The sequence below is a fragment of the Lactococcus termiticola genome, from assembly GCF_003116835.1.
Classification (GTDB): domain Bacteria; phylum Bacillota; class Bacilli; order Lactobacillales; family Streptococcaceae; genus Lactococcus; species Lactococcus termiticola.
Map to the genome: position 1 here is coordinate 114962 of NZ_BFFO01000002.1, position 56984 is coordinate 171945.

Annotated in this window: 60 protein-coding genes (1 of these 60 cut by a window edge); 52 read left to right on the forward strand and 8 right to left on the reverse strand. The window is 48.8% G+C overall.

What is annotated here, in order from left to right; translation table 11 throughout:
* The 4 genes from NtB2_RS01965 to NtB2_RS01980 form a co-directional block, all read right to left on the reverse strand.
* On the reverse strand, window positions 1-700 hold the 5' portion of the coding sequence (locus NtB2_RS01965) for an MIP/aquaporin family protein (RefSeq protein WP_109245270.1). It extends 35 nt beyond the left edge of the window; only the first 700 of its 735 coding nucleotides appear in the window; it begins with the start codon at window positions 698-700; its stop codon lies off the left edge, out of view.
* Window positions 701-709: 9 nt separating this feature from the next.
* Window positions 710-2290 (reverse strand): glycerol-3-phosphate dehydrogenase/oxidase, encoded by a 1581-nt coding sequence (locus tag NtB2_RS01970; protein ID WP_109245271.1) that lies wholly within the window; start codon window positions 2288-2290, stop codon window positions 710-712.
* A gap of 12 nt (window positions 2291-2302) precedes the next feature.
* Window positions 2303-3799: a glycerol kinase GlpK gene (glpK, locus tag NtB2_RS01975; protein WP_109245272.1), complete on the reverse strand. Its 1497-nt coding sequence runs from the start codon at window positions 3797-3799 to the stop codon at window positions 2303-2305.
* A gap of 162 nt (window positions 3800-3961) precedes the next feature.
* On the reverse strand, window positions 3962-5110 hold the full coding sequence (locus NtB2_RS01980; RefSeq protein WP_109245273.1) for a hydroxymethylglutaryl-CoA synthase: 1149 nt from the start codon (window positions 5108-5110) through the stop codon (window positions 3962-3964).
* A gap of 290 nt (window positions 5111-5400) precedes the next feature.
* Between NtB2_RS01980 and hemH the strand changes: the two genes are divergently transcribed.
* The 4 genes from hemH to hemY all read left to right on the forward strand — a co-directional run bounded on the left by hemH (window position 5401) and on the right by hemY (window position 9988).
* Window positions 5401-6330 carry a ferrochelatase gene (gene hemH / locus NtB2_RS01985; protein ID WP_109245274.1) on the forward strand — a complete coding sequence of 310 codons (930 nt, stop codon included), beginning with the start codon at window positions 5401-5403 and terminating at the stop codon, window positions 6328-6330.
* The gene (gene hemE / locus NtB2_RS01990) at window positions 6327-7358 is read left to right on the forward strand and encodes a uroporphyrinogen decarboxylase (RefSeq protein WP_109245275.1); all 1032 of its coding nucleotides are present in this window, start codon (window positions 6327-6329) and stop codon (window positions 7356-7358) included. The genes hemH and hemE overlap by 4 nt, the downstream gene beginning before the upstream one ends.
* A gap of 123 nt (window positions 7359-7481) precedes the next feature.
* The gene (locus NtB2_RS01995) at window positions 7482-8588 is read left to right on the forward strand and encodes a PAS domain-containing protein (RefSeq protein WP_109245276.1); all 1107 of its coding nucleotides are present in this window, start codon (window positions 7482-7484) and stop codon (window positions 8586-8588) included.
* Window positions 8588-9988, forward strand: coding sequence for a protoporphyrinogen oxidase (hemY, locus tag NtB2_RS02000; RefSeq protein WP_109245277.1), 1401 nt, complete (start codon window positions 8588-8590; stop codon window positions 9986-9988). Before NtB2_RS01995 ends, hemY begins: the two co-directional genes overlap by 1 nt.
* A gap of 14 nt (window positions 9989-10002) precedes the next feature.
* On the opposite strand, the gene NtB2_RS02005 is transcribed toward hemY, so the two are convergent.
* Window positions 10003-10884, reverse strand: a complete 882-nt coding sequence (locus tag NtB2_RS02005) for an HNH endonuclease (RefSeq protein ID WP_109245278.1) — start codon at window positions 10882-10884, stop codon at window positions 10003-10005.
* A 159-nt stretch (window positions 10885-11043) separates the two neighbouring features.
* On the opposite strand from NtB2_RS02005, the gene relB reads away from it, so the two are divergent.
* Window positions 11044-11331, forward strand: coding sequence for a type II toxin-antitoxin system RelB/ParD family antitoxin (gene relB / locus NtB2_RS02010; protein WP_109245279.1), 288 nt, complete (start codon window positions 11044-11046; stop codon window positions 11329-11331).
* Window positions 11321-11674, forward strand: coding sequence for a type II toxin-antitoxin system RelE/ParE family toxin (locus NtB2_RS02015; protein ID WP_109245280.1), 354 nt, complete (start codon window positions 11321-11323; stop codon window positions 11672-11674). The genes relB and NtB2_RS02015 overlap by 11 nt, the downstream gene beginning before the upstream one ends.
* Before the next feature lie 63 nt (window positions 11675-11737).
* On the opposite strand, the gene NtB2_RS02020 is transcribed toward NtB2_RS02015, so the two are convergent.
* Complete coding sequence (locus NtB2_RS02020) at window positions 11738-12481, reverse strand: amino acid ABC transporter ATP-binding protein (RefSeq protein WP_109245281.1); 744 nt, start codon at window positions 12479-12481, stop codon at window positions 11738-11740.
* A 12-nt stretch (window positions 12482-12493) separates the two neighbouring features.
* A complete protein-coding gene (locus NtB2_RS02025; RefSeq protein ID WP_109245282.1) occupies window positions 12494-14641 on the reverse strand; it encodes an amino acid ABC transporter substrate-binding protein/permease in 2148 nt (715 codons plus the stop codon).
* A gap of 316 nt (window positions 14642-14957) precedes the next feature.
* Between NtB2_RS02025 and NtB2_RS02030 the strand changes: the two genes are divergently transcribed.
* From NtB2_RS02030 to rplS, 15 genes are all read left to right on the forward strand, one after another.
* A complete protein-coding gene (locus tag NtB2_RS02030) occupies window positions 14958-15575 on the forward strand; it encodes a VTT domain-containing protein (RefSeq protein WP_109245383.1) in 618 nt (205 codons plus the stop codon).
* Between the two features lie 69 nt (window positions 15576-15644).
* Window positions 15645-16505, forward strand: coding sequence for a shikimate dehydrogenase (locus NtB2_RS02035; protein WP_109245283.1), 861 nt, complete (start codon window positions 15645-15647; stop codon window positions 16503-16505).
* 2 nt (window positions 16506-16507) lie between these two features.
* Entirely contained in the window at window positions 16508-17581 is a 1074-nt protein-coding gene (gene aroB / locus NtB2_RS02040; protein WP_109245384.1) for a 3-dehydroquinate synthase, read from the forward strand.
* Window positions 17582-18829 (forward strand): glutamate-5-semialdehyde dehydrogenase, encoded by a 1248-nt coding sequence (locus tag NtB2_RS02045; RefSeq protein ID WP_109245284.1) that lies wholly within the window; start codon window positions 17582-17584, stop codon window positions 18827-18829.
* 93 nt (window positions 18830-18922) lie between these two features.
* Window positions 18923-19864: a 16S rRNA (cytosine(1402)-N(4))-methyltransferase RsmH gene (rsmH, locus tag NtB2_RS02050; RefSeq protein WP_109245385.1), complete on the forward strand. Its 942-nt coding sequence runs from the start codon at window positions 18923-18925 to the stop codon at window positions 19862-19864.
* Between the two features lie 18 nt (window positions 19865-19882).
* A complete protein-coding gene (locus NtB2_RS02055) occupies window positions 19883-20263 on the forward strand; it encodes a cell division protein FtsL (RefSeq protein WP_109245285.1) in 381 nt (126 codons plus the stop codon).
* Complete coding sequence (locus NtB2_RS02060) at window positions 20260-22542, forward strand: penicillin-binding protein (protein ID WP_109245286.1); 2283 nt, start codon at window positions 20260-20262, stop codon at window positions 22540-22542. The genes NtB2_RS02055 and NtB2_RS02060 overlap by 4 nt, the downstream gene beginning before the upstream one ends.
* Window positions 22543-22555: 13 nt before the next feature.
* Window positions 22556-23611, forward strand: a complete 1056-nt coding sequence (mraY, locus tag NtB2_RS02065) for a phospho-N-acetylmuramoyl-pentapeptide-transferase (protein WP_109245287.1) — start codon at window positions 22556-22558, stop codon at window positions 23609-23611.
* A gap of 180 nt (window positions 23612-23791) precedes the next feature.
* Entirely contained in the window at window positions 23792-24097 is a 306-nt protein-coding gene (locus tag NtB2_RS02070; RefSeq protein ID WP_109245288.1) for a hypothetical protein, read from the forward strand.
* Between the two features lie 152 nt (window positions 24098-24249).
* The gene (locus tag NtB2_RS02075; RefSeq protein WP_109245289.1) at window positions 24250-25746 is read left to right on the forward strand and encodes an ABC transporter permease; all 1497 of its coding nucleotides are present in this window, start codon (window positions 24250-24252) and stop codon (window positions 25744-25746) included.
* A gap of 12 nt (window positions 25747-25758) precedes the next feature.
* The gene (locus tag NtB2_RS02080) at window positions 25759-26421 is read left to right on the forward strand and encodes an ABC transporter ATP-binding protein (protein ID WP_109245290.1); all 663 of its coding nucleotides are present in this window, start codon (window positions 25759-25761) and stop codon (window positions 26419-26421) included.
* Between the two features lie 104 nt (window positions 26422-26525).
* Window positions 26526-27188, forward strand: a complete 663-nt coding sequence (locus tag NtB2_RS02085) for a GTP pyrophosphokinase (protein ID WP_109245291.1) — start codon at window positions 26526-26528, stop codon at window positions 27186-27188.
* Window positions 27181-27570 (forward strand): response regulator transcription factor, encoded by a 390-nt coding sequence (locus NtB2_RS02090; RefSeq protein ID WP_109245292.1) that lies wholly within the window; start codon window positions 27181-27183, stop codon window positions 27568-27570. The genes NtB2_RS02085 and NtB2_RS02090 overlap by 8 nt, the downstream gene beginning before the upstream one ends.
* 19 nt (window positions 27571-27589) lie before the next feature.
* Window positions 27590-28981, forward strand: a complete 1392-nt coding sequence (locus NtB2_RS02095; RefSeq protein WP_165814937.1) for a sensor histidine kinase — start codon at window positions 27590-27592, stop codon at window positions 28979-28981.
* Between the two features lie 95 nt (window positions 28982-29076).
* Complete coding sequence (gene rplS, locus NtB2_RS02100; protein WP_109245294.1) at window positions 29077-29424, forward strand: 50S ribosomal protein L19; 348 nt, start codon at window positions 29077-29079, stop codon at window positions 29422-29424.
* 538 nt (window positions 29425-29962) lie between these two features.
* Here the strand turns inward: rplS and NtB2_RS02105 are convergent.
* Window positions 29963-30523, reverse strand: coding sequence for a TetR/AcrR family transcriptional regulator (locus NtB2_RS02105; RefSeq protein ID WP_109245295.1), 561 nt, complete (start codon window positions 30521-30523; stop codon window positions 29963-29965).
* A 128-nt stretch (window positions 30524-30651) separates the two neighbouring features.
* Here NtB2_RS02105 and NtB2_RS02110 point away from each other — a divergent pair, with 128 nt between their 5' ends.
* The 31 genes from NtB2_RS02110 (at window position 30652) to NtB2_RS02260 (ending at window position 56952) form a co-directional block, all read left to right on the forward strand.
* Window positions 30652-33018 carry a YhgE/Pip domain-containing protein gene (locus NtB2_RS02110; RefSeq protein WP_165814938.1) on the forward strand — a complete coding sequence of 789 codons (2367 nt, stop codon included), beginning with the start codon at window positions 30652-30654 and terminating at the stop codon, window positions 33016-33018.
* Between the two features lie 120 nt (window positions 33019-33138).
* Window positions 33139-33471, forward strand: coding sequence for a metal-sulfur cluster assembly factor (locus NtB2_RS02115; protein ID WP_109245297.1), 333 nt, complete (start codon window positions 33139-33141; stop codon window positions 33469-33471).
* A gap of 52 nt (window positions 33472-33523) precedes the next feature.
* On the forward strand, window positions 33524-34144 hold the full coding sequence (locus NtB2_RS02120) for a LiaF domain-containing protein (protein WP_109245298.1): 621 nt from the start codon (window positions 33524-33526) through the stop codon (window positions 34142-34144).
* A gap of 5 nt (window positions 34145-34149) precedes the next feature.
* Window positions 34150-35151: a sensor histidine kinase gene (locus tag NtB2_RS02125; RefSeq protein ID WP_109245299.1), complete on the forward strand. Its 1002-nt coding sequence runs from the start codon at window positions 34150-34152 to the stop codon at window positions 35149-35151.
* A complete protein-coding gene (locus tag NtB2_RS02130) occupies window positions 35144-35779 on the forward strand; it encodes a response regulator transcription factor (RefSeq protein WP_109245300.1) in 636 nt (211 codons plus the stop codon). Before NtB2_RS02125 ends, NtB2_RS02130 begins: the two co-directional genes overlap by 8 nt.
* 54 nt (window positions 35780-35833) lie before the next feature.
* A complete protein-coding gene (gene manA / locus NtB2_RS02135; RefSeq protein WP_109245301.1) occupies window positions 35834-36781 on the forward strand; it encodes a mannose-6-phosphate isomerase, class I in 948 nt (315 codons plus the stop codon).
* A gap of 128 nt (window positions 36782-36909) precedes the next feature.
* Window positions 36910-37662 carry a MurR/RpiR family transcriptional regulator gene (locus NtB2_RS02140; RefSeq protein ID WP_174683332.1) on the forward strand — a complete coding sequence of 251 codons (753 nt, stop codon included), beginning with the start codon at window positions 36910-36912 and terminating at the stop codon, window positions 37660-37662.
* A 120-nt stretch (window positions 37663-37782) separates the two neighbouring features.
* Window positions 37783-38925 carry an N-acetylglucosamine-6-phosphate deacetylase gene (nagA, locus tag NtB2_RS02145; RefSeq protein WP_109245303.1) on the forward strand — a complete coding sequence of 381 codons (1143 nt, stop codon included), beginning with the start codon at window positions 37783-37785 and terminating at the stop codon, window positions 38923-38925.
* 19 nt (window positions 38926-38944) lie between these two features.
* Window positions 38945-39370: a PTS sugar transporter subunit IIA gene (locus tag NtB2_RS02150; RefSeq protein WP_225867035.1), complete on the forward strand. Its 426-nt coding sequence runs from the start codon at window positions 38945-38947 to the stop codon at window positions 39368-39370.
* Window positions 39370-39645, forward strand: a complete 276-nt coding sequence (locus NtB2_RS02155; protein WP_109245305.1) for a preprotein translocase subunit YajC — start codon at window positions 39370-39372, stop codon at window positions 39643-39645. The genes NtB2_RS02150 and NtB2_RS02155 overlap by 1 nt, the downstream gene beginning before the upstream one ends.
* A 41-nt stretch (window positions 39646-39686) precedes the next feature.
* Window positions 39687-40163, forward strand: coding sequence for a PTS N-acetylgalactosamine transporter subunit IIB (agaV, locus tag NtB2_RS02160; protein ID WP_109245306.1), 477 nt, complete (start codon window positions 39687-39689; stop codon window positions 40161-40163).
* Window positions 40164-40194: 31 nt separating this feature from the next.
* Entirely contained in the window at window positions 40195-40992 is a 798-nt protein-coding gene (locus NtB2_RS02165; protein WP_109245307.1) for a PTS mannose/fructose/sorbose/N-acetylgalactosamine transporter subunit IIC, read from the forward strand.
* On the forward strand, window positions 40982-41824 hold the full coding sequence (locus NtB2_RS02170; protein ID WP_109245308.1) for a PTS system mannose/fructose/sorbose family transporter subunit IID: 843 nt from the start codon (window positions 40982-40984) through the stop codon (window positions 41822-41824). Before NtB2_RS02165 ends, NtB2_RS02170 begins: the two co-directional genes overlap by 11 nt.
* Window positions 41825-41974: 150 nt before the next feature.
* Window positions 41975-43126 carry an AgaS family sugar isomerase gene (locus NtB2_RS02175; protein WP_109245309.1) on the forward strand — a complete coding sequence of 384 codons (1152 nt, stop codon included), beginning with the start codon at window positions 41975-41977 and terminating at the stop codon, window positions 43124-43126.
* A 14-nt stretch (window positions 43127-43140) separates the two neighbouring features.
* Window positions 43141-44070, forward strand: a complete 930-nt coding sequence (locus NtB2_RS02180) for a hexose kinase (RefSeq protein ID WP_109245310.1) — start codon at window positions 43141-43143, stop codon at window positions 44068-44070.
* 9 nt (window positions 44071-44079) lie between these two features.
* Window positions 44080-44934 (forward strand): class II fructose-1,6-bisphosphate aldolase, encoded by an 855-nt coding sequence (gene fba / locus NtB2_RS02185; RefSeq protein WP_109245311.1) that lies wholly within the window; start codon window positions 44080-44082, stop codon window positions 44932-44934.
* 92 nt (window positions 44935-45026) lie between these two features.
* Window positions 45027-46076, forward strand: a complete 1050-nt coding sequence (locus NtB2_RS02190; RefSeq protein WP_109245312.1) for a M24 family metallopeptidase — start codon at window positions 45027-45029, stop codon at window positions 46074-46076.
* 83 nt (window positions 46077-46159) lie between these two features.
* Complete coding sequence (gene efp, locus NtB2_RS02195) at window positions 46160-46717, forward strand: elongation factor P (protein ID WP_109245313.1); 558 nt, start codon at window positions 46160-46162, stop codon at window positions 46715-46717.
* Between the two features lie 24 nt (window positions 46718-46741).
* Window positions 46742-47143 carry an Asp23/Gls24 family envelope stress response protein gene (locus NtB2_RS02200; RefSeq protein WP_109245314.1) on the forward strand — a complete coding sequence of 134 codons (402 nt, stop codon included), beginning with the start codon at window positions 46742-46744 and terminating at the stop codon, window positions 47141-47143.
* Window positions 47136-47747, forward strand: a complete 612-nt coding sequence (gene nusB, locus NtB2_RS02205; RefSeq protein ID WP_109245315.1) for a transcription antitermination factor NusB — start codon at window positions 47136-47138, stop codon at window positions 47745-47747. The genes NtB2_RS02200 and nusB overlap by 8 nt, the downstream gene beginning before the upstream one ends.
* Before the next feature lie 531 nt (window positions 47748-48278).
* Window positions 48279-49472 carry a molybdopterin molybdotransferase MoeA gene (locus tag NtB2_RS02210; RefSeq protein ID WP_109245316.1) on the forward strand — a complete coding sequence of 398 codons (1194 nt, stop codon included), beginning with the start codon at window positions 48279-48281 and terminating at the stop codon, window positions 49470-49472.
* Between the two features lie 10 nt (window positions 49473-49482).
* Window positions 49483-49968: a cyclic pyranopterin monophosphate synthase MoaC gene (gene moaC / locus NtB2_RS02215; protein WP_109245317.1), complete on the forward strand. Its 486-nt coding sequence runs from the start codon at window positions 49483-49485 to the stop codon at window positions 49966-49968.
* Window positions 49968-50369, forward strand: coding sequence for a molybdopterin synthase catalytic subunit (locus NtB2_RS02220; RefSeq protein WP_109245318.1), 402 nt, complete (start codon window positions 49968-49970; stop codon window positions 50367-50369). Before moaC ends, NtB2_RS02220 begins: the two co-directional genes overlap by 1 nt.
* The gene (locus NtB2_RS02225; protein WP_109245319.1) at window positions 50357-50599 is read left to right on the forward strand and encodes a MoaD/ThiS family protein; all 243 of its coding nucleotides are present in this window, start codon (window positions 50357-50359) and stop codon (window positions 50597-50599) included. Before NtB2_RS02220 ends, NtB2_RS02225 begins: the two co-directional genes overlap by 13 nt.
* A 145-nt stretch (window positions 50600-50744) precedes the next feature.
* Window positions 50745-51749 carry a GTP 3',8-cyclase MoaA gene (gene moaA / locus NtB2_RS02230; protein ID WP_109245320.1) on the forward strand — a complete coding sequence of 335 codons (1005 nt, stop codon included), beginning with the start codon at window positions 50745-50747 and terminating at the stop codon, window positions 51747-51749.
* A 44-nt stretch (window positions 51750-51793) separates the two neighbouring features.
* Window positions 51794-52771, forward strand: a complete 978-nt coding sequence (locus NtB2_RS02235; RefSeq protein ID WP_109245321.1) for a hypothetical protein — start codon at window positions 51794-51796, stop codon at window positions 52769-52771.
* Between the two features lie 54 nt (window positions 52772-52825).
* A complete protein-coding gene (locus NtB2_RS02240) occupies window positions 52826-53635 on the forward strand; it encodes a Cof-type HAD-IIB family hydrolase (protein ID WP_109245322.1) in 810 nt (269 codons plus the stop codon).
* 12 nt (window positions 53636-53647) lie between these two features.
* Window positions 53648-54886: a signal recognition particle-docking protein FtsY gene (gene ftsY, locus NtB2_RS02245; RefSeq protein ID WP_109245323.1), complete on the forward strand. Its 1239-nt coding sequence runs from the start codon at window positions 53648-53650 to the stop codon at window positions 54884-54886.
* Between the two features lie 274 nt (window positions 54887-55160).
* Window positions 55161-55406, forward strand: a complete 246-nt coding sequence (locus NtB2_RS02250) for a type B 50S ribosomal protein L31 (protein WP_109245324.1) — start codon at window positions 55161-55163, stop codon at window positions 55404-55406.
* Between the two features lie 215 nt (window positions 55407-55621).
* On the forward strand, window positions 55622-56218 hold the full coding sequence (locus tag NtB2_RS02255; RefSeq protein ID WP_109245325.1) for an HAD family hydrolase: 597 nt from the start codon (window positions 55622-55624) through the stop codon (window positions 56216-56218).
* Window positions 56215-56952, forward strand: coding sequence for a YwaF family protein (locus NtB2_RS02260; protein WP_109245326.1), 738 nt, complete (start codon window positions 56215-56217; stop codon window positions 56950-56952). The genes NtB2_RS02255 and NtB2_RS02260 overlap by 4 nt, the downstream gene beginning before the upstream one ends.
* The last annotated feature ends 32 nt before the right edge of the window (window positions 56953-56984 follow it).

Here is a 56984-nt window from a genome sequence, read left to right on the forward strand (position 1 = left end):
AAAGCAAGCCACCACAGACCCCACCAAGAAGCGGTCCGAGCAGTGGAATCCAGGCATAGTCCCAACCAGACTTTCCCTTGTTCTTAATTGGCAGGATGCTGTGCATAATCCGAGGACCCCAGTCACGGGCGGGGTTAATGGCGTATCCCGTCGTTGCACCGAGCGAAAGCCCAATGGCCGTCACGATGCCACCGACCAGGGTCGGGGTCTGGCCATCAGCCAGCTTATTTTGGCCAAAGGCCAGGAGGGCAATAATCAAGAGGGCTGTCCCGATAAATTCGCCAAAGAAATTAGAGGGATTGTGGCGGATGGCAGGGGCCGTCGAGAAGGTCCCGAGGATGCTGTCAGGGTCCTTGGTCTCGGCCCAGTGCGGATAGTAGAAGAGCCAGAGGACGAGGGAGGCCAGCATGGCCCCCAGCATCTGTGCGATGATAAAAGGGATAACCATCGACCAGCTAAAGCTACCGGTCGCCGCCATGGCCAGGGTCACGGCAGGATTGAGATGGGCTGGGCCCATAAAGCCAGAGACATAGACGGCAATCATGACTGCCAGGCCCCAGCCAAGGGTAATGACCATCCATCCGGCGTCGCTTGCCTTGGTCTTTCTGAGGACGACGCCACAGACGACCCCATTCCCTAGGAGAATCAGGACGAAGGTCCCGATGAATTCGCCAAGTAATTGTACTGATTCAGACTGCATTCAAAACTCCTAATCTAGGATGTAACCATCCGCTAAGGCCATGTATTCTGAGATTTGCTGGGTCTTCCAGGCCTCGTTTTTGTCCCATTCTTGAGCTAAAATATCTGCGACCTTGTAGGCCATTTCTTTCGAGGCCCGGGCGTCTAAGAAGAGGCCACGAATCCGACGGGCGAGCACATCTTCGACGCTGGTCGCCATTTCTTCACGGGCGGCCCAGACGACCTCAGCCCCTGTAAATTCAAAGTTGGGGTGGATTTTCTCGGCCAGCTCTGGCTTTTCATTAGCCAGGGCTTGGATTTTTTCAGCATCGGAGCCGTAGACGTAAATCCAGTCCTGCCGTTCGCTGTCTGTGGTTGGTTTATAGCCGTGGATTTTCATTTCCCTGGTCACACAAGGCTTTTGAGGGAGGCCAGCCTTGCTGATGGCCAAATCAATCGTTTCTTCAGCCATCTGCCGGTAGGTCGTCCATTTGCCGCCTGTGATGGTAATCAGGCCGGAGTCATTGATAAAGAGCTTGTGGCTCCGGGAGATTTCCTTGGTCTTGTTGGGGTCAGCCCCCTCTTTTGGAGCGGCTAGCGGTCTGAGGCCAGCGTAGGCTGAGAGGACGTCCTTTCGCTCGGGCTTCTTGGCCAGGTATTGGCCTGCGGTCTCCAGGATAAAGTCAATTTCTTCTTCGAGAGGCCGAGGTTCCAGGATAAATTCGGTCAGTGGCGTATCAGTCGTGCCGAGGATGACCTTGTTGTGCCATGGGACACAGAAGAGGACCCGGCCGTCAGGTGTCTTAGGGACCATGATGGCGTCATTGCCGCCGAGAAAACTGCCGTCGACAATCAGGTGGACTCCTTGCGATGGCCGAACGGTCGCCTTGTGGTCTTTGACATCCATGCTGAGAACCTCGTCGACAAAGATACCAGTGGCGTTGATGATGGCCTTGCCTTTGAGGCTAAAGGTCTCGCCGTCCAGGCTGTCTTCGACCTTGACACCGACGACCTTGCCATTATCCTTGGTCAGCTCAGTGACCTTGGTGTAATTGACTAGCGTCGCCCCTTTTTCAGTGGCCGTCTGCATGAGATTGATGGCCATTCTGGCATCGTCAAACTGGCCGTCATAGTACATGACCCCGCCGACGAGCCCGTCCTGCTTGATTTGAGGGATGCCGTCGACGACCTTTTTCTTGCTGTAAATCTTACTCCGGCCAATGTTTAAGCCGCCTGCTAGCATATCATAGACCTTTAGGCCCAGGCTGTAGAAGGGCTGTTCCCAGTGCCTGCGATTGGTAATGATAAATTTTTGATTTTTAACCAAGTGCGGTGCATTCCTTGCCATCCGGCCTCTTTCATGGAGGGCCTCCCGGACCAGCTTGACATCGCCCTGCTGGAGATAGCGGACACCGCCGTGGACCAGCTTGGTTGAGCGACTTGAGGTGGATTTGGCAAAGTCGGACTGCTCTAAAAGCACGGTCTTAAAGCCTCGGGCAGCGGCGTCTACTGCAGCACCAAGCCCTGTTGCACCGCCTCCGATGACGATCAGGTCCCAGTCATCCGGATGGTTTTTGAGAAATTGGATATTTTCTTTTCTTGAGATAGGCATAATAACTTCTTTCTACTTAAAAAGGCGACTTGCTTCGACAGCCTTAGTCCAGCCTTGATACAGGTCTTCCCGGCGTTCTTCATCCATTTGGACTTCAAAGGATTTCCCAGTCGCATAGCTTTCTTTGAGCTCGTCCATATCCTTCCAGAAGCCGACGGCAAGGCCAGCTAGGAAGGCAGCCCCGAGGGCCGTGGTCTCGAGGTCAGCGGCCAGCTGGACAGGGGTCCCTAAAATATCCGCCTGGAACTGCATGAGGTAGTCGTTTTTAGCTGCTCCGCCATCGACCTTGAGAAGGGGGATTTCGATGCCTGTATCATCTTTCATGGCACCGATGATGTCCCGGACCTGATAGGCAATGCCCTGCAAGGTCGCCTTGACGATGTCGTTGTCCGTCGTCCCCCGGGTCAGGCCGAAAATGGCCCCCCGGGCATCCTGGTCCCAATAAGGGGCACCGAGGCCCACAAAGGCAGGGACGACATAGACCTCGTCTTCGTTTTCAGAGGCCATGGCCTTTTCATAAGAGTCAGAAGCCTTCTCCAGCATCTTGAGGCCGTCACGCAACCACTGGATAGAAGAGCCGGCCACAAAGACAGAACCTTCTAAGGCATAGTGGACCTTGCCGTTGATGCCATAGCCGATGGTGGTCAGCAGGTTATTCTTAGAAATTTTGGCTTTTTCACCCGTGTTCATGACGATAAAAGAACCAGTCCCATAGGTGTTTTTGACCATACCAGGCTCAAAGGCCATCTGGCCAAAGAGGGCCGCCTGCTGGTCACCCGCCATGCCGGCAATTGGGACCTCAGCCCCAAAGAAGTGGTAGGTCTGGGTATAGCCGTAGATTTCAGAGTTAGAGACAGGCTTTGGTAGCATGGCACGGGGAATATTCATAATTTTCAGGAGCTCATCATCCCAGTCCAGGCTGTGGATGTTGAAAATCATGGTCCGTGAGGCATTGCTGTAGTCAGTCACGTGGACATTGCCGTCAGTCAGCTTCCAGACCAGCCAGGTCTCGATGGTCCCAAAGAGGAGCTCGCCTTTTTCGGCGCGCTCTTGAGCCCCTGGGACCTGGTCGAGAATCCAGCGGATTTTGGTCGCAGAAAAGTAGGAGTCGATGATGAGGCCGGTTTTTTCTTGGAAAAGCTCACTGTAGCCCTGTTCTTTCAGACTGTCAGCAATCTCAGAGGTCTGGCGGGACTGCCAGACGATGGCGTTATAGATTGGCCGGCCGGTCTTCTTGTCCCAGACGACGGTCGTCTCACGCTGGTTGGTAATCCCGATGCCTGCGATATCACGAGGCTTGATGCCAGATTCGATGAAGGCTCCGGCGATGACGGATTGGACGGCATTCCAGATTTCATTGCCCTTGTGCTCAACCCAGCCTGCTTCAGGGAAGTATTGCTTAAACTCTTTTTGGCTGCTTGCGACCTGCTGGCCCTTCTGGTCAAAGATGATGGCACGAGCACTGGTGGTTCCTTCGTCGATGGCCATGATGTACTTTTCTTCAGACATATGATTCTCCTTAATATTTACTTATAATTCTATTATAAAATAATTTAATTTATTTTGCAAACGCTTTCTTCACAAACTTTACAGTTTGTGGTTTTTTGTCCACAAAATAAAAAAGCCGTCAAGGCTTGTGACGACTGTTTTGTTTTAATGTTTTTGGCAATTTTATTTTTTATAGTGGCGAATACCGTCTTTAATTTCACAAACTGAGAAAGGGGTCTGATCTTGGAAGCTTTTCTCTTGCTCAAGGTCAAGCGTTTCTGAAAACATGGCTTCATAGGCTGAGATGTCAAGGGCCTCGCGGTTTTCAAGCATGGCCTGATGCTTTTCAGTGAGAAGGGCCTGCTCAAAGCCTGGCATCAGCTCAGCAGAATAGAACTCAGCGACCGTCCCAGAACCGTAGCTGAAGAGGCCAAGGCGATCGCCAGCTGACAGGGCCCTGCTGTTTTCCAGAAGGGAAAGCAGGCTCAAGTAGAGGGAACCAGTATAGAGGTTGCCGACTCGGCGGTTGTAGACGATGCCTTCTTCATAGCGGGACATCAGACGTTCTTGGTCGGCATGGCCTTCTAAGACGGGAAGGAGGGCCTTCTTGCCCATTTTTGTATAAGGGGTATGGAAGGCCAGGGCTGAGAAGTCTTGGAAGTCAAGATTGGTCCGTGTTTTATATTCCTCCCAGACCCGGGCAAAAGCATTGATATAGGTTTCGTTGGAGAACTTACCGTCGACCGAAGGGTAGGTCTGGCCGGTTGGCCGCCAGAAGTCGTAGATATCCTGGCTGAGGCTGACTTCGTCGTTGTGGAGGGCAAGCAGACTTGGATTAGCAGAGACCAGCATGGCCACAGCTCCAGCCCCCTGAGTCGGCTCACCGCCTGATGCCAGGCCGTATTTGGCAATGTCGCTGGCAATGACCAGTACCTTGCGGTCAGGATGTTGCTGGACGTGGTTCTTGGCCAGCTGAAGGCCTGCCGTCGCCCCATAGCAGGCTTCCTTGATCTCGATGCTCCGGGCAAAAGGCTGGATGTCAAGCAGGCCATGGACAATCACAGCAGAAGCCTTCGACTCGTCGATGCTAGACTCCGTGCCGACGATGACCATGTCAATCGCCGCCTTGTCAGCCTCAGTCAAGATGTCGGCTGCCGCATTGGCCGCCAGCGTGACAATATCCTGACTTGCAGGGCTGACCGCCATCTGGTCCTGACCAATCCCTATGTGAAGCTTGGCCGGCTCAACCTGCCGGGCAGAAGCCAGCTCGTCCATCTCTAAAAAATAGGGAGGGACGAAGAAACTCATTTTGTCAATGCCAACAGTGTTCATCATATATATCATCGGCCAGGAAAACAGCCGGTCCTTTCTTTTTATAACAGGAATATTATAACATAAACTGGTTTTTGTTCTGGGGCTGCTGGTTTGGGACTGCTCGCTTCGTGATCAACTTAATTTATTATGTAAATTTCCAAGTAGCTTATGTCGCCCAATTTTGAACTGGCAGATGCTTGGTCCCGGAAGCCATCCAATAGCCCCAGAACCTCGCGAGAGTTGTCATTTTCAAAGATGAAGAGTATAATTAAGAGGATAGATTTTAATTAGAATGGAAAATTATAAACATGGCAAAACGTAGAATGGCCCTCCTTGTGATGTGCTTTGGCTCAGCTGAAAAGCCTGAAGACATCGAGCCCTATTATACACATATCCGTGGCGGTCGACCTGCCCCAGCTCCCCTGCTGGCAGAGCTACAAGAACGTTTCAAAATCATCGGTGGGACCTCTCCACTGGTGAAAATCACAGAAGCCCAGGGGGTTGCCCTTGAAGCTGAGCTTAACCGCCGTCAAGATGAGATTGACTTCAAACTTTATCTTGGCTATCTTCACATTTCACCATTTATTGCGGATGCTGTAAAGGCGGCACACGCCGACGGCTATGAGGAAATGGCCTCTGTCATCTTAGCTCCGCAATTCTCAGAAGTCAGCACCCAGCTTTATTTGGACGATGCTGAAAAAGCAGCGGCTGAATACGGCATGAAGCTGCAGACCGTCAAGAGCTGGTACCGGAATCCTAAGTTTATTCAGACTTGGTCAGATAATCTCAAAAAGACCCTCTCAGAAATCCCTGCCGATGAAATGGACAAGACAGCCGTTGTTTTCACAGCTCACAGCATCCCACAAAGCGTGGCAGACAAAGGCGATAGCTATGTTCCACAAATCTTGGATACAGCAAAACTTGTCGCTGAAGCTGCAGGACTTGACCACTATGAACAAGCTTGGCAATCTGCTGGTCGTACCCCTTTCCCATGGATTGGTCCAGATGTTCTTGATTTCACTCGAGAAGTTGCTGAAACAAAAGGCTATAAGCACTTTGTTTACTGCCCAGTTAGCTTTGTCGCAGACCATCTCGAAGTCCTTTTTGATAATGACTATGAATGCAAGATGGTGACAGACGAGCTTGGACTCAGTTATCACCGTCCAGAAATGCCAAATACTAACCCAACATTTATCTCAGCCCTTGCTGATGTCGTGACAGAAAGTTTGAAAGCATGATTAAAAATGACCGCTTATTAAGAGCAGCCAGAAAAGAAGCTGTCGATGCTGTACCCGTTTGGTATATGCGTCAGGCTGGCCGCTCTCAACCTGAGTACCGTGCTATTAAGGAGAAATATTCGCTCTTTGATATCACTCACCAGCCAGAGCTCGCTGCTTACGTCACGAAGCTTCCTGTGGATAATTATGGCGTGGATGCAGCGATTCTCTACAAAGATATTATGACCCCCTTGCCTTCGATTGGCGTTGATGTGAGCATCAAGTCAGGCATTGGTCCAGTCATTAGCAATCCTATCCAAAAGCTCAGCGATGTTGAAAATTTAGGACAAATCAATCCTGAGTCAGATCTTCCATATATCTTGGATACCATCAAGCTTTTGACAGAAGAACAGCTTGAAGTGCCATTGATTGGCTTTTCTGGAGCACCCTTTACGCTGGCTTCATATATGATTGAAGGAGGTCCATCTAAGAGCTATCATAAGACAAAAGCACTGATGTGGACACAGCCTGAGACTTGGTTTGCGCTGATGGACAAACTTGCTGATATGGTGATTGCTTACTGCCGTGCGCAAGTTAAGGCTGGTGCTTCAGCCTTGCAGATTTTTGACTCTTGGGTTGGCAATCTGAATCGTGAAGATTACCGTAAATTCATCAAGCCTGTCATGACCAAGATTTTCACTGCTTTACAAGCCGAAAATGTGCCACTGATCATGTTTGGTGTTGGGGCGAGCCACTTGGTCAAAGAGTGGAATGACCTGCCGATTGACGTGATGGGGCTTGACTGGCGTATCAAGATTGATGAAGCTAGAGCTCAAGGAGTAGAAAAAGCAGTACAGGGGAATTTAGACCCTAGCTTGCTTCTTGCACCTTGGGAAGTCTTGGAAAGCAAGACGAAAGAAATTCTCGATATGGGAATGAAGGAAGAAGGCTTTATCTTTAATCTCGGTCACGGTGTTTTTCCAGAAGTCAATCCGGATACATTGAAAAAGTTAACTCAATTTGTACACGAATATTCAAGCAAGATGTGAGTTGAGCCCGTTTAGAAAGTTAGAAATTTAGAAAATCGCAGCTTCTGTGCTTGCACAGGTTCTGAGATTTGTCTAATTTCTTAACTTTTTGGCTCAAGCCACTCAATTATAAAGGAGAATAAAATGTCAGAAGAATTAAAACACGTAAGTCCTGATGCAATTATTGAATTTCCAACAGGAACAATCAAAGCATCAACACTTGAACTTATGCTCAATAAATTGCCTTTTGAATTAGGCTACTGCAATGAAGACAACATCTTCACATGGTTTTCAGCAAAACCAGACCGTCTGCGTCCACGTCGCGTGAAGACTTTGGGTGAAAAAGTCTTTGACCTTCACCCACATATCGCGCCAAAAGTCCGTGTCTTGCTTGACCGTTTTGAAAAAGGCGAAGAGCAAAACTGGATTCTCCATTTCCCAAATAAAGAAGGAAAAGCTGGCCGTGGCTACAAGAAATTCATCGCTGTCCGTGATATCGAAACAAATGAATATCTTGGTTCTATGGATGCGACAGTTGACCTTGCGATTTTTGAAGATAAGGCTGGTAAACACACGCCTGAAACGATCAAACGCTATGAAAAAGCTGAAGAAGTACCAGAAGTTGAAATCCGTCAAACGCAAGTCGAAGGTCCAGCAGCTGACTACAAGAGTGATGAAGTCATCATCGACTTTGAAACAGGTAAAATCAAAGCCAGCACGCTTGACACAATCATCCGTCTTTGTCCTTTCGAAATGGGCTTCTGCGATGCTGAAGATAACTTCCGTTGGTACTCAAACAATCCAACGCGTGTTCACCACCGCCGTACCTCAGCTTTCGGTCACTCTGTCTTGAAGCTTCATCCAAAAGTAGCGCACCACGTGCGTGTGATGCTTGATGATTTCAAGAGCGGTACAAAAGACGAATGGGCTTTCTGGTTTCCTAAACGTTCGGGTGAAGCTGGACAAATGTATCAAAAATTCATGGCTGTCCGTGATCCTGAAACGAATGAATACCTCGGCTGCATGGACATCACTGTCAACATCGACCAATTCTTTGATGAAGAAGGCATGGAAGCAATGAAAGAAGGCGCAGTACCTGGCGGTCGTCCTTTGGATGGTTCAGGCGCCCCTTATGTTGCTTATCCAAATGGCGAAAAAATGCCAGCGCGTCACAGTCGTCGTCATGGTGAAGCTGGACATCCTGGCGGACACCCAGGTGCAGACTTGCACGTAGAGGAGATGAACCCTTAATGACAAAGAAAATAGCAATCATTGGCGCAGGGATTACTGGTCTTTCGGCTGCTTATTATTTGCAGAAGGAGATTCAGGAAAAGAACTTGGACCTTGATTGGGTCTTGATTGAATCAACAGACCGTCTTGGCGGGAAGATTGAAACCGTTCGTCGTGACGGCTATATCATCGAGCGTGGACCAGATTCATTCCTTGCCCGTAAGACAGCGATGGTGGACTTGGCGCGTGAAGTCGGCATGGATGATAAGTTAGTGAATAACGCCACAGGTTCTGCCTTTATCTATTTGAATGGCAAGCTTCATCCGATTCCTGCCGGTTCTATCATGGGGATTCCAACCAATGAAGAGACTTTCCAAGCTTCAGAACTCTTTACAGACGCTGCAAAAGCGCGTGCTAAAGAAGACTTGACGATTGAAAAATCTCCAGCTGGGATTGACCAGTCGATGGGACAATTTTTCCGTCGTCGTTTAGGCGATGAAGTCGTTGAGAACCTTATCGAGCCTTTGCTTTCAGGGGTTTATGGTGGCGACCTTGATACGATGAGTTTGATTTCTACTTATCCTCAGTTTTACGAAGTTGAGCAAAAATACGGCAACTTGATTGATGGCATGAAAAAACAAGCCGCAGAAAATGCCAAGAACACGCCTTATCAAGGACAGAAAAAAGGCATGTTCCTCAACTTTAACACAGGGCTTGAAAGTTTGGTCGATGCGATTGAAGCAGCATTGCCAGCTGAGAACATCATGAAGTCAACAGCGGTGAATAGCATCGCTGAAGGCTATGAACTCAGCTTGTCAAATGGCGAAATCTTGCATGCTGATAGCATCATCTTGACCACTCCGCATGAAGTCTCTGTAAAATTGCTCGGAGAGCATGGCATCATGAAAGACGAGTTTGAGGATGTACCCTCAACATCTGTCGTGACCATCTCTATGGCATTTCCAGCAGAAGCTTTGAAGGAAGATATCGACGGCACAGGCTTCCTCGTGTCAAGAAATGCAGATTTCTCTATCACGGCTTGTACATGGATCCATAAAAAATGGGCGCACTCAACACCAGAAGGTAAAATCGTTCTTCGGGCTTTCCTCGGAAAACCAGGAGACGAGCGTTATACGAAACTTTCTGATGAAGAAATCACCCGTCTCGCACTCCGCGACCTCGGACAAATCATGGAACTCAACGGAGAACCTGAATTTGTTGAAATCTCACGCTTAGATGACTCTATGCCACAGTATACTGTGGGTCACAAGGAACGTTTGGCGAAAGTCCGACAAGACCTTGCAGACAAGATGCCTGGCGTCTTTATCGCTGGGATGTCTTATGATGGGATTGGATTGCCGGATAATGTTGTGGCTGGTCGTGAGGCTGAGAAATTGGCTTTGCGCTATCTGACTGAATAAATTAAAAAAACACTTTATTTTGAAATAGAGTGTTTTTGATTACGTATTTGAACTTGTTTTAGAAGTTTTTCCTTATCTTTTGGATCTTCTAATTGATGTATTTTAGCGTGGCAGTTGGGACAAACAGCGATGCAGTTATCAAGAATATCAGGTCCTCCATTTGAAAGATATTCTATATGATGAGAATGAAGGAAAGGCCTGCCTTCAACTTTGAAAGGAGCATCTTGATCGCAAAGTGCACAGATTCCATTGGAAAGTAACAAGACATAGTCCCTGATGTCTGTATTACGGTCGAAACTAAATGAACGAGTAGCACGGTAGCTAGGCTGTTTAATAATTTCAAATTGTCCTAGATTATACTGACTTGCTTGCAGTGCTCTTTCAGCAAGTATTTCTGGACTGGGTTCTTTTCGGTTAACCTTTTTCTTCAATGGGCTAGCAACAATGGAGCTATCAGGGATATAAAGTCTGCTTGTTAATTGAAGTGGAAATTTATAGACCTTTCGTAAATTACCTTCGATGTCTTCTTCATCGACTTGAAAAGGCTCATCTGCTAATACTACTTGCCCTGCGTAAATATAGTCAGTTTCTTTAAACTTTTCAAATAGATGAAGTTGCACCCCATTTTCATTAGATTCTGCAAGTGTCTTATTTTGGCGTGTGGGTTCTTGGTCTCCGGTTCGTCCCATGCCGGTATAGTAGAGTGTGTCATTAACCCATTTATCTTCATAAGGATTAGATCTTGAGGCATTTGCGTGCTTAGATATAAGAACAAGTGTATTGGTCTTGAGTGAGCGATTCATACCAGCCTGCGTAGCGCACTTAAAAATTTCAGCTATTTCGTTAATTTTATAGTATTCTCCGACCTTTAGGGATTGTGAATTAAAGTTTTCCATAATCTTATTATCTCATATGAAATTAGGAAAACAAATAATTTAATAATATTTATCTGCTTTTAAGGAAGACTCTCAAATAAAGGACATCAGAAATGTAAAGCGAAACGTTTTACAAATCGTTTTATATTTGCTATACTAAATTCACCAAGGAGACCCACCATGACAACCCTAGTAAAAGACAAACTCTACAATTTCAGAACTAACGCCGCCCATCTGGAAGAAGCCAAGGCTATCATGAAGAAGCAAGATGTTGAGCTGTCGGCGATATTTAACGAGGTCATTGAACAAATTATTCTCACGAAGAAGTCGCCCATCAAATCCAAGGAAGAGATTGAAGCTGAGCTCTTCTTAGACGAGCTTGACAAGACACTTAATTCAAGGCTCGACAAGATTCTAGCGGGAGAATATATGACAGAGAGCGAAGTGAGGGAGCGACTTGGACTTTAGATTTTCAAATGACTTTACCCAAGACCTGCTGGATTTACAAAGCTATATCAAAGATAAATTCCATAATGAAAAAGCAGCTCGTGATATCTTGGAGAAAATCATGGCAAGCTTAGCCCTGCTCCCAAAGGCACCTCAGCTGGGCCTTAACTTTGATGAACGTGTGGGCAGAAAGCTTTTGACAAGCTTTAATACCAGGATGCTCATCGTAGATAAAAAGTTTTTGGTGTTTTATGCTTATTCAGAAGAAATGCTGGTGGTTTTGAGGTTAGTCAGTGCCGATACGAACTATTTGAAGTATTTGGATACCCTGTTTTCAAGAATCAAGAAAGAACTCGATCCTTAGTCGAGCTCTTTTTGTATCTTAAAAGTCTTAAAAAAGAAAAAGCCCAAAGGGCCTCCTCAAATATTAAGCATTTAAAACCTTAGACAAGAAGTCCTGAAGCCGTGGATGTTTCGGATGGTCGAAGACATCCTCAGGTGTTCCATCTTCAAGGATGAGGCCGCCGTCTGTAAAGATGACGCGGTTGGCGACCTTGCGGGCAAAGCCCATCTCGTGAGTCACGATGAGCATAGTCATGCCGTCATCCGCGATTCGGCGCATGAGGTCAAGGACGTCACCGACCATTTCTGGGTCGAGGGCTGAGGTTGGCTCGTCAAAGAGCATGACATCTGGGTCCATTGCCAGGGCGCGTGCGATGGCTACACGTTGCTTCTGACCACCTGAGAGCATGTCAGGCATAGTGTCTTTCTTTTCAAGAAGTCCTACAGCCTCTAGGAGGTGGAGGGCTTTTTCTTCTGCCTCAGCCTTGCTCTGCTTTTTGAGCTGGATAGGAGCATAGGTGATATTCTCAAAGACAGTCATGTTTGGAAAGAGGTTGAAGTGTTGGAAGACCATACCAACGTTCTGGCGGACCAGGTTGATATCGGTGTTTTTATCGGTCAGATTAAATCCGTCGACGATGATATCGCCAGATGTTGCGGCTTCGAGGCCGTTCAGAGAACGCAGGAAGGTAGATTTCCCAGATCCTGAAGGGCCGATAATGCAGACCACATCACCTTTTTCAAAGGTGGTTGTGATGCCCTTAAGGACTTCATTTTTACCAAAAGATTTATGTAAGTCAGTGACTTCGATTTGTGTATTGATTCCCATATTTCCCCCTAATTATTTGATACGACGTTCAACGAGACGGCCAACATACATCAGGATCAAGAGGATGATGATGTAGATGAGACCAATCAAGCCGTAAACGCGGAAACCTTGGAAGTTACGAGCAACGATGATTTGCCCGGCTTGAAGGAGTTCGACCAGACCGATGGTTGATACCAGGGTCGTATCCTTAAGTGTGATGATGAATTGGTTGATCAAGCTTGGTGTAGTAATCTTCACAGCTTGTGGCAAGACTACCTTACGCATAGTTGTGAGATAAGAGACACCGAGTGAGCGAGAAGCTTCGGTCTGTCCAAGTGGTACGGCGTTGACCCCACCACGGAAAATTTCAGCGATATAAGAGGATTCGTTCAGTGTCAGTGCAATCACACCGGCGACAAACTCGTTGATTGGACTCTGCTGTCCTGTGATCGACTGCATCAGGTTTGGAATACCAAAGAAGAGGAAGAAGATCAAGACCAGAAGTGGAATCGAACGGTTGAGGTCGACATAGACCCGGGCAATGCCACGGAGAAGCTTGCTTGGTGAGACGGACATGAAGCCGAAGATCACACCGACAATCACAGCGAGGACAAAGGAGATGACAGCAAGTTCAAGTGTGACCAGGAGGCCCTTGGCGATTTGTTGCCAGTTATTGTAGATGATCCCCCAGAGTGTTTTCTCGCTGACGGTCTTCTTACCGTTGTTGCTGTTTCCTGTTGCCAGGTACTTGCTCTTGATTTGGTCGTAGGTCCCGTTGGCCTTGATGTCGGCTAGGCCGTTGTTGAACATCTCAATCAGCTCTGGGTTAGAGCCCTTCTTGACTGCAAAACCATAGGTACCAGCGGGCACAGCCTTGAGTGGTGTGACCATGTTTTGCCCTTGTTTAATTGCATATTGGATGACAGGCTCATCATCCATCACGGCATCAATTGAGCCGGATTGAAGGGATTGGTACATGCTGGTCGCATCAGAGAAGGTCTTGACCTTATAGCCGTATTTGTCCTTGTTTTCTGTCAGGTAAGTATAAGAGACGGTACCGTTTTTAGCACCAACGGTCTTGCCTTTGAGGTCCTCCCAGCTCTTGATTTTTTCATCTTTGCGGGCGGCCACAGTGACGTTGGCTTGATAATAAGCGTCTGAGAAATTGAAGACTTCCTTACGGGCGTCGGTGATTGACATGCCGGCCATGGCTGCATCAGCCTGACCTGCCTGGAGGGCGTTGACTGCTGCATCAAAGCCGACAAAGTTCCATTTGATGGTGAAGCCTTGGTCTTTGGCGATGGCATTCAGCAGGTCAACGTCAATCCCTGTGTATTGCTTATCAGAGTTTTGAAACTCAAATGGGGCAAAAGAGTTGTCAGAGTAGATGTTGTAGACTTCTTTTTTAGGCGTTGCCTTTTTAGTCGAAGCCTTGGTGTATTTGTCGACAATCTTTTGATAGTCGCCATTGGCCTTCATTTGAGCCAGTGTCTTGTTGAAATCTTTAACGAGTTGGGCGTTTTTACCCTTGGCAACGGCAAAGCCGTAACCGCCAGGCAGTGAAATCGCTGGCAGGTTGATGGCCAGGTCTTGACCCTGTGTGATGGCATAAGAAATGACAGGCACTTCATCCATCACACCGACGATATTGCCTGATGAAAGGGCAGAATACATGTGCGTGCCATCAGAGTAGGTCTTGATTTCGTAGCCGTACTTGCTTTGATTGCTCTGGAGCCAGCTTTGAGCAGCTGTCCCATTTTTGACACCAACTGTCTTTCCCTTGAGCTCTGAGTAGTCAGAGATAGGTTTTGCCTTGGTCGTCGCAATGGTCAGAGCTGAGCTATAATAAGGCTTTGAGAAATCAAAAAGATTTTTCCGCTCGTCAGTGATGGACATGCCGGCGATGACGCCATCGGCCTGGCCAGACTGGAGCTGGTTGACCGCTGTGTCAAAGCCAGGGAAGCTGATGTCAAGCTTCCAGTTGTTTTCCTTTGCGACGGCCTTGATCAGGTCGACGTCGATACCGACCCATTCCTTATTTGAATTTTGAAATTCAAAAGGAGCGTAGGCATTGTCAGAAGCGATTTTGACTGTGGTTTCAGCCTGGGCTTTGGGAGATGCCAGGCCAAAGACTGAAAACATGGCGAAGAGGCTCGCCAGTCCGATTAAATACTTTTTCATTCTATCCTCCGATAAGTTGTATATAAAATAGTATATCATAAAAACAATTTTGGAACAAAGATTTTGAAAGTATATGTAAGAAGATGTGACATGCTTTCTGATTTTGTCCAAAGTTTAATCAAGGGCCATAAAAAACTTTTTGAAGCTATTATATAGGAAAAGAAGCAAGAAATAGCGTCTGAGCTGGGGATTAGATTTGTCAAAACAGCTTTTTTAGGGTAAAATGAAAATCAATGTCAAACGTTGAATATTTTGGAGGTTCCTCTTGTTCTTAAATTTTCCTAGCCTGTCCGTCTTTGGTTTCTTCAACGACTGGATGGCCAATTTTGCCCAAATGCCTAACGGCCACATCTGGATTTATGTGACCCTGGGTCTGATTATCTTTGTCGAGACCGGCCTGGTCATCTTTCCCTTCTTGCCGGGCGACTCCATCCTCTTCTTTGTCGGCTCGCTGGCAGCCATGTCAAATGGTAAGCTTTCCCTGCTCTACCTGATTTTGGTCATGGGGATTCTGGCCTTTCTGGCCAATCTGCTCAACTATGAAATTGGTCGAAAATTTGGGAATGTGATTCCAAAGCATCCCAAACTGTCGAAATTCCTGAAGCCAGAGTACTTAGAAGAAGCCCACAAGTTCTTTGAAAAATGGGGAGCCTGGGCAATCTTCCTGGGACGCTTCATGCCCATCATCCGGACCGTCGTGCCCTTTGTGGCTGGGACCGGCCGGATGCCTCATAAGAAATTTGTCCTCTTTAATTTTCTCGGTGGCTTCTCTTGGGTTATTGTCACGCTGGGGGCTGGCTACCTCTTTGGCCAGGTACCCTTCATCAAGAAGAACTTTGAGCTGGTCATGATAGCCATTGTCGTGGTGTCGCTCCTTCCAGCAGCCATCGGTGTCCTCCGCAAGTATCTGTCTACAAGGCGGAAGGCAGCTTAATTTATAAATAAAGTTAGAATGGTATAATGGTATTTACTCTATGTAAATGCTATTTTTTATGAGGAAAATATGGAAATAAACGCAAAGACAAGACTGGCTGCGGTCGTCGCCAATCCCATCAAGCACAGTCTTTCTCCTTTTATTCATAATCTAGCCTTTGAAATGACCGGAGAAAACGGCCTTTATTTGGCCTGGGAAATTGAAGAGGCAGGCCTCGAGCAGATAGTCAAGAACATTCGCCTCCTGGATATGTATGGCATCAATCTTTCGATGCCTTATAAACAGGCGGTTCTCCCTTATTTGGACGAGCTGAGTCCATCGGCTGAGGCTATCGGGGCGGTCAATACAGTTGTCAGGCAGGGCGATAAGCTGGTCGGCCATAATACGGACGGGATTGGCTTTTTCCGGTCGCTAGAGGCTCTGGACTATCGGCCTGAGGGGCAAGAACTGGTCGTCCTTGGTGGCGGGGGTGCTGGCATGGCGATGATTGCCCAAGCTCTACTAGACGGTGCCCAGGCAGTTCATGTATTTGCCAGAAAATCTCATTCTTTTGCTGGATTGGAAGAGCGTTTGAATGCTATGTCTGACAAGGTCAAGCTTTATGATTTAGCAGATGAGGCAGAGCTCCAGGCGAAGCTTGACCGCTCTAGTCTTCTGGTCAATGCGACTTCTGTTGGGATGGACGGTCTATCAATGCCCTGTTCTGAAGCGATTAAGCTCAGTCCGGAGTTGCTGGTCGCCGATGCCATCTATAAGGTCGCCGAAACGCCCTTTTTGACTTGGGCCAAGCAACAGGGCTGTCGGACAACGAATGGCCTTGGTATGCTCCTTTATCAGGCGGCAGAGGCCTTTGAACTTTGGACGGGGAAGGAGATGCCGGTGGAAGCTGTTGAATCGGCTCTTTTAAGGAAAATGACTGAGGATAAATAATGATGAAAATACATGTAAATATGCCCCAGAAGCCTTACGACATCCTCATCAAACGAGGGGGTCTGGAAAAGGCCTCAGCCTGGGTCTCTAGCCTCTGGCAAGCACAAAAAATCTTGGTCATCAGCGATGACAGAGTTGCCGGCTTCTACGCAGACCGGCTCTTAACCGATCTAAATACAGCAGGCTTCAAGGCCAGTCTCTTCAGTTTTCCAGCAGGAGAAGCTTCAAAAACGCTTGCGACTGCTGAAAAAATATGGCATCATTGTGCAGAGCTCGGCCTGACCCGTTCTGATGGCATCATCGCCCTAGGCGGTGGTGTAGTGGGCGATCTGGCTGGCTTTGTGGCCTCGACCTACTTGCGGGGGATTCACTTTTTGCAGATTGCGACCAGCCTGACGGCCCAGGTGGACAGCTCAGTTGGAGGAAAAACCGCAGTTAATACAGCGATTGCCAAGAACATGATAGGGACTTTTGCCCAGCCTGACGGCGTCCTGATTGACCCAGATTTATTAAAAAGTCTGGATTCACGCTGTCTGATTGAAGGGATGGGAGAGGTCATCAAATGTGGCCTGATTGCGGACAAAGAACTCTGGGACTTTATTCAGACGATGTCTGGTCCTGAGACAATTCTTGAAAATGCAGAATATCTCATCAGCCGGGCCGTTGAAGTCAAGCGGAAGCTTGTGGTTGAGGATGAGCTGGATCATGGCAGTCGTCTTTATCTGAATTTTGGCCACACAATTGGCCATGCAGTCGAGACCACGGCGGGTTACGGCCACATCATGCACGGGGAAGCCGTTGCGATTGGCATGGTTCAAATCAGTCAGCATGCTGAAAAGCAAGGCCTGATGCCTGCGGGGTTTACAGAGAAAATCAAGGCGACCTGTGAGAAATTCGGACTGCCGACCAGCTTTGAGCCCTGGAATGAAGAAGAGCTCTACGCCGCCCTTTCCCATGACAAAAAAACGCGGGGCGATAGCATCAAGACGGTCATCGTCCCAGAAATCGGCCAGGCAAAAATCCATGAACTGAAAATCCAAGAAATGAAGTCCTTTTTGAAGAAGGAGGGAGAATGAATGATAGAAGAACTCGGAAAAAAGATCACTGAGGCGAGTCAGCAGTTGGCGAGGGTTTCGAATGCGGATAAGGACGCTTTTTTAAGGAAGCTGGCTGAAGGCCTGCTAGATAGCACAGGCCGCATCATCGAAGCCAATAAGCTAGACTTGGCATCAGCCGATGACCACGGTATCAGCCCGGTCATGAGAGACCGCCTCATGCTGGATGCCGGCCGGATTCAGGCTATGGCTGAAAGTCTCCATCAGTTGGCTGACCTGAAAAATCCAATCGGCGAGGTCACACAGGGATTTACCAACATCGACGGCCTTAACATCATCGAAAAACGGGTCCCTATCGGACGTGTCGGGATGATTTATGAAAGCCGGCCTAATGTCACGATCGATGCCTTCTCCCTCTGTTTTAAGACGGGAAATGCGGTCCTCTTGCGAGGGGGCTCTGATGCGATTCATTCTAACAAGGCCCTGGTCGCCGTCATCAAGGAGGCCCTGGCAGAAAATTCAGACCTGCCTGATAGTGCGGTTGAGCTCTTGACGGATACAAGTCATGCAGAAGCTGAAAAGATGATGCAGGCGATTGATTACTTAGATGTCCTGATTCCTAGGGGCTCTGCCCGATTGATTGAGACTGTGAAAGCCAAGGCCAAGGTCCCTGTTATTGAGACGGGGGCTGGCAACTGCCATATTTATGTGGATGCTTCAGCTGACCTGGACCAGGCGGTCAAGATTGTGGTCAATGCTAAGACCCAGAGGCCAAGTGTCTGCAATGCCGCAGAAAGCCTGCTGGTACATGAGGCGATTGCGGGAGAATTTCTTCCCAAGCTAGACGAGGCAATCCAGGCAGTCCACAGGGTAGAATTTCGGGCAGATGAGCAGGCGGTCACCTACCTCAAAGGAGCGACGTTGGCAAGGGAAGAAGACTATGCGACAGAGTTTTTAGACTATATCATGTCGGTCAAGACGGTCAGCTCGCTCGATGAAGCCATTGCCCACATCAACCACTATTCGACCAAGCACTCTGAAGCCATCCTGACCAATAGTCTAAAAAATGCTGAAATCTTCCAAAATGAGATTGACTCGGCAGTGGTTTATGTCAACGCTTCGACCAGGTTTACAGATGGCTTTGTCTTTGGCTACGGGGCTGAAATCGGGATTTCCACCCAAAAGCTCCATGCCAGAGGGCCGATGGGCCTTGCCGCATTGACCTCGACCAAGACACTGGTCATGGGCCAGGGTCAGGTCAGAAATTAGTTTACATTTAATTTACAATTATCCTGTAAAGCTCTTGAAAAGCTCTCAAAAAGTGCTATAATGGAGTATAAGCCTAAGGAGAAGTCTGTCAAAATGGAATTCAAGCATGATACTGTACTATTACACGAGACTGTGGACATGCTTGACATCAAGCCTGACGGGGTTTACGTGGATGCGACACTCGGTGGAGCAGGCCACTCTGAATACCTCCTCAGTCAACTGACGACCGGTCATCTTTACGCTTTTGACCAGGATGAAACAGCCCATGAAAATGCCAAGATTCGCTTAAAAGAAGCCTTGGAGGCTGGTAAAGTCAGTCTTATCAAAGCTAATTTCAAGGATTTGACGGCTGAGCTTGCCCGCTTTGAGGTTGACAGGATTGACGGCATTCTTTACGACTTGGGCGTCTCTAGCCCTCAGTTTGACGAAGGCAGTCGTGGTTTTTCCTACCGGACAACAGCCAGGCTGGACATGAGGATGGACCAGAGCCAGTCCCTTTCAGCCTATGAGGTGGTCAATGACTATCCCTATGAGGACCTGGTCCGGATTTTCTACCGCTACGGCGAAGAAAAATTTGCCAAGCAAATAGCCCGGAAAATCGAACAAACCAGAAAGCAAAAGGCTATCGAGACGACGACAGACCTCGTTGAGGTCATCAAGTCGGCCCTACCTCAAAAGGCACTGAAGGCTAAAGGCCATCCGGCCAAACAGGTCTTCCAGGCCATCCGAATAGAAGTCAACGATGAACTCGCTGTGGCTGAAAGCTCTATTGAGCAGGCCATCGACCTCCTCAAGGTCGGTGGTAGAATCAGCGTCATCAGCTTCCATTCATTGGAGGATCGCTTAGCTAAGACCATGTTCAAGGAATATTCGACTGTAGAAGTGCCCAAGGGCCTGCCGGTGATTCCTGATGACATGAAGCCCAAGCTCAAGCTGGTCAATCGCAAGCCAGTGCTTGCAAGCGAAGAAGAATTAGCACATAACAATCGGGCCCACTCAGCAAAATTAAGAGTGGCCGAAAAATTACATTTATAAAAAAGGAAAGGAGAGACCATGGCAGCATTACCAAAAGAGTATTTTGACATCAAGACAGCAGCGAAAAAAGACAGCTTCTACATTGACAAGAACTCTGTGGCACCAGAAGTCTTAGCGACGAAATTCAAGAAAATTTCAAGCGTTGAGAAGTTCTTCTATGTGACCATTGCTGCAGTTGCCTTGGTGCTCTCTGTCTCTCTCCTTTATATCAAGGCGAAGACGGTCGAGGTGCAGAGTAACACGGTTATCCTCAACCAGACCATCGCTGAAAAAGATGCAAAAGATAGCGAGTATGACCAGCAGATTCAAGAGTTGACAGACAACAGTAAGCTCTTGAATCCTGTTCAGAAAGCTGGCTTGACCATCAATTATTCTAATGTATTGAAAGCGGAAAAATGATTAAATTCTTAAGTCGACTTTTTGGAACGCCACATAGGCTAATCCAAAAGAAAGCCCAGAAGAGTCAATTAACGCCAGAAAGTAATCGTAAACGAGTAGGAAAAATCGTCTTTCTCCTATCTATTGTCTTGTTTACGGTTTTTATATTTCGTTTTGTCTGGCTGATTACGGTCAATCGTGTCGGTGGTGTTGACCTTGCCAAGATGGCCAAGGAAAACTATTCGACGACGGTGACGGTCAATGCCAAGCGGGGGACCATCTACGACCGCAATGGCACACCGATTGCCATTGATTCATCGACCTATACGATCTACGCCGTTATTGACAAGACCCAGACGGATGCTAACGGCAATCCCCAGTATGTCGTGCCCGATAAGTATGACGAAGTGGCCAATTTCCTGAATAAGGAATTGAACATTGACAAGGACTACGCGATTTCCCAGCTCAAGCAGAAGAAGAGTCAGGTCCAATTTGGGACCCAGGGGATGAAGATTAGTCCAAGCCGGATGACCCAGATTGAAAAAGATGCAGAAAATCAAAAGATTGTAGGTCTCGGCTTTTCAGCTCAACTTGCCCGCTCTTATCCTCAGGGGAATTTTGCCTCACAATTTGTTGGTTTTGCGAGCCCGCAGAATACCAATAGTGGTGGGACTGTCCTGGTCGGGAGCTCAGGCCTTGAAAATGCCTATAACAGTGTTCTCAGCGGTGAGAATGGGGAAATCAATTATCAAAAAGATCCCTTTGGACGTCCGCTCCCTGGCTCAACTAAGACCATCAAGCAGACTGAAAACGGGAAAGATGTCTATACTACCATCGACGGCCCAATTCAGAGCAATCTTGAGAATCTCTTAGATAATGCGGCTAAGGTTTCAGGCGGTCAGCAGTTGTCAGCCACCCTGATGGATGCCCACACCGGTGAGATTCTCGCAACCTCACAACGGCCGACAATCAACGCCAACAACCAAAATACGGCGTCCAAGCAGGAATACTTCACCTGGAGTAACCTCCTCTACCAGTCTCAATTTGAGCCTGGTTCGACCATGAAGACCTTCCTGTTGGCTTCGGCCTTGGATAGTAATCATGTTAACCTCAATCAGTCCTTTACCCGTACGCTGAAGGTCTACGATGTGGATATCAATGACTGGGACTGGAATGAGTACGGCGAGTTCCGCCTGCCAACGTCAGTGACTGCAGCACAAGGTTTTGAAATGTCTTCTAACGTCGTCATGTCAAAAATCGAAATGCAGATGGGCAATTCTACCTGGAATCAATACCTCAAACGCTTGAAATTTGGTGTTCCAACCCGTTTTGGACTGGGAGGTGAAGGCTTTGGCAGCCTTCCTTCAAGCAACCCAGTGTCTCAAATCCAGTCTGCGTTTGGACAAGGGATTTCAGCAACGCCAATCCAGCTTTTGCGGGGATGGACAAGCTTTGCAAATGGCGGAGAGATGCTTGAGCCCCACGTGGTCAATAAAATCTATGATTCCGATAATAAGACGGCTATTTCTACTTCACCAGAGGTTATCGGGAAACCCTTCAGCTCTAAGTCAGTAGATACGGTAAGAGACCTGATGGTCGGGGTTAATACAGACCCTAACTACGGAACGGCCTATCTTACAAAAGATGACGCTGGTCACTCGCCTGGACCACTCTTCTTGGTCAACGGGAACCCAATGGCTGTCAAGACAGGGACTGCCCAGATTGCAGCTCCAAACGGCGGCTATATGACAGGACCGCAGGACAATATGTACTCTGCTGTCGCTATGTATCCACCAAAGAATCCTGATTTTATCTTCTACATGAACATCAAGATTCCTACCAGCGATTGGTTCTTGGGCTATATCTCTGATGTGGCTAACAATGTCGTTGCCCAGGCAGAGGCGAGAAAATCTCAGATTGAAGCCACAGACACCACCAACTACACCGCAGGGAAGGTCACTATCGCAGACTACAAGGGCAAAGGCCCAGGTTCAACGTCAGATAAACTCCGTCAAGAACTCCTCAACCCTGTAGTTATCGGTACTGGAGACAAAGTCACTGAACAATCCATCGCTTCAGGCGAAGAGGTTTCAGCCAATACTAAAATCTTGCTCTTGACCAATGGCGACCCCACCATGCCGGACACCTACAAGTGGAAAAAAGACCAAGTCGAACAACTCGCCAAATGGTACAATCTCAAAATCACTTACAAGGGCGACGGAGATACCGTCTCCGGCCAATCTGTATCGGCAGGCCAGGACATCAAACGTGGCCAGTCGATCACTATCAATATGAATTAACTAGAGGTTTAATATGTTTTTAATAGGTACAGCTGTCCTTATCCTGGCACTTTTACTCACGGTGCTGGGGGTGCCGCAGTTTATCAAATTCTTCCATAAGAAGAAGATTGGCGGACAGCCCACCCTTGAAGAAGTCAAGCAGCACATGGCCAAGGCCGGGACCCCTACGATGGGGGGAGTCGTCTTTGTGACGGTTGCCTTGATTGTCTCACTCGTTTTCGCCCTGATTTTTGGGCAGGTCTCAGGAGCCTTCATCATCGCCTGGTTTGTCCTGGCGGGATACGCCCTGATTGGTTTCTTTGATGACTTTTTGAAAATTTTTAAGAAAAAGAATCAAGGCCTGACTGCCGTACAGAAATTGCTGGGCCAGATTGTGATTGGATTGGTCTCTTATCTGCTCTACAGCAGTGCACCAGCCATTGCCCGGGTCCCAGCCTTTAACCGTGGGCCGGGAGAAATTCCCCATGCCATGGTGACGGCCTTTCAGATGAATCGGATTGAGATTTTTGACCGGAGCTTTGACCTGGGTGTCTTCTTCCTTGTCTTCATTATCATCTGGCTAGTCGGCTGGTCCAATGCGGTCAACTTGACTGACGGGATTGATGGCCTGGCTTCTATCACGGTGGCGATTTCCCTGACCGCCTATGCTGTGATTGCAGCAGTCGAGCATCATTACGACGTCCTCATCATGATTTTGGCTGTGATTGGTGGCCTGCTTGGCTTCTTTATCTTCAATCATAAGCCGGCCAAGATTTTCATGGGCGACGTGGGATCGTTGGCCCTGGGTGGTTTCATAGCGATGCTGTCTATCTTGCTTCATGCTGAATGGACTTTGCTCTTAATTGGTTTCATCTATATTATTGAGACCCTTTCAGTCATGATGCAGGTCAGCTACTTTAAGCTTTCTCATGGAAAACGCATTTTTAGAATGACCCCCATCCACCACCATTTTGAGCTCGGTGGCTTCTCTGGAAAAGGGAAGGGGTGGTCTGAGTGGAAGATTGATATCGTCTTCTGGCTGGTGACAGCCATCCTCTCTGCCCTGGCCCTGCTTATCTATTTTAGTTAATATCAAGCATTGCTTCTGATGAGCAATGCTTTTTTTGAAGGTCTTGGCCTGCCTTAACTCAACATTTATTGGACCCTAACAGCCAGTTAAGCCTTTAAGCTCTGGCTTTTTTTCGGTTAAGCGACTTAAAAGTGTGAGACATTATAATGAATTTATCTTTTTTAGAAGGGAAATTATTTTATGAACAAATTAAAGAAAATTCTTAAAGGGAGGATGCTCTTGATTATTGCAGTCCTAGTGAGTCTCGTCATCGGAGGTGCAGGTGGCTTCTTCATTGGCCAGCATCATGAGCAGGCAACTATGAAGGCCCAGCGGGGCAAGATGGGGCAAAACTTCAAGAATGGAAACGGCATGCCGGCAGGTGGTCCTGGAAACTTCCAAGGAGGCCAGGCTCCAGATGGCAATTCAAACAACAGCTCTGACAGTAACACTAGCAGTGATTCAAGCACTAGCTCATCGACAGAAAGCTCAACGACGGGGGTATAGCCTATGATTGGACAGATTATCGCCCTACTGGGCCTACTCTTGGCCTTTAGCATCACAGGGACGACCATTACAGCCTACCAAAATCGACGAAAGACCAGAAGGCAGCGGCCCTTTTAAGTCAGAGCGCCATCAACAATAGAAAGTGTGAAATTATGGATTTTATTAGACGAGCCTGGCTCTTTACGAAGGCTAAAATTTCAAGAAGTATCCTCTTGATTATTGCTTTTTCAGCAATTCTTATCTTTGTCCTCTCTGGACTCATCATCAACTCAGCAGCTAATAGCTCGATTGCCAATGCTAAGAAGGCAGCAGGGGCGACAGTTAGTCTTTCTGTAAATATGCAAAATATTATAAAGAAGGCTCAAGAGACAGCGTCATCTTCATCTAGCAGTGACCAAAATACATCAGAAGGCCGGCATTTTGGCATCAGCCTGCCGACAATCTCTGCAAGCACGGCTCAGAAAATTGCAAATTTAGATAATGTGAAATCTTACAGTTTTACTTATAATGCTTCTGCGAATGCAAACTCTGGCATCACTAAAGTCTCAGATGGCAATAGCAGTAGTTCAGCTCAAGGAGCGGGTGGCCCTGCTGGCGGAGCTGGTCAGATGCCTGGGCAGTCTCAAGGCGACTTTACCATTACTGGGACCAATGACCTCCTTGATAATAGCAGTTTTAGCTCCAGCTATAAGATCACATTAGGTCGGGCAATTAAAGCTTCTGACGAAGGCACAAACAATGTCGTGATTGAGTCAACATTAGCAAGTCAAAACAATCTTAAAGTCGGCTCTACATTTGAGCTCAAGGATACAAATAGTAAGACTTACAAGATGACCGTCGTTGGCATCTATACGACCACATCAAGCTCTACAGAGAATTCTATCAGCTATATTAATAATATCTATACAGCCTTATCTGTAGCCAACAGCATGAAGGCAACCAGCGGTCAAATCTCAACAGCAACCTATAACATGACCGACCCTGCCAAGGCAGATAGCTTTGTGACCTCAGCCAACAAGCTGGTCAACGACAGCAATTTCAACGTTTCTAAAAATGATCAAGCTTATCAGAATGTCAAGTCATCGCTTGACAATGTGGCCAGCTTTGCCAAGAATATCGTCCTGCTTGTGGCGATTGCAGGCGCCATTATCCTGGCCCTCATCGTCATGCTGATGGTCCGTGAACGCCGCTTTGAGATTGGTGTCCTCATGAGCCTGGGCGAGAGCAAGCTTAAAATTGTCGCACAATTTTTCACTGAACTCTTCATGGTCATGATTGTGTCTGTCCTCATCGCATCAGCGGCTGGAAATGTCGTTGGCAATGTCGTCGGACAACAACTCCTAAAGCAGGAGACCACACAGACAACAAGCAATAACAGCCAGGGCGGCCAGGCTCCAGGAGCACCTGGCGGCCAAGGTGGACAAGCTGGTTCTGAAGCTGGTGGAGGCTTTGCAAGACGGGCGGGCTCAGCGATTGGCTTTGGCCGGTCAGCAGCTGAGACCAAGGCTCTTGAGAAGTTAAATGTTAAGACTTCTTATACAGAAGTCCTTCTCCTATTGGCTATCGCTGTTGCCATTACTCTGATTGCGGTTGGACTCGCCTCTATTGGTATTCTCCGTCTCAATCCTAAACAAGTGCTTACAAATTAAGGAGGCCTGCAGATGAGCTTAAAAATTGAAAATTTAACCTATTACTATAATAATCCAGAAGACTACCTCTTCAAAGAGCTCAATGAAAGCTTTGAGCCAGGGCAACTCTATGCTATTCTCGGCCAGTCGGGCTCAGGAAAGACGACACTCTTGTCGATTCTGGCAGGACTAGACCAGGCAAAAGCTGGCCAGATTTCCTATAATGACCAGGTCATTAAAAAGTCAGACTTGACGCATTATCGCAAGAAGACGGTCAGCACGGTCTTTCAGGCTTATAATCTCTTGACCTATATGACAGCCTTTCAAAATGTCTTAACAGCCATTAAAATTTCTGGCGTCCAGTTTGAAGATGAGAAACAGGAGGTCACTACAGCTCTGGCCAAGGTCGGCCTCGCAGAAGAAATGATTCACAAGCCGGTCAGCAAGCTCTCGGGTGGTCAGCAACAAAGGGTTGCCATCGCCCGGGCCCTGGTCCTCAATCACGAAATCATCATTGCAGATGAGCCAACGGGGAATCTGGATGAAGAGACCACAGCTCAGATTGTCGAGCTCTTCCAAAAGATTGCCCATGAAGACAAGAAAATCGTGATTCTGGTCACCCATGAGCAGGAGGTCGCGAAGTCGTCAGACCTGGTCTACCGGCTCATCCACAAAAAACTGGAGAAAATGAGCTAGAAAATGGGGCAGTGAAAGCTGTCTTTTTCTCTCATCATGAGAAAAATAAATCCCTATCCGAGCTTCGTGAAATTTGATATAATAGGCCTTGAGGTGTTCTTATTATGAATAATACAAAGCTTCAGGAACGTTTTGAAATCGATGAATTTGAGAAACTCAAGCGGGACCTGATTAAATACAACTGTGCTCTGGCAGAAGTCTTGACACAGCTTAATAATATCAACAGTTATTTTAATGCCTACTGGGAAGCCAATCCCATCGAGCATATTAAATCTCGGATTAAGGCTCCAGAATCCATTGCTGGTAAGCTCAAGAAGAAGGGTCTGCCAGTCACTGCAGAGTCTGCAGAAGCCGCGCTGAAGGACATTGCAGGTGTCCGAATCATTTGCTCTTATGCCAAAAATATCTATGAGATAGTAGAGATTCTGAGAAAGCAGCACAATTTTAAGATTGTCAAGGAAAAAGACTATATCTCTGAGGCCAAGGCCTCTGGTTATCGCTCTTATCACCTGATTCTTGAAGTCGATCTGGGCGAGCTCTTTGACAATCAGGTCTGTCCTGTCGAGCTCCAGATTCGGACCTCTGCCATGGATTTTTGGGCGACTCTCGAGCATAAGGTTCGCTACAAGTACGGTGGCGATATGCCGGTCCACCTGTCAGAAGAGCTCCAAAACTGTGCCCAGCAGATTCATGCCCTGGATGAGCGGATGTACTTGATTCATGAACTGGTCGACCTGATCAATGAAGGAGAAGATGAGAATGACTAAGAAAATTTATATTGCCGACGATGAAGAAAATATCCGGATAGCCATCCGGACCTTCCTTGAGAAATCAGGCTATGAGGTCGAGGATTTTGGGACGGGCGATGAGCTCCTGGCCCGATTTGAAGAGGTCCCGTCAGACTTTGTCATACTGGACGTGATGATGCCAGGCTCCAACGGCTTTACGATTTTGAAGGCCATCCGGAAGATTTCGATTGTGCCGATTATCATGCTAACGGCCAGGGACTCAGACCTGGACTATGCGACAGGGCTCGATCTGGGCAGTGACGACTACTTTACCAAGCCCTTTAGCCCTATGGAGCTGGTCATGCGAGTGAAGGCCATCTTCCGCCGGATTGATTATGAAAAACAAAATAAGACAGAATAATGAGAAAGGAGGTCCAGCCATGGCCATAAAAAGCCCTATATCCATCAAGACAAGAATCCTTTGGGTCAACATTGCTGTGGTCCTCCTCTCTTTTCTTGGCGTTTTCTTAATTTTTAATGTCTTGATGAACAACTATATCTCGAGTAATGCCAAGAGCCAGCTGGCCAGGGTCGTTAACTACCAGTCCTCTGCCGAGCAGGGCCGGCCGGATAAGCCGGCGACATCCATCGATTTGGATAATGCTCCCCGAGGCCTTTTTAACACCCATCCGGCGGCCTTTGAGCTCAGTAGCGACTATCAGATCACTTTTCCTGATCATACTTCTGAGCTTGACAAGGAGGTCGCCAAGAACATCACGGCTGCCTTCAAAGAAGACCAGGTCAGCCTGGGCCAGCTCAATAATTTCAGGCTAGAAACCAAGAGCCAGACCTTCTACATTGAGTCCAGTAAGAATGACAAGAGCTATCTGATTCTCTATGTCGACATTTCAGGGATAACCAATTTTGCTCATTCGGTCAATCTACTTTTGATGCTGATTGCACTGAGCGTGATTATCTTTATGGCAATTGCCGTCACGCTGATTACCCGGCGGTTGACCAATCCGCTTTCCAGGCTGGCAAGCTTTGCCATGCGGATTGGACGTGGGGATTTCAGGCCTTATGAAGGCCGTTTTCATGACCTGGAGCTTGCGACCCTTGCTGACACCATGAATAATGCGGCCCGTCAACTGGCCGACAACGAGCAGGACCAGAAGGCCTTCTTTCAAAATGCCTCGCATGAACTCAGGACACCGCTGATGGTCATCAAGAGCTATGCTGAAGGGATTAACTACGACATCATGCCGGCCCATGAGGCCAGCCAGACCATCCTCAAGGAGACGGACCGAATGAGCGAACTGGTCGAAGACCTTTTGACCTTGTCAAGAATCGACAGCCTCAACAAGCCTGAAGAATATGCTAGAAATGATCTCCGTGAAATCCTCAAAGACGTGACCAGAGAGCAGGAGGCCTTTGCCAGTCAAAAAGGCCTGAAATTCAGCTACCAGCTGGACAAGAAGCCGGTCTACATCTGGAGCAACTACAAGGCCCTGAGGCGGGCGATTTCAAACCTGGTCTCAAACGCCCTCCGCTATGCGAAGAGCGAGATTCAGGTCAGCTGTAAGCTCGAGCGGGGCAAGATGATTTTGGTTGTGGCCAATGACGGCGACCCGATTGCCGAAGAAGATCTGCCCCATCTCTTTGAGCGTTTTTACAAGGGGGCGGGCGGTGTCCATGGCATCGGCCTCTCTATCGTCAAGGCTGTGACAGAGCAACACGGCGGGACAGCTTATGCAGAAAACAAGGCCGGCTGGGTGCGATTTGTTCTTGCTTTTGATAATCAGCCAAAAAAAGTCCTTGAAAAGAAGTCCTGATTTTGTTATAATATGATTCGTGCGTTTTACGCATAAATAAAACTGTTTATCCGCTGGGCCCAGAGCTTTATGATAGGCAAAAGGAGAATCTTAAGATGGCAAATCTTATCGAAACAATCAATGCAAGTCAACTACGTAGCGACATCCCTGACTTCCGCCCTGGTGACACTGTCCGTGTTCACGCAAAGGTCGTCGAAGGAAGCCGCGAACGTATCCAGATCTTTGAAGGCGTTGTTATCGCCCGCAAAGGTTTCGGTATCTCAGAAACTTACACTGTTCGTAAAATCTCAAACGGTGTCGGTGTAGAACGTATCTTCCCAATCCACACTCCACGTGTTGAAAAGATCGAAGTCGTTCGTTACGGTAAAGTTCGTCGTGCGAAACTTTACTACCTGCGTGCCCTTCAAGGTAAGGCTGCTCGTATCCCAGAACGTCGTAAATAAGAATCTTTGGCGTTTGAAAAAGAGTCCGTATGGGCTCTTTTTTCTTTATAAATTGTGAAAAGTACTGTGAGGCAATTTTATACAACTCCTAGCATGCGGTTCCACTTCAGAATGTCGTGAGGCCATCAGCGAAGCCTACGGCTTCCATGACTAATTCTTGAGCCTTAGGTCTCAAGAATTGCCAAATTTCACGATAGCTGGCGGGCTTTTCTGAAGTTCCACTGGTTAGTGTTTGAAATAGAGTTCATTTTTCAACCTCTTACAGAGACAGATGCTCTTATCACATAATTGAAATGGGAAATTGCCTAGTCTACAAGTAATGTGGAGTGCAAGAAATCAGGTTCTTAGCAGTGGAAAAAGGCAATACTTGAGACCGAAGGGCTCAAGCATTAGCAATGGAAGCGGAGCTTCGTTTGCGGACCTCCACGGCTAAGGGCCTGATTTCTGGAACGAAATAAGCCCCGCAAAAGCAACTGCAATCAGCTCCAACAAAAAAGGCGAGACCGTTAGTGTTCGCCTTTTGTTATTTTCCTAGCCATCATTCAATCAACTGAAGAATTAAAGCCGTCAAAACCTCGGGACTCTCCCGCTTCTTATCACGAATCCAGGCCTGGGTCAGGCCGAAAATCGCATTGGCGTAGTAGATGCTGACATAGTGCTGGTGGCTGGCGACGATGCCACGGCCGTCCAGGCGGGCAGGAAGGATGAGTTGCTCAAAAAGCTGGCGGAGCTTGGAAAGGAAGAACTGCTGGATTTCCTTGCTTCCATTTTCGGAGAAAAGACCGGCGTAAATCGGATTGCGGTCGATGAATCGGTAGACCTCGATGAGTGTAGCTTCAGGCTCGTTTTCATTTTTTGTGAAAATATAGGTAATCGTGCTAAAAAGCTCGGCCTGATAGGCTTCAATCAGGTCGTACTTGTCCTGGTAGTGAGTATAGAAGCTTGAGCGACTCACACCGGCCTTGGCGACCAGCTCGCTAGTCGTGATGCTATCAAAAGACTTTTCCTCGAGGAGCTCCACCATGGCCTCCTTCAAAAGATTTCTCGTCTTTGAGTGCTTTACTTCTCGATTTCTGATTTTACTTGCTTTTGTTGGCATCTGATTCCTCCTTGAACAAAATAACACAGACTGTCCAAAATTCTTTCATCTTTATTGAATAAATGCTTAAAAAGATATACTATTGATTATATCAAAAAATAGACATAATGTCTAAAGGAGCTGAGAGAATGTTAAAAAATGAATGGAAGGCGATTTTTAAGCACAAATTTTTACTGGTTGTGCTCATAGCACTGGCGATTGTGCCGGCCCTATACAACTGGATTTTCCTGAGTTCGATGTGGGACCCATATGGCAAGCTCGACCAGCTGCCCGTCGCTGTGGTCAATCAGGACAAGGCGACCAGCTTAAATGGCAAGAGGCTTTCGGTCGGCCAGCAGGTGACCGACGAGATGAAGAAGGACAAGAAGCTCGACTACCACTTTGTCAACAAGGCTGATGCCGATAAGGGCATCAAGGACGGCAAGTACTATCTGGTGGTTAATTTTCCAGAAAATTTCTCTAAGGATGCGGCCAGCCTGATGACGGGAAGTCCCGTAAGGCCTGTCTTAAATTATCAGACGGCTCAGGGGCATAATTACATTTCTGGAAAAATGTCTGACTCAGCCATGGCCAGCCTCAAGGATGAACTGTCGAAGAATATCAGCCAGGAATATAGCCGGGCCTTGATTTCTGGCATCAGCGAGCTGAAGTCTGGCATGAACAAGGCCAGCGATGGCTCTGCAGAGCTTCAGGATGCGACCGGGAAGGCCGAGTCAGGAAGCAATGAGCTGACTCAGAATCTCGGCAAGCTCTCTGATGCCAGCCTGAGCTTCTCAGACGGGACGCAAGAGCTCTCTGTCGGCCTGAGTCAATATCTTGATGCTACAAAGGCAGCTGACCAAGGAGCCAATCAATTGGCCTCTGCTAGCCAGCAGTATGTGTCAGGCGTCAATCAGTTGTCCCAGGGGACTGACCAGCTCAATAGCAAGTCTGCTGATATGAAAGCCGGCATTGGTCAGCTGACGGCTTCAGTTCCAGAAGTGGAGAAGCTCTCTGGAGCCACGAAGACACTCAAAGACGGCCTTGAAAAATTAAGTCAGGCGACCAGTCTCCCGGCCGAACAGGCCAAGCAGATTTCAGATTTGGAAACAGGCCTTGACCAGTTGAACCAGGCCATTCAAACGGGGGATGCCAGCCTCTCTGCCGACATTCAAAAGGAGATGACGAGTCTACAGACGGCTTTGACGGCTCTGCCGACAGAAGAAAGTCAAGCCATCATGGGGCTTCCAGACTTATCCGTCCAGCAAAAGACAGAGGTCTTGCAGGCCCTCCAGGCTTCTACTAAAACAAGCATGGACCAAGTCCAGACCAGCATGCAAGGCCTGGCTCAAGATTTGACCGCCCTGAATCAGGAACAAGAAGCCCTCAAAAAGGCTTCCAATCAGGCCCTCCCAGGAGCTCATCAAGCCATCGACCAGCTCAAGGGCGGACTCGACCAGACCCACGATGCCCTCAGCCAGCAAATCCTGCCCGGGGCCAGCCAAATCTCAGACGGGGCAGGCCAGCTCTCTAGTGGGCTTGCCAGAGGTTCTAGCCAGCTTAGCTCAGGCTTTGACCAGTACGCCTCAGCAGTCGGTCAAATCAATGACGGGGCTCAGACCCTCAAGAACAAGGGGGGCGAGCTCCAGTCAGGCAGTCAACAACTGGCGACAGGTCTTGACCAGCTGACCAACAAGTCAGGCGAACTCCAGTCAGGCTCTGACCAGCTCTCAACCGGAGCCCAGGGCTTTGTTACTGGAAGCCAGGCCCTCTTTAATGGTTCAGACAGCTTAAATAAAGGCCTGACCGCCATCAATTCAGGCGAAGGCAAGCTTCACGACTCGCTGGCAGATGCGAGCGATAAGCTCCAGGGTCAGGCCAGTGGTCAGGACAATGCTGATAAGATTACCAGCCCAGTGTCACTGAAACACGTTGATACCAGCCAATCAGAGGTCAATGGTGTTGGGATGGCTCCTTATATGATTGCGGTTGCCCTCTTTGTGGGTGCGATTTCGACCAATATCATGTTTGGTGCCAGCCTCTCTAAGAAGACCTGGAAGAGCGGGCGGGACCTACTTCTGGCCAAGCTTGGGACCAACGGTGTTGTCGCTGTCCTGCAGGCCCTGATTGTCACAGGAGCTGTTTACGTCCTGGGACTCCGGGCTTCACAAGGTTTTCTAGGTCTCTTTGGGGCGAATCTCTTGATCAGCTTTGCCTTCATGGCCATTGTGACCTTCCTGAACCTTTGGCTGGGCAAGGTCGGGGCCTTTGTTTCCCTAGTCCTCTTGATTATCCAGCTGGCGGCTTCTGCCGGGACCTATCCCATCCAGCTTTCAGCTAAGATTTTCCAAATTATTAATCCTTGGTTGCCGATGTCTTATGCGATCAAGCTACTCAGGCAGATGATCAGCCTCAATGGGACAGGTTGGGCCTATGCTGGTCTGATGATTGCTCTTGCTCTGGTCTTTACAGGTCTCATTGGCATTTGGGGAAGGAGCAAGCGACAGGCAATTTAGTTAAAAAGTCAGAAAGTGGACTGCTGATGCAGCTCCGCTTTTTCTTTCGTTCAAAAAACTGGCTTAAATCTTGTTTTTTTGCTAAAATTGGCCTATCAAATAAAAAATTGAGGCAGATTTATGGCAGATAAATATACTGAAGCAGAAGTAGAAGGCATCAAGAATAAGATTCTCTCAGCCCTTGAAGAAGTCATCGACCCTGAGCTTGGGATTGACATCATCAATCTGGGTCTGGTCTATGAAATTAGCTTTGAGGACTCCGGCCTGACTGAAATCAAAATGACGCTCACAACCATGGGCTGTCCCCTGGCTGACCTCTTGACTGACCAGATTCATGACGTCTTAAAAGAGGTCCCTGAAGTCACTGAAATCAAGGTAGAGCTGGTCTGGGCCCCTGTATGGACACCGGACAAGATGAGCCGTTATGCCCGGATTGCCTTAGGCATCCGCTAAAATAGTCCTAAAGACTGAGCAGCTAGCCTGCTTTTTTTGTTAAAATAAAATTATGAGCAAACGCTTAAAAATTATCATTTTGATTGAGATTCTCATTCTCATCGCCCTCTTCTTTCATGTGGCCAGTAGTCCTAGACTTTTGGTCTTGTTTGCCTTGGCCCTGATTTTTACCTTCTTGGCCAATCGGATGCGGTCGCCTTTTTTTCGGGCACTGAGCCTGATTTTCTGGGCGATTTCAAGCCTGGTCTTTATCACGGCAGGCTGGTTCTGGCTGGCCTTGATTTTCCCGATTGTCATGTTTCTTATTTTTTGGAAAAATAATCCAAGAGAGGTCCAGCAAAAGCCGGGTGCCTTCTACGAACGGCGTGCTGAGCCTGTCGGCAGTTCACAAGAGGGCAATGACGTGATTGATCTGGCCGAGGTCGACTTTAGACCTGAGGGCAATCGCCTTTCTATCCGCAAGGCTTCTGGCAATACGAAAATCATCGTGCCAGCTGATGTGGCAGTGGCACTCAAACTGACGACGGGCTCAGGCATTGTCAATATCTTTGGCGAGCACAGCATTAACCCCCGTGGCCTCCGCTATTTTTCAGAGCAGGCCGAGTCTTATGAGAAGCGGATGGCCATTGAAATCCTTGTTGAAGAAGGAAATATCGAGATTGTGAGAGGTTAAGAAAAATGAAAAAAACATCTATACCACTCACTTTTGCTGCGATATTTCTGACTATTTTAGTGGTCGATGGCCTGCTCTTTTCGCTGGTCTTGGACAACGGCCATCAGAGCATGATGCGAGAGCTGATGGGCAATTTTATAGGCGTCTGGATTTTTATTTCAGTAGCTGGCCTTTTGGCCCTGATTTTTACCTTTTTTAATTATTTTGAAAATATCAAAATTCGCCAGGAGGCTGAAGATGACCTGCAAAGATTGCTCAACAATCAAAAGCCGGAGAGTCCTGAGCTCATCAAGCTCTATGACCGGATCAATGAGATGTCGGCAGAGCTCCAAAAGCTCTCGACCGCTCAAGGTCTGGACAAGGCTGAAATCATCGAGACTGAGCGGAAGCGGATGAGCCGGGAGCTCCATGACTCGGTCAGCCAAGAGCTCTTTGCAGCGACCATGATTCTCTCAAGCGTGACCAGTGAAGAGACGGCTGTCAATCTCAGCCAGGACCAGGTCATGACCCAGTCCCGGCTGGTTCTGAAAATCCTCCATGAAGCTCAAAATGAAATGCGGGCCCTCCTCTTGCACCTGAGGCCGATCGAGCTGGAGGGCAAGTCGCTGATGACGGGCTTAAACGCCTTGATTGACGAGCTTCAGGCCAAGATTTCTGCCAATCTGTCTGTGAAAATCGGCGACATCAAGACGACCAGCAATATCGAGGACAATCTCTTCAGAATGGCCCAGGAAATCCTCTCCAACACGCTCAGGCATGCCAGGGCTGAAAACATCGATATCAGCCTCTACCAACGCTCAGGCAATATCTGGTTGAGGATTTCTGATGACGGGGTTGGCTTTGAGCTTTCTGACAGTGAAAAAACGGCCAGCTATGGCCTAGCAAATATCAAAGAACGGGCCCTCCTTCTCGGCGGCGAAGCCAAGGTCGACAGTAGAATTGGCCAGGGAACGATCGTAGAGATTAGAATTCCAGTTTTGGAAACAAAGGAAGAAGACAATGGATAAGATAAAATTATTAATCGTGGATGATCACCAGATGGTCAGGCTGGGCCTGTCAAGCTTTATGAGCATCCAGCCAGATATAGAGGTCGTCGGCGAGGCCGCTGACGGTGAGTCAGGCTATCTTAAAAATGAGACACTGAAACCTGACGTGATTCTCATGGACCTGGTCATGGACCGGTTGGATGGGATTGAGGCGACCAAGAAGATTCTGGCCCAGCATCCTGAGCAGAAGATTTTGATTTTGACTTCATTTATCGATGATGAAAAAGTTTTTCCAGCATTGGAAGCAGGGGCAAAAGGCTATATCCTCAAGACCTCTCAGGCCTCAGAGATTGCGACAGCCATTCGCAAGGTGGCGTCTGGAGAAGAAATCCTTTCTGAGGCGGTCAAGCAGAAGATTTATGAGAGCAAACACAGAAAGCACGAGCTCTATGATGACCTCTCTAAGCGGGAGCTAGAAGTCCTTCAGGTCCTCGCGACCGGCCTGTCCAATCAGGAAATCGCTGACCAGCTCTTTATCAGCCTGAAGACCGTGAAGACCCACGTTTCTAATATTTTCACAAAACTTAGTGTCAATGACCGGACCCAGGCGACCATTTATGCCATCGAGCACAAGCTGGTCAACAAATAGCGGACTTTTGTGCTATAATAATTGGTATAGAACAATCTTGAAAAGGAGAAAATTTTGACGGAAGCATTATTTTTAGATTCAGTATTGCAGGAGAAAATCTGGGGGGGCGACCATCTCAAGGAATTCGGCTATGATTTGCCGACGGACAAGGTCGGAGAATACTGGGCGATTTCAGCCCATCCGCATGGTGTATCTACCATAAAAAATGGGGCCTTTGCTGGAGAAAAGCTAGACAGTCTTTATGCGAATCATCCAGAACTCTTTGGCAATCCTGAATCTGATGTCTTTCCGCTTTTGACCAAGATTCTCGATGCCAATGACTGGCTCTCTGTACAGGTCCATCCTGACGATGCCTACGGCATGGCCCATGAGGGCGAGCTGGGCAAGACCGAGTGCTGGTATATCATATCGGCTGAGCCTGGTGCTGAGATTATTTACGGCCATAATGCCAAGTCAAGAGAAGAGCTCCAGAGCATGATTGACGATAAGGACTGGGAGCATCTTCTCCGCAAGGTCCATGTCAAGGCCGGCGATTTCTTCTATGTGCCAAGTGGCACCATGCATGCGATTGGGGCGGGCATCATGGTCCTTGAGACCCAGCAGAGCTCTGACACGACCTACCGGGTTTACGACTTTGACCGCAAGGATGCTAAGGGTAATCTCAGAGAGCTCCATCTGGACAAGTCGGTCGATGTCCTGACGATTCCGGGCGACCAGTTGCCTGAAAATAAGGTCCAGCTTGAGCAACATGAGGGGGCGGTGCTTACGACCCTCGTCAAATCAGACTTTTTCGATGTCTACAAGTGGGAAATCAAAGGAAGTCAGAACTTTAAGAAGACGGCGAATTACACGCTGGTTTCAGTCTTGGACGGCCAGGGGCAGATTTCCATTTCTGGAAAACTCCAGTCTCTAAAGAAGGGTGACCATTTCATTATTCCAGCGACCGTTGAGAATTGGGCGATTTCTGGGGATTTGGAAATGATTGCCAGCAATCCAGCATAAAAATAAAGCAAGAGGTTATCAATATGAGACCTCTTTTTTTGCTATTTTTTGCCTGTACAATATTTCCTGGATTTACTATAATGAGGGCGTGAAGGAGAATAGGAGAAAAGACACGGGAGGACGGGGTTTTGAAGCATAAATTGTCGGAAGCAGAGAACTATTGCTGGAATCATATTCAGGACCATCTGACGAAGATTCCCAATGCCAGCATTTCATCGCTGGCTAAAGAGGCCCACGTCAGTGTCTCGACGGTCAATCGGACCCTCAAGAAGATGGGCTATGATGGCTATTCTGACTTCAAGCAGACCGTGCGGAACACCAAGGACGAACGTCGCAATAACGGTTTTTCTAAAGAGGTTAACCAGGCCATCCGTAAGAATGAAATCGAGATTACCCGGACCATCAACCAGCTCTCTGCCGATGACATCGAGGCCGCGGTAAAACTGATTGACAAGCATGAGCGAATCCTGATTTTCTCAGCAGGCCTCAGTAGCAATGTCGCTCGGGAGATGCGGGAGAAACTCCAGCTTTTTGGCAAGATGTCGGCCATTCACGATGATGTCGACTATATGAAATACTTTGCCGGCTGTGTGAATCGGGATTTTTTGATTGTGGTCATTTCTTTGAGTGGGGAAACGCCGGAGATTCTCAGGGCCATGCGGATCGCCCAGGGGCGTGGGGCCAAGGTCCTGGCCCTGGTCGGGGCAAGGCCTAGCAGTATCGGGAGTCTGGCCGATATTAGCATCAATGCCTATAATTCTTCGCTGAAAAATATAAATTTTGGCCTGGATGTAGGGAGCAGGCTATGCCTTCAGGTGGTGAACCGGATTTTGCTGGATACTTATGCCTTGTATAAGGATTTGGCACCGATAAGAGATTAGCTGGGCGGGAGCCCTTATTTTTTTGTAAAAATTTCCTGCCTCATCGCCTAGGCTTTGGAAATTTTTTCTTTTTTTATGGCTTATACTGGGCTTAGAGAAGTGAGAGGAGGAGATGGCGAGATGACTTATTATATCAAGGCGGACAAGTTTTTTTATCCTAGTCAGACGAAGATGGGCGGTTTTCTCGAGGTCAATGAGGGCAAGTTTGGGAGGCATTTGGAAGCAGTGCCTGAGGCTGCGTCGGTCGAGGATTTGACGGGTTATTGGATTGCTCCAGGCCTGGTCGACACGCATGTCCATGGCTTTGAAAATCGGGACGTCATGGATGCCAGTCCGAAAGTCCTGGAGACGATGAGTCAGGGCCTGTTGAAGCAGGGCGTGACCTCCTGGCTGCCGACAGCACTGACGGCCGACCACGCTTTGCTTAGCCGTGTCTGCGAAAGCATTCAACAGGTCATGGGAAATCAGTCTGGAGCAAAAATCCGAGGCCTCTTCTTTGAAGGGCCATATTTTACAGCAACTCATAAAGGGGCCCAGAATCCGGCCTATATGACGGACCCAGACCTTGAAGAATTTAGGCGATGGAACGAGGCCTGCCAGGGCATGATTCGTAAAATTGCCCTGGCTCCAGAACGCCCGGGAGCTGAAGCTTTTATCCGGGCCCTAAATGAGCAGGGGATTGCTGTTGCCATCGGCCATTCTGATGCGAGCCTGAAGCAGGCACTGGACGCGATTGATGCTGGGGCCAGCATCTTTGTTCATGGCTTTAACGGCATGTCTGCCTTTGGCCACCGGGAGCCTGGCATGGTGGGGGCGATGCTGAGCACGGCAAATACTTATGCGGAGCTGATTTGTGACGGCCATCATGTCCATCCGAGGGCAGCGAAAATTCTGCTTCAGGCCAAGGGGGCTGAGCGGACCATCTTGATTACCGATGCCATGCGGGCAGCTGGGATGCCTGACGGCGATTATCTCTTAGGTGAATTTACAGTTGGCGTTAAGGCAGGAGTGGCCAGGCTCAAAGAAGGCGGGAGTCTTGCCGGCTCTATTCTGCTCTTAAAGGATGCCCTCAAAAATATTGTCGACTGGGGGATTGCGACTGCTGAAGAAGCTGTCATGATGGCGACGCTGACGCCAGCCAAGTCTGTCGGCATTGAAGACTGCTGTGGGCAGATTAAAGAGGGGCATAGGGCTGATTTTATTGTTTTAGATAAGGAGATGAATCTCCAGGAGGTCTACCTAGAGGGCGAAAAAGTCGGATAAATGAGAAGGGAGAAGGAAAATGATGAGAGCACTGATTACTGGCCATGCTGAGTTTGCCCAGGGAATGAAGTCGGCCCTAGAGTTGATTGCAGGACCACAAGAAGAGATAAGAGCCCTGCCTTTTGATGAAAGCACAGGGCTTGAAGCCTATCATCAAGCGATTTGTGATTTTTGTGATGAGGATGAAGACGAGGAAGCGGTCATCTTTACGGACATGATAGGGGGAACGCCTTTTAATCAGGCCATGATTGCCAAGGAGGGCAGGCAGAGACTGCATATTATCACGGGAACCAACCTGCCCATGCTCATGGAGTTCATTGCCCAGGGCATGATTCAGGAAAGCTGTCCAGACTGCCTTGAAATCCCGATTGAGACGGCCAAAGAAGGCATCACGCTTGATTTGGAGCTCTTTCTCAGACTGGAAGAAGAAGGAGGAGGCATCTGATGGACGGTCATGTCATCTTGAACAGCTCGCTGGTCTTCATTGGCTTTATTCTCGTTGGGGGCCTGATTTATAGTCTGATGTCCAGCCTTGAGTTGAGACGTCGCAGAAAGCGGTTGGCTGAGCTTCATCAGAGGCTTTCGGTCGGCTGTGAGGTCATGTTTAGTGCTGGCTTGACGGGGGTCATCCATGAGCTTGATGAAGAATTTTGTCAGATTAGACTGGCCGACCAGGTCCTCGTCAAGGTCTCCCGTTATGCGATTACTGCGATTTTATAACTAAAGTAGACAAATTTATTTTTATAGAAAGGTCTTATTTTATGCCCAATATCTTACTTACCCGGATTGACAACCGCCTGATTCACGGCCAGGTGGCAACACAATGGAACAGCTATGTTGGCTCAAATCTTCTGCTCGTCGCCAACGACGATGTGGCCCAAAAGCCGCAACGGCAGGCCCTGATGGATATGGCGGCCCCGACGGGCGTGGCCACCCGATATTTCAGCATCCAAAAGACCATCGAGGTCATCAATAAGGCGGCCGACCGCCAGCTGATTTTTATCATCTGCGAAAATCCGCAAGATGTCCTGAGGTTGGTCGAAGGTGGCGTGCCAATCAAGAAGGTCAACATTGGGAACATGCACATGGCTGAGGGCAAACGCCAGGTAGCGATGGTCATCGCTGTTGACGATGATGATGTCGCAACTTTTAAGAAGCTCCTGGACCTCGGCGTAGAGCTAGAAATACAGCGGGTGCCGACGACGCCAGTAGAGCCACTCGACAAGCTCTTTAATTAGTCGGACAATCAAAATAAAAAGGAGAATACAGATGCATGCTTCATTTTTGCAAATTATCTTGATTTTTGCCTTTACCTTTGTGGTGGCCATCGATCAATTTAGTTTCCTGCAATCCCTCTATCAGCCGATTGTGACGGGTCTCGTCATCGGTCTGATCTTGGGAGACGTTCAAACTGGTCTCGTCGTAGGCGGGACCTATCAGCTGATGACCATCGGTAACATGCCGGTCGGTGGAGCCCAGCCTCCAAATGCCGTCATTGGGGGAATCATGGCAGCGGTCCTAGCCATCAGCCTTCATCTGGAGCCTGCGGCGGCCGTTGCAACAGCGATTCCATTTTCATTGCTAGGCCAATATGGCGTGACCCTGATCTTTACCATCATGTCGCCAATGATGGGTCTGGCTGACCGCTATGCAGAAGAAGGCAATACCTCAGGCATTACCAAAATAAACTGGCTGGCCATGTGCGCGCTGGGGGCGATTTTTGGGATTGTCGTGACCCTCTTCTTTATCGGAGGTCAGGCCTTTGGGGATGCCGTGGTCAAGGCGATTCCAGTCTGGCTGATGGGCGGTCTCGGTGCGGCTGGCACCATGATGCGTTATGTCGGTTTTGCGATTCTAATCAAGGTCATGGTCTCTAAAGAGCTCTGGGGCTTTTACTTCCTTGGCTTTGTCTTGGCGGTCATTGTGACAGGTGTGGCAGCCCTCAAGAGCCCTGCCCTGCTCTTGCTGGCCGTGGTTGGCTTTGCCCTGGCCTTCTGGGACTTCCAGATTCATGGCAAAATGAAGACAGCAGCAACGACGGAAGGAGACTACGAAGATGGCATATAAGATTCCAGAACACTATCAAGACCTGACCCCAGCCCCTCAGCTGGACAAGAAGACCCTCAACAAGATGGTCTGGCGGTCTGTCTACTTGCAGGCTTCCTTTAACTATGAACGCATGCAGGCTGGAGGCTGGCTCTATTCTATACTGCCTGGCCTCAAAAAAATCCATACCAATAAAGACGACCTGTCAGCCTCTATGGCCCACAACCTTGAGTTTTTCAATACCCATCCCTTCTTGGTCAACTTTGTGATGGGGATTGTCCTCTCTCTTGAGCAGAATAAGGCGGACATTCCGACCATCCGGGCTGTCCGTGTGGCAGCCATGGGACCGCTTGGCGGGATTGGTGACGCCCTCTTCTGGTTTACGCTGGTGCCGATTACGGCGGGGATTACGGCTAATATGGCCATTGCCGGCAATATCGCGGCCCCCTTCCTATTTCTGATTATCTTTAATCTGGTCCAGTTTGCCCTGCGTTATTTCCTCATGCACTGGTCGTATAAGAAGGGGACGGAGGCCATCAGTATCATGACGGCTTCTGCCAAGGAATTTACCCGGGCGGCGTCTATCTTAGGGATATTTGTTGTTGGTGCCCTGACCTCAGCCATGGGGGCGACCAAGGTTGCCATCGTTATTCCAAACGGTAAGGCGAAGATTGATATTCAGGCCATATTAGACGGGATTCTCCCTTCAATGTTGCCATTGGCTCTGACCATGCTCCTGTTTTACCTGATGCAAAAGCATAAATGGACACCGATTCGCTGTATTGTCCTTTTGCTGGTCATTGGGATTGTCGGTTCAGGTCTTGGCCTCTGGCCTTCGATTTGGCCGAAGTAGGGGAGACAGCTGGAGGAGGCTTCAGCTGTTTTTTCATAGAAAAAGACTCGGAAAAATTTTCAGGTCAAAGCAGTTGTTTTTGAAATTTTTTCCCTGAAAATTCAACTTATAATCAAGCCATAAATAAAATGAATGAAATGAGGAATATTGATGTTTGAATTAGCAGAAGAAGAGCTGAAGGCAGTCGGAGCAATCCATACTGTAAAAGAAACGCTGAACCAGCCTGACCTCTGGCGGGAGGTCTGGGCTGGCTACATCGAGCAACGAGAGGAAATTGAAGGCTTTCTCGCCGGCCTAATTAGCCAGCACGGCCGGCTCCGAGTCATCTTTACCGGGGCGGGGAGCTCGCAATATGTAGGCGACATCCTGGTCAAGAGTCTGACAGAGCTGGGCGACACCGAGCATTTTAGCTTTGAGTCGATTGGGACGACCGACATCGTCTCGGCTCCCAAGGCGACCCTGGTGGCCGATCGGCCGACCCTGCTTGTCTCCTTTGCTCGGAGCGGGAATTCTCCTGAGTCGGTGGCTACGGTCGATCTGGTCGAGCAAGTCGTCAAAGACAGCTACCATCTGGTCTTGACCTGTGCCAGTGAAGGCCAGCTGGCCAAAAAAGGCCATGAGTTGGAGAAGGGCATGACCTGCCTGCTTCCGCCAAGCTCAAACGACCAAGGCTTTGCTATGACTGGCTCTTGTAGCTCGATGACCTTGCTTGCGACCCTGATTTTTTCTCAAGAAAAGCTGGGAGAAAAAGAGGAGGCGGTCAATATTCTGGCAAGCCTTGCTGAAGATATTTTCAGGCGGGAAGATGAAATCACAGCCTGCATTAGCAGGGAGACAGAACGGCTGGTCTACCTGGGCTCGAGTAGTCTCGCTGGATTTGTCAGAGAGGCCAGTCTCAAGGTTCTTGAGCTGACCGCTGGGCAAATTGCGACCGTTTTTGATAGCTCGATGGGCTTCCGTCATGGGCCAAAGTCCTTTATCAATGACAAGACGGCTGTCTTTATCTTTATGGACAACCAGGCCTACACCAGAAAATATGACATGGACCTCTATCATGAAGTCAAAAAAGACGGGATTGCAGAGCGAGTCCTCGCCATCGGTCAGGGCCTCTCTGAAGACTTTAGCTATAAGACGGCTCCAGAGCTCAAGTCGGCCTACCTGGTCTTTCCGGCCTTTGTCTTTGCCCATGTCATCGCCCTCAAGGCCTCTCTTCTGGTCGGCAATACGCCGGACACACCCTCACACAGCGGGACGGTCAACCGGGTGGTGAAGGGGGTTAAGATTTATCCATATAAGGAATGAAGGAGGTGCTAAGCATGACCATACTGACAGTAACCCTAAACCCCGCCATTGACATCGCCTATCAGCTCGATCATCTGGCCCTGGGCAGCATGAACCGGGTCTCAAAGCTCAGCAAGACGGCGGGTGGCAAGGGCCTCAATGTAAGTCGGGTCCTGGATGAGCTGGGGGCGGACGTGATTGCTACAGGCTTTGCTGACCGGAGGCTCGGAACGGAGCTCATCCGGGAGCTGGAAGGCGGAGGCATCAGCTGTCGTTTTACCAGAATCATTGGCAGGACAAGGAATTGCATTGCTATCTTACACGCAGGCATGCAGACGGAGATTTTAGAAAAAGGCCCGACTATCCTCAAAGAAGAGAAAGAGGCTTTTCTCCAGGCCTTTGAGAAGTCATTAGGCGATGTTGAAGCAATCACGATGTCAGGATCTTTGCCTGCTGGCCTAGATCCCGACTTCTATAGCCAACTGGTCAAGCTTGCGAGTCAGCGAAATAAGCCTGTTCTGGTCGATATTTCAGGCCTGGCCCTTGAAGCACTGGTCAATGCAGAGATCAAGCCGACTCTCATCAAGCCCAATATCGAAGAGTTTTCCATGTTGCTCGGCCTAGAAATCGGCCTGGAAAATGTCAAAGAGGCCCTCAATGAACCCTTGTTTGACGGTATTGACTGGATTGTCATCTCGCTGGGCAAGGCGGGGACGATTGCCAGGGTCAAGGGCGAGCTCTACCGGGTCAGGATTCCTGAGATTGCTGTCATCAATCCGGTCGGCTCAGGTGATGCCTCGGTGGCAGGCCTGGCCTTTGGTATGACGATAGGAGCCAGCATAGAAGACTGCCTCAAGCTTGCCAATGTCTGTGGTATGCTCAATGCCCAGGAGGCTCAAACGGGTCATATCAACATGGAGCATTTTCCAGAGCTCTTTGAGCAAATTAAGGTAGAAAAAATATAAGGAGGAGAGATGACACTAGTAAAGAGTAAGGAAATGATAGATCTAGCATTCAAAGAGGGCTATGCCATCGGTGCTTTTAATGCAGAAAATATGGAGATGGTCGAGGCCATCGTCGAAGCAGCAGAAGAGCTCAGGGCTCCAGTCATTGTGCAGACGACCTCAGGCACGCTCAATACCACCCCGCCAGAGATGTTTTATGAGATGGTCTCTGCTTCGGCCGGCAAGGCTACTGTGCCTGTCGTCCTCCATCTGGACCACGGAGACGGATTTGAGCGGGTCGCCCGCTGTTTGCGGGCCGGCTATACTTCAGTCATGATTGACGCCTCCAAAAAGCCTTTTGATGAGAATGTCGCGACAAGTCAAGAAGTCGTCAAGATGGCCCATGCCATGGGGATTCCTGTCGAAGCAGAACTCGGCATTGTCGGTGGTAAAGAAGACGGCAATGAAGCCGAGGGCCTGGCCTATACCGACCCTGAAGAGGCTCAGGTTTTTGCCGACCTGACGGGCGTGGACTTTCTGGCTATCGGCATCGGCAATGTCCACGGCTTCTATAAGGCGGAGCCCCATCTGGCCTTTGATGTCCTCCAGGCCGTGCGTGAAAAGACGGGCGGGTTGCCCCTGGTCCTTCACGGGACCTCAGGTATTCCAGATGAAGACGTGGCCAAGGCTGTTAGGCTAGGTATTGCCAAGGTCAACTATGCCACCGAGCTCCGGGCGACCTTTACAGAAGCTGTCAAGGCCTATCTGGCAGAGGATAGCCAAGTCATTGATCCCAAGAAATATAACAGCCAGGCCAAGAGGGCTGTTAAGGCCTTGGTCAAGCAGAAAATCCAGATGCTCGGTTCAGCAGGAAAGGCCGACTAATCCCTAAAAAAGAAGCCAATATCAGGCTTCCTTTTCACCTCCTTTTGGTATAATAGAATATAATGAGCGTTTTCTAAGAAAAGGAGCAAAATATGAGACTTCAAGCCATCAGAGAGAGACTCGAGCAAGAGGGGCTAGACGCCATTATCATCACAGATATGAAGAATATCTTTTATCTGACCGGCTTTTCAGGAACGGCCGGGACGGTCTTTATCACTGACAAAGAGCAGTTTCTGATTACTGATGACCGCTATTTTGAGATGGCCAAGAGCCTTGTCGTTGGCGTTGATGTCATCAATAGCCGAAATGCGATTGGCTATATCTCTGAGCACCTGGCGCTAGGCCTTGAGCGGATTGCCTTTGAGGACACGGTCGACTATGCCTTCTACAAGAGCCTGAGCCAGGCCTTTGAGGCGGAGCTCTTAGCCAGGACAGACTTTCTTATGGAGCTCCGGCAGATTAAGTCTGAAGATGAAATCAGAAAGATGAGAAAGGCGGCGGACATTGCAGATAGGGCCTTTACTGATGTCCTCAACTTTATCAAGGCCGGCAAGACCGAGATAGAAGTTGCCAACTTTTTAGATTTTAAGATGCGGGAATATGGAGCCTCTGGCCTGAGCTTTGATACGATTGTGGCCTCTGGCAAGCGTTCTAGCCTGCCCCATGGCCTGGCGACCGATAAAATAATACAGGTTGGCGACCCGATTACCATCGACTTTGGCTGTTATTATGAGCACTATGCCAGCGACATGACCCGGACGGTCTTTCTAGGACAGGCTGAGCCTAAGATGGCAGAGATTTATCATCTGGTCAAGGCGGCAAATGAGGCTTTGATCGCTAAGGCCAGGGCCGGCATGAAATTGTCTGACTATGATGCGATTCCCCGTCAAGTCATCGATCAGGGCGGCTATGCTAACTATTTTACGCATGGCATTGGTCACGGCCTAGGGCTGGATGTCCACGAGATTCCCTATTTTAGCAAGACAGCTAAAGGAGAAATCAAGGCGGGAATGGTCCTGACCGATGAGCCGGGCATCTATATCCCTGACTTTGGTGGGGTCCGAATTGAAGACGACCTGCTGATTACGGAGAATGGCTGTGAGGTCCTGACGAGCTCGAGCAAGGCCCTCACGATTATTTGATTTTCTCGCTTGAAAATGCTAAAATGAACAAGTTAATAGCGGTCTTCCGCCTTAAAATTATGTAAACATTAGGAGAATTAAAAATGGTAGCAGCACACGACCTCAAAGCCGGCATGACTTTCTTGAACGGCGATAAATTGCTTCGCGTTATGGAAGCCAGCCACCACAAACCAGGTAAGGGAAATACCATCATGCGTATGAAATTGAAGGATGTCCGTTCAGGTTCAACCTTCGATGATACCTACCGTCCTGAAGATAAATTTGAACAGGCAGTCATCGAGACAGTTTCTGCTCAATACCTCTACCAGATGGATGATACAGCCTTCTTCATGAACAACGAGACTTATGACCAATACGAAATCCCAGTTTCACAAGTCAAAGATGAATTGCTCTATGTCCTTGAAAATACTGACGTGAAGATTCAATTCTTCGGCACAGAAGTCATCGGCCTTCAACTGCCAACAACGGTTGTCCTTGAAGTCACTGAAACACAACCTTCTATCAAGGGGGCGACTGTGACAGGCTCAGGTAAGCCAGCGACTATGGAAACAGGCCTTGTGGTCAACGTTCCTGACTTCGTTGAAGTCGGCACCAAGCTTGAAATCAACACTCAAACTGGAGAATACCTCAAGCGTGCATAATCCCAATAAACAAGAGGAAAAGCTATGACAGAAAATACAATACAAGAAGAATTAGGCGAAATCGTCATTGCACCTGAAGTTCTTGAAGTCATCGTCGGCATCACAGCTGCAAAGATTGAAGGGGTTCATACCCTCCGCAACAAGCGATTCTCTGACAGCTTGGGAAAAAAATCTGAAGGGCGTGGTGTCTACATCAGCTCTGACGAAAACGACAAGGTCACCGTCGACATCTATGTCTACCTGACCTACGGTGTGAGCGTGCCTAAGGTTGCCCTCAACATTCAAAAAGAAGTGAAAGAAGCAGTCTCACAAGCCACAGACGTCCAAATCGATGAGGTCAATATCCACGTCGTCGGTGTCGTGACAGAAAAAGCTGAAAAGCCAAGCTTGGACGAGCTGTTTGACGAGGGTTTCTTTAATGCCTAAGCTGAGCCAACATGAAATCAGACAAAAAGTGCTTCAAGCACTTTTTAATCTTGAACTCATTGACAACATCCAAAAGGAAATCGACAAGGAAGCCAAGGCCAAGCGAGAATCTGCTGAAAAGCTCCAGTTAAAGCTGGATAAGAAGCAACACTTCGCCAAGGAAGATGACTTTACCGCCCAGATCGAAATCAAAGACCTGACCCGTGAAGTCAACAGCATCAAGCTCCAGGCGGATGAGGCCGAGCGCTTTAAGATTGAAGCCAAGCCTGGAGCCGTCGAGCAATTTGTCTTTAGCTATCAGGAAGAGCTTTCTGATGAAGATGAAATCGTTGAGCTCCCTGCCTTCTTTACAGAGCTCCTTGAGGGGGTCGAAGCCTATCAAGAAGAGCTGGACGCCAAGATTGAGCAGTACCTGGCAAAAGGCTGGTCGCTTGAGCGATTGACCAATGTCGAACGCTGTGTCCTGCGTATCGGGGCTTATGAAATGCTGAAGACTGACATTTCTAAGAAAATCGCCCTTGATGAAGCCATCGAGCTTGCCAAGGATTTCTCGGATGAGACTTCAGGGAAGTTTGTGAATGGATTGTTGAAAAACCTCATTTGAGGTTTTTTTATTTGGGTGCCTTGCAGGCGACTATGCCCCTTCGGGTTGGTGATGTTTCAAATAATGGGTGCTCGGGGAGCTAGCTTCGACTATTTCTAAGTGTCTCTTAGTCTCCCTACGGGAGCCGTCGAACCACTAAGAAATAGTACTTGCGGATCTCCCCTGTGCGGAAGACTAAGTAGCAAAGCTACTTGTCTTCCCATTATTAGAAAATCCCCTTTGTTTTTGAGCTCCGCTCCCGGCTTCGCCGGACTGCTTTGCAGGTTTGGCAGAGCCAAACGGCCGAAGGCCTAGCTCCAGGGGATTTTCTAGTAGTGGGATTACCGACAGCTCTGCTGTCGTGTAATCCGCGGTGCGAAAATCCGCAAGTAGTGTTGCTTTGCCATGCGACGGCTCGCGTGAGCGAGACTAAGCAGGGCTTAGCAACACTCGAAGCTAGTTCCGCGAGCACCCACTACTAGAAACATCCCCAACCCGAAGGGAATCCACCTGCAAGGTACTAAAGCCTAAAATTATGCTATAATTATCATTATGTATTTAAAAAGAACAGCAATTTCATTAGACGAGGCAAAAGCCTTTATAGCCGAGGCTGAGCTCAAGCCTCGGGTCATTACAAAGCGGGTCCGTGAGGCTCATGGCTTTGTCATTGCAGAAGATATGCGGGCAACCTTCCCGATTCCCTATTTCCGGCGGTCTGGCTATGATGGCTACGGGATTTTGTCTGAGGATGACCATGATTTTCCCAAGTCTTTTGAAATGGTGGAAAATGTGGCAGCGGGCGATGACTTCAAGAAGAGTCTGAAGCCAGGCCAGTGTATCCGTATCATGACAGGGGCCAAGGTACCTGACGATGTGGCCAAGGTCATCATGCTTGAGGTCACAAAAAAGACCGAGGACGGCCGGGTCCTCATCAGTGAAAGTCCTGCAAAATCTAATATTTCTGAAATCGGAGAGGAAATCGATAAGGATGAACTCTACCTGCCAAAAGGCACGAGCCTTAACGCAGGGGCCATCAGCGTCCTAGTCGCCTTTGGGGTCGAAGAAATCCAGGTCTATGACAAGCCAAAAGTCGCTGTCGTCGCCACTGGCTCTGAGCTTGCCGATTCAGCCGGTCAAAATGACGGCAAGATCTACAACTCCAATGGCCCTCTCCTCCAAGGCCTGGCCATGGAAAATGGTGCTATCGCCACTGGAGAATACGTCCTGCCTGACCAGCTCGATGAGACGCGTGCCATGCTGGACAAACTCAGCCGGGAAAATGACCTGGTCATCACGACCGGTGGTGTTTCTGTCGGCGACTTTGACTATATGGCAGTCATCGCCCAGGAAAATGACTGGAAATTCAATAAACTGGCCATGCGGCCAGGCAGTCCGACGACCTTCTTCATCATGAATGAAAGCCCTGTCGTCGCCCTCTCTGGCAATCCTTCAGCCTGTTTTACCGGCTTTTGGTTCTTTGCTGAGCCCTTGATCCGCCGTTTCCAAGGACAAAAGACAGCCATCAAACCAGGCAAGGCCAAGGTTCAGATGGCCTATACAAAGAAAAACGAATTTGACCGCTGGCTCAATGGCGTGCTCAAAGACGGCCAGGTCAGCCTCAACGGTCAGGGCCAATCTAGCGAGCTCTCTAGCCTCTACCAGGCCAACTGTTTCTTTAAGATTGCCCATGACAGCGTTGCTGAAGTTGGCCAAGAAGTGATTGTCTGGCAACTCCCAGGAAGATAAGATAGTAAAAATGACAGAAGAATTAACCCATATCAACGCCCAAGGCCGGGCCAAGCAGGTCGATGTCTCTGATAAGGCCGTCACAAAGCGGATTGCCAGAGCAAGAGCCAGCGTCATCATGCAGGAGGAGACCCTCCGCCGGATCAAATCAGGCGGTATGAAGAAGGGCGATGTCCTCGCTGTGGCGCAGACTGCTGGCATCATGGCAGCCAAGAAGACCAGCGAGCTGATACCCATGTGCCACCTCCTGCTCTTGACGGGCGTTGACATTCACTTTGAAGACAATGACAGAGACCAGATTATCATCACAGCGACCGTCAAGGTTACCGGCCAGACCGGCGTTGAGATGGAGGCCCTGACCGCAGTTCAAATCACGGCCCTGACCATCTATGATATGTGTAAGGCCATTGACAAGAGCATGCGAATCACAGACTGCTACCTCCTTGAAAAAGAAGGCGGTAAGAGCGGCCACTTTGTTTATGAGGAAGAAAAATAATGGCATTGATTAAACTTTATCATGGTCCCCTGCCGATGGCCGAGCTCTATCAGGCACTTAAAGGGCCGAAATTTGGCGGGACCGGCATCTTTATCGGCACAGTACGTGAGTGGACAGGCGACGAGCACACTGAGTCTATCGCCTACACGGCCTACGAGGAAATGGCGATTAAAGAGCTTGAAAAATTAGCTGAAGCTGTAGAAGCCAAGGGTAGCCGGGTGGTAATTGCCCACAGACTGGGCGAGGCCAAGGTCGAAGAAGAGGTCGTTTTTGTCGGCGTGGCATCTGTCCACCGCTACGAAGCCCTGACGGCTTGCCATCAGCTGATTGACGACCTGAAAAAGAGCGTTCCAATCTGGAAAAAAGAAATCGACGGGGAGGAAGAACGATGGGGGAAATAATCCTCTTTGGCGAGCTCGGTGAGTTTCTGGGCAATCGCATCCAAATTGAACTCCCTGAAAGCTTTGACAAGCAGGACATTCTGGAGCTCCTGACCAAGGGCTATCCCAACCAGGCCCAGGACATCGCAAAATGCAATGTCGCCGTCAACCAGACCTATATTTACGACGAGCAAATCAAGCGGGAAGATGCCCGTGAGATTGCGATTATTCCGCCGGTTTCTGGTGGTTAAATGCGATTGAAGTGAGCATTTAATCGGCGAATAAAACTTTGCGGAGCAAAGTATCAACAGTTAGAGCTCAACGAAACATTTACATAATAATTTACACAAACTCTGAGTAATAGGCGGACCTAGAGAGCCGTCCAAAAGGAGAAAAATGACACTCATCGACAAATTTGGTCGCAAGCACGACTACCTGAGACTTTCTATCACTGATAAATGTAGCCTCCGCTGTGTTTACTGCATGCCTGAAGAAGGCCTGGAATTTTTCCCAGACGACAAGGTCCTCTCTGGCGAAGAAATAATCCAGCTGGTGGAGAATTTTGCTAAGCTGGGCATTGAGAAGGTCCGTATCACAGGCGGTGAGCCCCTCATGCGACACGATATTTTAGACATTATCCGGGGGATTAACGCGATTCCAGGCATCAAAGACATCGCTCTGACCACCAACGGCCTGGCTCTGAAACGCATGGCTGGCGACCTCTATGAGGCAGGAGTCAAGCGGATTAACATCAGCCTAGATACATTTAAGCCTGAGAAATACCGGGAAATCACTCGGGGGGGCAATATCCGTCAGGTCATTGCAGGCCTTGAGGTGGCGAGCCAGTTTCCTTTTGAACTCAAGATGAACTGTGTCGTCATTGCCGGGCAAAATGCTGATGAGGTCGTAGACTTCCTCCAGTATTCTATTGAGCATCCGGTCAATGTCCGCTTCATCGAGTTCATGCCCATTGGCCACAATTCTGATCGTGACCAGAAGCTCTGGCAGGACAACTACAAGGGGATTGAATCGGTCTTTGATATTTGTCAGGAAAAGGGCTGGGAATACGAGCCTATCGGCATTCCTGGGAATGGCCCCTCTGAAAACTTTCAGATTAAGGGGGGGCAGGGCTCTTTCGGCCTGATTCATCCGGTCTCCTGCCAGTTCTGTGAGAGCTGTAATCGCCTGCGGGTCACGGCTGACGGTGCTCTCAAGTCTTGTCTTTATTGGGACGATGAGGATAATGTCCGTGAGGTTTTGAACGACTTTGAAGCCTTCGAGGCCCTGATTCAAAAGAGCCTCAACGGTAAGCCTGAAAACCATGAGATGGCCCTGGCTGAAAATGAGAAAAACGAATTTCAAAAACCAACCTGGCGACACATGAGTCAGATTGGCGGATAGACAATAAAAGGGCTCGTCACGAGCTTCTTTTTATAAAAGGGAAAATGACAGAACAATCTAATAAAAGGCGGACGGCCAGACAGGCCTGGAGTCCGACAAGAGAAAAGCTGATTGGGATTTCCATCGCCTCCGTGCTGCTTGGAGCTTTTTCTTGGCTTTATTTCTGGTCGCATTTTTTTGCCTTGGTATCTGCAGTTCTAGGCCTGGGAATGGGTCTGGCCGGCTTGATAATCAACCGTCGAAATAAGAATGCCCTGGCCTTGATGGGGACTGTCTTTTCGAGTCTGGGGCTTATCCTCGCCCTTGTTTTGATGTTCCTGCCAAGCTCAAGCCCGAAGACTGTCAAGCAACAGGCTAAGCATGTCCAAACAGACAGCAGTAGCCGTCTCCTCCCCAAACAAGCTGCTGGCGACAATCTCGGCCCAGGCTACGGCTCTGCCTTTAGCTGGACTATCAACGACTTTTTACAGCTTAAAATCGGCAATGAAGAAGGCAAGGACGGCGAAGAGCTGACCAGCCTGGTCGCCAAATACGGCCAGGTCCAGTCCAGCAGTGACACGCAAAATGGCAATGAACTGCCCTTAAAGTACCTCAGCTACTCTGAAGATGTCGATGATACCCGCCGTCAAAGACGGGTCGACCTAGAGTTTATCCAGCAAGGAGACGCTAGCTACCGCTTGAGAAAGGCGACCGCCTACCATCTGGGCAAGGCAGACAACGAGATTACAGGCCTTGAGAATCCCTTCAGCCAGCTCAATTACCAGCAACTGAAGGCAGGCGATTTTGACACAGGGGATTCTGGCTCTACGATGAAGGACTGTTTTGCACTTTTTGGCTACCCGAAGAGCATTGAAATCAGCCATTTTAGGAATCCTAATGCCAAAGGCAAGCGGGTCCAGGGCTATGAGGCAAAAGTTATTTATGAGGACCTCCAGGTCCCCATCAACCGGGTAGAGCTTGATTTTGAGCAGCTTGCTGGCGGGAAGTTTTTACTGGCTAAGAAAGAAGTGTTTAAGGAATAGGAGCCAGCTAGACTTAGCCGGCTTTTTTTGCTGCATCCATGCTATAATAGAACTATGAAAAAAGACATCAGACTCTTGGCCCTGGACCTCGACGGGACCTTGCTCAATAACAAAAAAGAAATCTCGGAGCTCAACAGACAGGCCATTCAATCCGCCCGTAAAAATGGTGTCCACGTCGTCCTCACGACAGGCCGTCCCCTGCTCGGCATTCAGCCCTATTTGGATGTCCTGAAAACCCGCAGTGCAGATGAGTTTTCAATTACCTACAATGGTGGCCTGATTCAGCGAAATGACGGGAGTATCCTCTCTAAAAAGACGCTTAACCTCACAGAAGCCCTGGACATCAAGGCACTGACCGACGAGCTGGGCATCCCCTGCGACATCCTTAGTGAAGAAGAGGTCTTTGAGACCGATAGCCCTCGCCCTTCCCTCTACCATACCATCAATACCTACATGCATTTCCAAAAACGGAATTTGGACGAGATGACAGAGGAGACGGTCATCAACAAGATTGTGGCCTCGACCGACCAGGAGGTCCTCGACGAGAAGATTCCAGAGATTCCAGCGATATATAAGGAAAAATTGGAAATCTTTAAGACTCAGGCCAAGATTTTAGAGTTCATGCCACAAGGCGTGAACAAGGCCTATGGCCTGGCTGAGCTCTGTAAGACACTGGGTCTGACCGCTGAGCAGGTCGCAGCCTGTGGCGATGAGGAAAATGACCTGTCGATGATTGGCTGGGCCGGCACTGGCGTGGCTATGAAAAATGCCTCAGATGAGGTCAAGGCGTCTGCTGACGTCATTCTTGACAAGACAAACGATGAAGACGGCATTGCCCAGTTCATCGAGGATTATATTTTGTAAAAAGGAGAGTCTATGGGACTTTTTGACCGCCTCTTTGGGGGCAATAAGGAAGAAAAACAAGTAGAAGAAGTCGTAGAAGCTGTTGAAGTCGTGAGCGAAGCGACCTCTGAATCGCAGTCAGAGCGCATGATGGCATCAAGCTCTGCGTCTGAAAGTCAGTCAGAGACTCGCTCAGAGACTCAGATGGCCTCTCAGTCAGCCGTCTACTCGATGACTGCCTCAGAATCTATCGCAGCAAGGCTTTCGGAAATGCAGGGGTCAGCCAAGGCTGAGCCTAAGCTTGCTGAGCCAGTTTCAGTAGTGGAAACACCAGCCCCTGAGCCTGAGCAGACCATCGAAGCCAAGTACGAAGCTTCATTGAAAAAGACCAGAAGCAGCTTTGGCGAGCGATTTAACGCCTTTTTGGCCAATTTCCGCTCGGTCGATGAAGATTTCTTTGAAGACCTCGAAGAGACCCTCATCATGTCTGACGTGGGCGTAGAGCTCGCCATGGCGATCACAGAAGAGCTCAGAGGTGAGGCGAGACTGGCCAAGGCCAAGAGCCAGGATGCCCTGCGGGCCTTGATTGTAGAAAAAATTGTCGATAAATTTGACGAAGAACAGCTCCCCTCAGAGCTCAATCTGCAAGAGGGCCTGAGCATCTTCCTTTTTGTCGGTGTCAACGGGGTCGGCAAGACCACGACCATCGGCAAGCTCGCCAGTCGCTATAAAAAAGAGGGCAAGAAGGTCCTCCTTGCGGCTGCCGACACCTTCCGGGCAGGTGCCATTGACCAGCTGGTCGAATGGGGCAATCGCTCGGCAGCCGAAGTCGTGACCAAGCCAGCCGGCTCTGACCCGGCCTCTGTCGTCTTTGATGCCGTCCAAAAGGCCAAGGCAGAAGGCTATGACGTCCTCCTGGTCGACACAGCAGGCCGTCTGCAGAACAAGGACAACCTGATGAAAGAGCTTGAAAAAATCGGTAAGATCATCAAGCGGGAAGTGCCTGAGGCTCCACATGATACCATCCTCGCCCTTGATGCCACCACCGGCCAAAACGCCATCCAGCAGGCCAAGGAGTTCTCAGCCGTGACCCCAATCACAGGGATTGCCCTGACCAAGCTTGATGGCTCTGCCAAGGGGGGGATTGTCCTGTCTATCGTCCAGAGCCTGAAGATTCCGGTCAAGCTGGTCGGACTTGGCGAGAAGATTGAGGACTTGACGGACTTTGATGAAGAGTACTTTGTTAAGGGCTTGTTCAAAGAATTACTTTGATGAAAAAAGTGCTAGTCTAACGGAAGAAAAGGGATTTATCAGCTGTGGTATAAGGCAAATTGGGAGACTTTGGGCTCCCAATTTAGCGATGAGACCGCGAAGCGGGCTGCTCGCGGCCTCGCAGCTGATAAATCCCTTTTCTGGAGTGAAACAATTTTCTCCAAAATAACCAGCCCTAACCCTTGACGAGTTCCCAACTTTTTGATAAAATAATTAGGTCTTATGTACAACTTTGGTCTGGCAAACAGTCCAAGGCAGAAAGGAAAACAGCACAATGAAAAAAGATATCCATCCTAATTACGGCCCAGTCGTATTCATGGACACAACAACAGGTTTCAAGTTCTTGAGCGGTTCTACTAAAGGTTCAAGCGAAACTGTTGAATGGGAAGATGGTAACACATACCCATTGATCCGTGTGGAAACATCTGCAGACTCACATCCATTCTACACAGGGAAAGCTAAATTTACCCAAGCAGACGGACGTGTGGACCGATTCAACAAGAAATACGGTATCAAATAAAAAAATGCCCAATGGGCATTTTTTTATATCTGCGACTAAGTCAGAGAGGCTTACGAAAACAAGCTGAGTCGGAAGCTCACTTGGCAAAGCCAAGCTCTGACGCAGGAGCAAGGCCTCTTAATTATTAAATCTTATAACTCGCTTCACTTCTCTTTTCCATCCCCAAAAACCCCTAAAAAATTTGTTATAATATAAATCTAAAGGAGCTTGCGGAAATGGACTACAAAAACTACATCTGGGACCTCGGTGGCACCCTGCTTGATAATTATGAATCCTCCAGCCACGCCTTTGCTGCAGCCCTCTGGGAGACAGCTGAGCGGGTGGTCATGCACGAGGAGGTCTATCAGGCACTGAAAATCTCGACCGAGCATGCTGTCGAAACTTATGCTTCAGATGTTCCAGGTTTCCTGGCTGTCTACAAGAGACTAGAGGCCGAGACACTGGAGCAACCCATCCTCTTCAAAGGAGCAAAAGAGGTGCTCGAGGCTGTCAAGACAGCTGGTGGGAAAAACTTTATGATCAGCCACCGCAACCGCCAGGTCTTGGACATTCTGAAAAAGTCAGGCATCTCCGAGTTTTTCACAGAAGTCGTGACCTCAGACAACGGTTTTCCTAGAAAGCCTGACCCTAGCTCTCTAAACTACCTGCTGGACAAATACCAGCTCCTTCCCGCAGAAACCGTCGTTATTGGCGACCGTTCCCTTGACATCGAAGCTGGAGTCGCTGCAGGCATCGACGGGATTTTCTTCGATGCTGAATCAAGCCATCCCCAAGCAAAAAGCAATATTAAGGACTTAAAAGCACTTTTATGAATTACTTTTTCATCTCAAATGACTTCGCAACAGGGCCGGGCTTTGGCATGTTTAGCCCGACGCATTTATTGACGCTCTTATTTCTAGCATTTGTCGGATTTTTTATCATAAGAAATTATGTAAAATCAGAGCGGAGCAACAGAAAAACTATCCGCCGGACCATCGCCGTCATCATCGTCAGCCTAGAAGTCATCAAAGACATTGCCCTCCTATCAACAGGACAGTTTACATTGGGCAACTTTCCCTTCCAGCTCTGTGGCCTCGGTATTTTCTTCGTCCTCTGGGACGCCTTCAAGCCGACCCGGACCAGCCAGGCCCTCCTCTACAGCCTGACTCTGCCAGGGGCTCTCATGGCTGAGCTCACGCCTGACTGGGTGACCAATCACTTTATCAATCTTTTTGTCTGGCAGTCCTTCCTGATCCATTGCCTGCTGATCAGCTATGTCCTCTGCCAGCTCATCAGCCGGGAGCTGCTGCCTGATTTTAGGGAGCTCCGCCTTGTCCTTGGGGTCATGGTCGTCATTGTGCCTATCGTTTGGGTGCTCAACCAGCTCTGGGCGACGAATTTCTTTTTCCTGGAAATCCCGGTGGCTGGTAGTCCGCTGATGCCGGTCCATGATATTTTTGGAAACTTTTATATTCTTGGAATGATACTGCTTGTCCTCCTCTTTTGGATGGTCATGTATCTGCCCTGGGAGTTAGCTAAGACTATGAGAAAGGCTAGTAAAATCTAGCCTTTTCTGCTATAATAATAGGAGCTATTCTA

Bases quoted from the DNA above. Each gene is read 5' to 3' on its own strand.
- NtB2_RS02005 (WP_109245278.1), bottom strand. From the start codon at position 10,884: ATGGAAAACTTTAATTCACAATCCCTAAAGGTCGGAGAATACTATAAA.
- efp (WP_109245313.1), top strand. From the start codon at position 46,160: ATGGTAGCAGCACACGACCTCAAAGCCGGCATGACTTTCTTGAACGGC.
- NtB2_RS02190 (WP_109245312.1), top strand. From the start codon at position 45,027: ATGAGACTTCAAGCCATCAGAGAGAGACTCGAGCAAGAGGGGCTAGAC.
- NtB2_RS02130 (WP_109245300.1), top strand. From the start codon at position 35,144: ATGGATAAGATAAAATTATTAATCGTGGATGATCACCAGATGGTCAGG.
- NtB2_RS02030 (WP_109245383.1), top strand. From the start codon at position 14,958: ATGGCCAATTTTGCCCAAATGCCTAACGGCCACATCTGGATTTATGTG.
- NtB2_RS02235 (WP_109245321.1), top strand. From the start codon at position 51,794: ATGACAGAACAATCTAATAAAAGGCGGACGGCCAGACAGGCCTGGAGT.
- NtB2_RS02045 (WP_109245284.1), top strand. From the start codon at position 17,582: ATGATAGAAGAACTCGGAAAAAAGATCACTGAGGCGAGTCAGCAGTTG.
- NtB2_RS02035 (WP_109245283.1), top strand. From the start codon at position 15,645: ATGGAAATAAACGCAAAGACAAGACTGGCTGCGGTCGTCGCCAATCCC.
- NtB2_RS02225 (WP_109245319.1), top strand. From the start codon at position 50,357: ATGGGGGAAATAATCCTCTTTGGCGAGCTCGGTGAGTTTCTGGGCAAT.
- NtB2_RS02260 (WP_109245326.1), top strand. From the start codon at position 56,215: ATGAATTACTTTTTCATCTCAAATGACTTCGCAACAGGGCCGGGCTTT.
- moaA (WP_109245320.1), top strand. From the start codon at position 50,745: ATGACACTCATCGACAAATTTGGTCGCAAGCACGACTACCTGAGACTT.
- NtB2_RS01995 (WP_109245276.1), top strand. From the start codon at position 7,482: ATGTCAGAAGAATTAAAACACGTAAGTCCTGATGCAATTATTGAATTT.
- NtB2_RS02020 (WP_109245281.1), bottom strand. From the start codon at position 12,481: ATGGGAATCAATACACAAATCGAAGTCACTGACTTACATAAATCTTTT.
- NtB2_RS01970 (WP_109245271.1), bottom strand. From the start codon at position 2,290: ATGCCTATCTCAAGAAAAGAAAATATCCAATTTCTCAAAAACCATCCG.
- NtB2_RS02085 (WP_109245291.1), top strand. From the start codon at position 26,526: ATGAATAATACAAAGCTTCAGGAACGTTTTGAAATCGATGAATTTGAG.
- NtB2_RS02155 (WP_109245305.1), top strand. From the start codon at position 39,370: ATGGACGGTCATGTCATCTTGAACAGCTCGCTGGTCTTCATTGGCTTT.
- NtB2_RS02110 (WP_165814938.1), top strand. From the start codon at position 30,652: ATGTTAAAAAATGAATGGAAGGCGATTTTTAAGCACAAATTTTTACTG.
- NtB2_RS02060 (WP_109245286.1), top strand. From the start codon at position 20,260: ATGATTAAATTCTTAAGTCGACTTTTTGGAACGCCACATAGGCTAATC.
- NtB2_RS02250 (WP_109245324.1), top strand. From the start codon at position 55,161: ATGAAAAAAGATATCCATCCTAATTACGGCCCAGTCGTATTCATGGAC.
- hemY (WP_109245277.1), top strand. From the start codon at position 8,588: ATGACAAAGAAAATAGCAATCATTGGCGCAGGGATTACTGGTCTTTCG.
- hemH (WP_109245274.1), top strand. From the start codon at position 5,401: ATGGCAAAACGTAGAATGGCCCTCCTTGTGATGTGCTTTGGCTCAGCT.
- NtB2_RS02255 (WP_109245325.1), top strand. From the start codon at position 55,622: ATGGACTACAAAAACTACATCTGGGACCTCGGTGGCACCCTGCTTGAT.
- NtB2_RS02075 (WP_109245289.1), top strand. From the start codon at position 24,250: ATGGATTTTATTAGACGAGCCTGGCTCTTTACGAAGGCTAAAATTTCA.
- NtB2_RS02180 (WP_109245310.1), top strand. From the start codon at position 43,141: ATGACCATACTGACAGTAACCCTAAACCCCGCCATTGACATCGCCTAT.
- fba (WP_109245311.1), top strand. From the start codon at position 44,080: ATGACACTAGTAAAGAGTAAGGAAATGATAGATCTAGCATTCAAAGAG.
- nusB (WP_109245315.1), top strand. From the start codon at position 47,136: ATGCCTAAGCTGAGCCAACATGAAATCAGACAAAAAGTGCTTCAAGCA.
- nagA (WP_109245303.1), top strand. From the start codon at position 37,783: ATGACTTATTATATCAAGGCGGACAAGTTTTTTTATCCTAGTCAGACG.
- NtB2_RS02120 (WP_109245298.1), top strand. From the start codon at position 33,524: ATGAGCAAACGCTTAAAAATTATCATTTTGATTGAGATTCTCATTCTC.
- agaV (WP_109245306.1), top strand. From the start codon at position 39,687: ATGCCCAATATCTTACTTACCCGGATTGACAACCGCCTGATTCACGGC.
- NtB2_RS02095 (WP_165814937.1), top strand. From the start codon at position 27,590: ATGGCCATAAAAAGCCCTATATCCATCAAGACAAGAATCCTTTGGGTC.
- relB (WP_109245279.1), top strand. From the start codon at position 11,044: ATGACAACCCTAGTAAAAGACAAACTCTACAATTTCAGAACTAACGCC.
- rsmH (WP_109245385.1), top strand. From the start codon at position 18,923: ATGGAATTCAAGCATGATACTGTACTATTACACGAGACTGTGGACATG.
- hemE (WP_109245275.1), top strand. From the start codon at position 6,327: ATGATTAAAAATGACCGCTTATTAAGAGCAGCCAGAAAAGAAGCTGTC.
- ftsY (WP_109245323.1), top strand. From the start codon at position 53,648: ATGGGACTTTTTGACCGCCTCTTTGGGGGCAATAAGGAAGAAAAACAA.
- NtB2_RS02150 (WP_225867035.1), top strand. From the start codon at position 38,945: ATGATGAGAGCACTGATTACTGGCCATGCTGAGTTTGCCCAGGGAATG.
- aroB (WP_109245384.1), top strand. From the start codon at position 16,508: ATGAAAATACATGTAAATATGCCCCAGAAGCCTTACGACATCCTCATC.
- NtB2_RS02165 (WP_109245307.1), top strand. From the start codon at position 40,195: ATGCATGCTTCATTTTTGCAAATTATCTTGATTTTTGCCTTTACCTTT.
- NtB2_RS02125 (WP_109245299.1), top strand. From the start codon at position 34,150: ATGAAAAAAACATCTATACCACTCACTTTTGCTGCGATATTTCTGACT.
- NtB2_RS02025 (WP_109245282.1), bottom strand. From the start codon at position 14,641: ATGAAAAAGTATTTAATCGGACTGGCGAGCCTCTTCGCCATGTTTTCA.
- NtB2_RS02175 (WP_109245309.1), top strand. From the start codon at position 41,975: ATGTTTGAATTAGCAGAAGAAGAGCTGAAGGCAGTCGGAGCAATCCAT.
- NtB2_RS02055 (WP_109245285.1), top strand. From the start codon at position 19,883: ATGGCAGCATTACCAAAAGAGTATTTTGACATCAAGACAGCAGCGAAA.
- NtB2_RS02105 (WP_109245295.1), bottom strand. From the start codon at position 30,523: ATGCCAACAAAAGCAAGTAAAATCAGAAATCGAGAAGTAAAGCACTCA.
- NtB2_RS02090 (WP_109245292.1), top strand. From the start codon at position 27,181: ATGACTAAGAAAATTTATATTGCCGACGATGAAGAAAATATCCGGATA.
- glpK (WP_109245272.1), bottom strand. From the start codon at position 3,799: ATGTCTGAAGAAAAGTACATCATGGCCATCGACGAAGGAACCACCAGT.
- mraY (WP_109245287.1), top strand. From the start codon at position 22,556: ATGTTTTTAATAGGTACAGCTGTCCTTATCCTGGCACTTTTACTCACG.
- NtB2_RS02200 (WP_109245314.1), top strand. From the start codon at position 46,742: ATGACAGAAAATACAATACAAGAAGAATTAGGCGAAATCGTCATTGCA.
- NtB2_RS02220 (WP_109245318.1), top strand. From the start codon at position 49,968: ATGGCATTGATTAAACTTTATCATGGTCCCCTGCCGATGGCCGAGCTC.
- NtB2_RS02115 (WP_109245297.1), top strand. From the start codon at position 33,139: ATGGCAGATAAATATACTGAAGCAGAAGTAGAAGGCATCAAGAATAAG.
- NtB2_RS02210 (WP_109245316.1), top strand. From the start codon at position 48,279: ATGTATTTAAAAAGAACAGCAATTTCATTAGACGAGGCAAAAGCCTTT.
- NtB2_RS02170 (WP_109245308.1), top strand. From the start codon at position 40,982: ATGGCATATAAGATTCCAGAACACTATCAAGACCTGACCCCAGCCCCT.
- NtB2_RS02240 (WP_109245322.1), top strand. From the start codon at position 52,826: ATGAAAAAAGACATCAGACTCTTGGCCCTGGACCTCGACGGGACCTTG.
- moaC (WP_109245317.1), top strand. From the start codon at position 49,483: ATGACAGAAGAATTAACCCATATCAACGCCCAAGGCCGGGCCAAGCAG.
- NtB2_RS02070 (WP_109245288.1), top strand. From the start codon at position 23,792: ATGAACAAATTAAAGAAAATTCTTAAAGGGAGGATGCTCTTGATTATT.
- NtB2_RS01980 (WP_109245273.1), bottom strand. From the start codon at position 5,110: ATGAACACTGTTGGCATTGACAAAATGAGTTTCTTCGTCCCTCCCTAT.
- NtB2_RS02080 (WP_109245290.1), top strand. From the start codon at position 25,759: ATGAGCTTAAAAATTGAAAATTTAACCTATTACTATAATAATCCAGAA.
- rplS (WP_109245294.1), top strand. From the start codon at position 29,077: ATGGCAAATCTTATCGAAACAATCAATGCAAGTCAACTACGTAGCGAC.